The following is a 55767-nucleotide window of genomic DNA, read 5'->3' on the forward strand; positions in this document are numbered from 1 at the left end:
AGGCCGCAGCCTGTTGCGCAAAGGGAGGACGCATCATGTTCCGCAGCATCATTCTATCCGCACTGATCGTCATGGGGCTCTGCGTGCAGTCGCAGCGCGCCGAAGCCGGAGAGCGCCGCGACATCGTCGTGGCGGGTGGCTGCTTCTGGTGCGTCGAGGCCGATTTCGAAAAGGTGCGCGGCGTGCTGGGCGCGGTCTCGGGCTATACCGGCGGCACGACGGCCAACCCGACCTACAAGCAGGTGAGCCGTGGCGGCACCGGCCACTACGAGGCGGTGAAGATCACCTATGACAGCGCACAGGTGAGCGCCGACCAGCTCTACGCGATGTTCTTCCGCTCGGTCGATCCCACCGATGCCGGTGGCCAGTTCTGCGACCGGGGCGAGAGCTATCGCACCGCGATCTTCGTCTCCGATGCGCGGGAAAAGGCCGCGGCCGAGCAGGCCAAGGCCCAGGCGCAGGCGGCGCTCGGGCAGTCCATCGTCACGCCGATCCTGCAGGGTGCGCGGTTCTACGAGGCCGAGGACTATCACCAGGACTACTACAAGTCCGACGACCTGATCCTGTCGCGCTTTGGCCCGATCTCGAAGGCCAAGGCCTATGTGCGCTACCGCGATGCCTGCGGCCGCGACCAGCGCGTCCGCCAGCTCTGGGGCAGCGACGCGCCCTTCGTCGGCGGCTGAGGCTCAGCCCAGACGGGCGTCCTGCACGTCCTTGAGGTCGGGGATGACATCGGCGGTGCCGCGGCGGGTCACCATGATCGCCGCGGCGCGGGTCGCGAGATCGACCGCCTGCTTGAGCGGCATGCCACGGTCAATGCCGGCGATCAGGTAGCCTGTGAAGGTGTCCCCTGCCCCGGTCGTGTCCACCGCATCTACCTTTGGCGCGGCAAAGCGCTCAGGCTTCCAGCCGTTCTCTGCAAGGTGAATGCGGCAGCCGTCACCACCCTCGGTCACGATCACCGTCTTCACCCCCATGCGCGGCAGATCGAGCCCGGTCGCCTCCTCGAGCTGCGCCATCTCGATGGCGTTGAGCACGAGGATGTCGGTGTGATCGAGCACCGCCAGCGCCGCCTCGGCCTCGAACGGCGCGGCGGCATAGGCGACACGCAGCCCGAGCTTGCGGGCCATGCGCGCCGCCTCGGGCTGCAACAGGGTCTCGTTCTGCATCAGGAGAATGTCGCCGGTATCGGCATCCGCCAACACGCGGCCAAGTAGTTCCTCGGGGATCGCGTGGTTGGCGCCGTGATGGATGACGATGGAGTTCTCGCCCTGCCCGTCGACAAGAATGATCGCATGGCCGGTGGCCGCGTCGACCGTGGCGATGTGGCGGGTGTCGACGCCGTATTCCATCAGACGCTCGACCGCCCAGCCACCCTCCTTGCCGACGGCGCCGATATGCACGACGCGCCCCGCCGCGCGGGCAGCGGCGACCGACATGTTGGCGCCCTTGCCACCAAGCCCCCGGATCATCTCGGAGGCGGCGAGGGTCTCGCCCGGCAGCGGCAGGTGAGGCACGGAATAAGCCAGATCCGCGTTGATCGAGCCAAGATTGTAGATCGTCATCCGTGCCTCCTCCGGTGCTTTGCGGTCAGCCGACCTTGCAGGCTGCCAGGACCGCCATGTTCAGGATGTCATTGGCGGTCATGTTGGTCGAGCAGATCTGGATCGACTTGTCGATGCCGGCGAGGATCGGCCCCACCACCGTGGCACCCGCCATCTCCTGCATCAGCTTGACCGAGATCGATGCCGAGTGCCGCGCCGGCACCACGAGGATGTTGGCCGGCCCGGTGAGACGCTGGAACGGATAGGCCTCCTGCGCCTTCGGGTTCAGCGCCACGTCGACCGTCATCTCGCCCTCGTACTCGAAGTCGACGCCGCGCTCGTCGAGCACCTGCGGCGCGAGATGCATCTTCTGCGCCCGCTCCGAAACCGGGTAGCCGAAGGTCGAGAACGACACGAAGGCCACGCGCGGCTCCATGCCGAGATGCCGCGCCACGTCGGCGGCGCGCTCGGCGATGGTGGCGAGGTCGTGCTGCTCGGGCCATTCATGCACCAGCGTATCCGAGATCAGCACGATCCGGCCATTAAGCAGCAGAGCCGTGACGCCGACCGCGCCATGCTGCGCGTCGGCATCGAATACGGTGTTGATGCGCTCGAGCACGTGCGCCGACTTGCGCGTCGCGCCGGTGACAAGACCATCGGCATGACCGTGTGCCAGCATCAACGAGGCAAAGACGTGACGGTCGCGCGCGGCCATCCGGTGGATGTCCTTCAGATCGCGGCCACGACGTTGCAGCCGCTGGTAGAGGAAATCCTTGTAGGTATCGAGATACCGGGTGTTGCCCGCGTTGACGATCTCGAGCTCGCGGAAGGCGTCGGCCAGTCCGGCCTCCTCGAGCTTCTGTTTCACGTCGTCCTCGCGGCCCACCACCAGGGCCTTGCCCAGCCCGTTGCGCTGGTACATCACCGCGGCGCGCAGCACGCGCGGATCGTCACCCTCGGCGAAGATCATCCGCGCCTGCGCCTGACGCGCCCGGTTGTTGATGCTGCGGATGATCGGTGCGGTCGAATCCATGCGGCCCCGAAGCGTCTCTTCATAGGCCTCCATGTCGATGATCGGCCGCCGCGCGGCGCCGGTCTCCATGCCGGCCTTTGCCACCGCGGGCGGGATGCGGTGGATCAGGCGCGGATCGAACGGCGTGGGAATGATGTAGTCGCGACCAAAGGCCAGCTGCTTGCCATAGGCAAGGCCGACCTCGTCGGGCACGTCCTCGCGCGCAATGGCGGCGAGCGCCTCGGCACAGGCGATCTTCATCTCGTCATTGATCGCACGGGCGTGGATGTCGAGCGCACCGCGGAAGAGATAGGGAAAGCCCAGAACGTTGTTGACCTGGTTGGGATAGTCGCTGCGTCCGGTGGCCACGATGGCGTCGGGCCGCACTTCATGCGCCTCTTCCGGCGTGATCTCGGGGTCGGGGTTGGCCATGGCAAAGATCACCGGGTTCTCGGCCATGCTCTCGACCATGGCCTGCGTCACCGCGCCCTTGGCCGAGACGCCGAGGAACACGTCCGCCCCGGCCATCGCCTCTTCCAGCGTGCGCAGATCGGTGCGCGCCGCGTGGGCCGATTTCCACTGGTTCATGCCCTCGCTGCGGCCTTGGTAGATCACGCCCTTGGTATCGCACATGATGCAGTTGTCATGCTTGGCGCCCATCGCCTTGACCAGTTCAAGGCAGGCGATCCCCGCAGCGCCGGCACCGTTCAGCACGATGCGGCACTCCTCGATCTTCTTGCCGCTCAGGTGCAGCGCGTTGATCAGGCCGGCGGCGCAGATCACCGCGGTGCCGTGCTGGTCATCGTGGAAGACCGGGATGTCGCACTCTTCCTTGAGGCGCTGCTCGATGATGAAACACTCGGGCGCCTTGATGTCCTCGAGGTTGATGCCACCGAACGTCGGCGACATCAGCTTCACCGCGCGGATGATCTCTTCGGGGTCCTCGGTGTCGAGCTCGATGTCGATCGAGTTCACGTCGGCGAAGCGCTTGAACAGCACCGACTTGCCCTCCATCACCGGCTTCGAGCCGAGCGCGCCGAGATTGCCCAGCCCCAGCACCGCAGTGCCGTTCGAGATCACCGCGACGAGGTTGCCCTTGTTGGTGTAATCATAGGCCAGTTCCGGGTTCTCGGCGATGTCCTCGCAGGGCACGGCAACGCCCGGGGAATAGGCGAGCGACAGGTCGCGCTGCGTGGTCATCGGGACGGTGGCCTTCACCTCCCACTTGCCGGGGGTGGGCTCGAGGTGGAAGGCGAGCGCCTCTTCCCGGGTGAATTTGATCTTGGCCATGTCGTCTTTCTCCAGCGCAGGGGCGAGCTTTGTCTTAGCGCAGGGTCAAGCACGGCTCAACAGCGCGGATTTCGGCTTTCGTCGGGGTCGCGCGCTTTGATATGTCTCGCCGGAGCAGGCAGACACAGGCAGTCACCCGGGGGACGACATGACGGCAGTCACGCCAATGATGGCGCAATATCTCGAGATCAAGGCAGGGCACCCGGACGCGCTACTGTTCTATCGCATGGGCGATTTCTACGAGCTGTTCTTCGACGATGCCGCCGCCGCCGCCGAGGCGCTCGACATCGCGCTGACCAAGCGTGGCAAGCACGCGGGCGACGACATTCCGATGTGCGGCGTCCCGGTCCATGCCGCCGAGGGCTATCTCCTGACGCTGATCCGCAAGGGCTTCCGCGTCGCGGTCTGCGAGCAGATGGAAAGCCCCGCAGAGGCCAAGAAGCGCGGCTCGAAATCGGTGGTGAAACGCGAGGTGGTGCGGCTCGTCACCCCTGGCACGCTCACCGAGGAGTCGCTGCTCGAGGCGCGGCGGCACAATTTCCTGGCCGCTTTGGGCAAGGTTCGAGACGCATGGGCGCTGGCCTGGGCCGATATCTCGACCGGCGCGTTCCACGTGATGCCGCTTGGCCAGGCCCGCATCGGGGCCGAGCTGGCGCGGCTTGCGCCCTCCGAGCTGCTGGTCTCCGAGGCCGCCGAGGAAGAACTGCGCGCGGTTCTGGGCGATCTCGGCATCTACCCCACCGTGCTGGGCCGCGCTTCCTTCGACAGCGCCGGCGCCGAAGCCCGCCTCTGCACCCTCTTCGGCGTGCAGACCCTGTCCGGTTTCGGCAGCTTCGAGCGCGCCGAGCTGGCGGCGATGGGCGCATTGGTCGACTATCTCGACATCACCCAGAAGGGTCGCCTGCCGCTGCTGCGCGCGCCGCAGCGCGACGCGGTCTCGCGCATGCTGCAGATCGACGCCGCCACCCGCCGCAATCTCGAGCTCACGCAATCGATGAATGGCGGTCGGCAGGGCTCGCTGCTCTCGGTGATCGACCGCACCGTGACGCCGGGCGGCGCACGCCTGCTCGAGCGCCGTGTCTCCTCTCCGTCGCGCGAGCTCTCGGTGATTTCCGCCCGCCTCGATGCGCTCGACTGGGGCATCGAGACGCCCTTCGCCAGTGCTCTGCGCGATCTGCTGCGCAAGGTGCCCGATCTCGACCGCGCCCTGTCGCGTCTCGGCCTCGACCGCGGCGGCCCGCGCGACCTCGCTGCAGTGCGCAACGCGCTGGCCCAGGCCGAGGAGATCGCGCAAGCGCTCGACGAGGCCCCCCTCCCTGCGCTTCTCGCCACCTCCCGCGATGCGCTGCGCGGCCACGAAGATCTACTCTCCCTGCTTGACGCCGCGCTGGTGGCCGAGCCGCCGCTGCTTGCCCGCGACGGCGGCTTCATCGCGCCCGGCTATGACGAAGCGCTCGATGAGGCCCGCAAACTGCGCGACGAGGGCCGCGGCGTGATCGCCGCCATGCAGGCGCAATACGCCCAGCAAGCCGGGGTCAACGCGCTCAAGATCAAGCACAACAACGTGCTGGGCTACTTCATCGAGACCACCGCCACCCACGCGGAAAAGATGATGTCGCCGCCGCTGAACGAGACCTTCATCCACCGCCAGACCACCGCCAACCAGGTGCGCTTCACCACCGTCGAACTGACCGAGCTCGAGACCCGCATTCTCAATGCCGGCAACGAGGCTCTGGACATCGAGAAGCGGCTCTATTCCGGCCTCAGGGACGCCATTCTCGCAGAGGCCCCCACGCTGTCGGAAACCGGGCTCGCCCTGTCGGAGTTCGACCTTGCCCTCGGCCTCGCCGATCTGGCCCGGGCCCAGGACTGGTGCCGCCCGCAGGTCGACGAGAGCCGCGCCTTCGCCATCGAGGGCGGCCGCCACCCGGTGGTCGAACGCGCGCTTCAGGCGCAGGGCGGCAGCCCCTTCATCGCCAATGATTGCGGTCTCTCGGCGCAAGGCGACGCCGCCTCCGTCACCCTGCTCACCGGCCCCAACATGGCCGGTAAGTCGACCTACCTGCGGCAGAACGCGCTGATCGCGCTGCTGGCCCAGATCGGCTCCTACGTGCCGGCGCGCTCGGCCCATCTCGGGTTGGTCAGCCAGATCTTCAGCCGCGTCGGCGCCTCGGACGATCTCGCCCGCGGCCGCTCCACCTTCATGGTCGAGATGGTCGAGACCGCCGCCATCCTCAACCAGGCCGACGACCGCGCCCTGGTCATCCTCGACGAGATCGGCCGTGGCACCGCCACCTATGACGGCCTCTCCATCGCCTGGGCCACGCTCGAACACCTGCACGGGGTGAACCGGGTGCGCGGCCTCTTCGCCACGCACTACCACGAGCTTACCGTGCTCGCCGGCAAGCTCGAGGGGGTGCGCAACGCCACCGTCGCGGTGAAGGAATGGGACGGCGAGGTGATCTTCCTGCACGAGGTGCGCGAGGGCGCTGCCGACCGCTCCTACGGCGTGCAGGTGGCGCAGCTCGCGGGCTTGCCCCGCGCCGTCACCGACCGCGCCCGCACCATCCTCGATGCGCTGGAACAGGGCGAACGCGAGCGCGCCGCCCCCAAGGCGCTGATCGACGACCTGCCGCTGTTCTCCGCCGCCGCCGAGGCCGCCCCGCAGCCCGCGCGCCCGACGGGCCCGTCGCAGCTAGAGGAAAAACTCGGCGCCCTCAGCCCCGACGACCTGTCCCCGCGCGAGGCCCTGCAGGCGCTCTACGACCTCAAGGCCAGCCTCGAGACATGAAAAAAGCGGCCCCGACGGGACCGCTTCACGAACAACATCTCTCAAAGACCCCCGGCTTTCTTCTGGCCGAAAATATCCCGGGGGGAGTCCGCCGCAGGTGGACGGGGGGCAGCGCCCCCCTCCTGCGCCGGGATCTGCGAGATCAGCTCGCCGGCATCGAGCTCACGCCGACCTGCGCGGGGCGCAGCAGCCGGTCGTAGAGATAGAAGCCCTCGGCGGACACCTGGATGATCTCGCCCGCCTTGGTGCCCGGCACCGGAGCCTCGAACATCGCCTCGTGCTGCTGCGGATCGAACTTGTCACCCACCTGCGGCGAGATCGTCGTCATGCCGTGCTTCGAGAAGGTGTTGGTCAGCTCGCGCAGGGTCAGCTCGATGCCTTCGATCAGCGCATCGGCGGCGTTTTCCTCGCGGGCGACGCCAAGGGCGCGGTGCAGGTTGTCATAGACCGGCAGCAGATCGCGGGCGAGACGCGAGCCGCCATATTGCTGCGCTTCGCGGCGGTCCTTGTCGGCGCGCTTGCGCGCGTTCTCGGCATCCGCCAGCGCCCGCATGAACCGGTCCTTGAACTCGTCGCGCTCGGCGCGCAGCGCATCGATCTCCGCTGCCTCGGTGTCGATCTCCTCGGCCTCGTCCGCGTAGGCCTCAGCCTCGGCGGCTTCGATGTCATCGAGAAACTCGTCGTTCTTCGGGTCTGCCATTCTTCACCTCTAGCTCCGCTCGGCAATCAGCTTGCCGACCAGCTGTGCCGTGTAATCCACGATCGGGACGATCCGGCCGTAGTTGAGGCGCGTCGGGCCGATCACGCCCACCGCGCCGATGATCTTACGATCCGCGTTCATATAGGGAGACACCACCAGAGAGGAACCCGAAAGTGAGAAAAGTTTGTTCTCCGAGCCGATAAAAATGCGCACCCCGTCGCCTGTTTCGGCCAGTTCCAGAAATTCAGCGATGTCCCGCTTGCGCTCGAGATCGTCGAACAGGCTGCGGATGCGGTCGAGCTCCTCGGTCTCGGCCTCGGTGCCAAGCAGATTCGCCCGGCCGCGCACGATCAGCCGCGCCGAATTGTCCGCATCGCTCTCCCATGTGGCGATGCCCGCCTCGATCAGGTCGGCGGCCAGCGTGTCGATCTCCTGCCGGCGGTGCTTGATCTGCTCGGCCATCACCCCGCGCAGCTCCGAGAGCGTCTTGCCCTCGATCAGCGCGTTGAGGAAATTCGCCGCCTCCCGCATCGAGCTTGGCGTCTGACCGGGCGGCGGACGGAACAGCCGGTTCTCGACATGGCCGTCGGCAAAGACCAGCACCACCAGCGCCCGGTCATGGCCGAGGCTGACGAACTCGATATGCTTGATCGGCGCCTCGTGCTTGGGCGTCAGCACCAGCGAGGCGCCATGGGTGACGCCCGACAGCGCCGAGCCGACCCGGTCGAGGATGCCGCCCATGTCGTCGCCGCCCGGGCCCAGCGTGGCGTCGAGCTTCTCGCGGTCCGACAGATCAAGGTCGCGCACCTCGAGCAGGCCGTCGACGAACATCCGCAAGCCCAGCTGCGTCGGGATCCGCCCGGCGCTCACATGCGGGCTGTCGAGCAGCCCGAGATATTCAAGGTCCTGCATGACGTTGCGGATCGTCGCCGCCGAGACCTTCTCGCTCAGCGACCGCGTCAGCGTGCGCGAGCCCACCGGCTCGCCGAATTCAAGATAGCTCTCGACGACCTTGCGGAACACCTCGCGCGAGCGATCGTTCATTTCATCGAATAGCTTGTTGCCCTCTTTCATCCGTGCCTCTCCGCGTCCTTGGGCCATTAAAAGCCCCCCCTCCGTGCCGTCAATCGGGGTTGCGGGGATAGCGGGGCACCAGTATCCCGGGCGCAACCGAGAAAGGGACTTCCATGAGACCGTCAGGACGAGATTTAAGCGAAATGCGCCCCGTTTCAATCGAGACGGGCGTCACGAAACATGCCGAAGGATCCTGCCTGATCAAGATGGGCGATACGCATGTGATCTGCACCGCCTCGCTCGAGCCCCGCGTGCCTCCGTTCATCAAGGGCTCTGGCCTCGGCTGGGTGACCGCCGAATACGGCATGCTGCCGCGCTCCACCGGATCGCGGATGCGCCGCGAAGCCACCACCGGAAAGCAAGGCGGACGCACCGTCGAGATCCAGCGCCTGATCGGGCGCAGCCTGCGCGCCGGCGTCGACCGCGTGGCCCTTGGCGAGCGCCAGATCAGCGTCGACTGCGACGTCATCCAGGCTGATGGCGGCACCCGCTGCGCCGCGATCACCGGCGGCTGGGTCGCCCTGCGCCTTGCGGTCAACAAGCTGATGAAGGCCGGCGACGTGATCACCGACCCGCTGATCTCGCCGGTCGCGGCGGTGAGCTGCGGCATCTACGCCGGCCAGCCGGTGCTCGATCTCGACTACCCCGAGGACAGCGAAGCCGGGGTCGACGGCAACTTCATCCTGCGCGGCGACGGCCAGCTCATCGAGGTGCAGATGTCGGCCGAGGGCGCGACCTTCTCGCGCGACCAGATGGGCACCCTGCTCGACCTCGCGGAATCCGGCGTGGCGCAGCTCGTCGAGGCACAGAAGGCCGCCACGGCATGACCCGCAAGTTCGAGGGCAAGAAGCTCCTTGTCGCAACCCACAACCGCGGCAAGCTTGAGGAGATCGCCGATCTCCTCAAGCCCTACGGTGTCGAGGTGGTCGGCGCGGCCGAGATGGACCTGCCGGAGCCAGAAGAGACCGGCACCACCTTCGTCGAGAACGCCCGCATCAAGGCCCACGCCGCGGCACAGGCCACCGGCCTGCCGGCGCTGTCGGATGACAGCGGCATCGCCATCGACGCGCTCGACGGCGCGCCCGGCGTCTACACCGCCGACTGGGCCGAGACCGGCAATGGCCGCGACTTCGTGATGGCCATGACCCGCGCGCATGACGAACTCACCGCCTCTGGCAAGCCCGAGCCCTGGACCGCGCGCTTCTGCTGCACGCTGGTGCTGGCCTGGCCCGACGGCCATGACGAGGTGTTCCCCGGCGTGATGGAGGGCCGCGTGGTCTGGCCGATGCGCGGCGATCACGGCCACGGTTACGACCCGGTTTTCGAACCGCAGGGCTACGACATCACCTTCGGCGAGATGGACCGCTGGGAGAAGAACAAGATCAGCCACCGCGCCGATGCCTTCGCCAAGTTCGTGACGGGCTGTTTTGGCTGAGACCTGGAGAGACGGAGGCTTCGGCCTCTACGTGCACTGGCCGTTCTGCGAGGCCAAGTGCCCCTATTGCGACTTCAACAGCCATGTTGTGTCGCACGTGGATCAGACCCGCTGGGCCGCGGCACTGGTCAGCGAACTCGCCCGCTACGGTCGCCAGACCGAGGGGCGGGTTCTGCGCTCGATCTATTTCGGCGGCGGCACCCCCTCGCTGATGGCCCCCGAGACCGTGCGCGCGGTGCTTGATGCCTCGCGCGATCACTGGGCCTGGGCCAATGACATCGAGATCACCCTCGAGGCCAATCCCCGCTCGGTCGAGATCAACAAGTTCGAAGGCTTCGCCATGGCAGGCGTCAACCGGGTCTCGCTCGGGGTTCAGGCGTTGCGGCCTGACGATCTGCGCCGCCTCGGTCGGTTGCACGACGTGGACGACGCGGTGCGCGCGCTAGAGATCGCCAAATCGACCTTCAACAGGGTCAATTTCGACCTGATTTACGGCCGGCAGGGTCAGAGCCTGTCCGACTGGGAGGTCGAACTGCGCGAGGCGCTCGACCTCGCCGCCGATCACCTCTCGCTCTACCAACTGACGATCGAGGAAGGCACCGCCTTCTGGGATCGCGCGCAGGCCGGAAAGCTGCGCGATCTGCCGAGCGAGGATCTTGGCGCCGACCTCTACCTCGCCACGCAGGAGATCTGCGAAGCGGCCGGAAAGCCGGCTTACGAGGTCTCGAACCACGCCGGTGACGGCGACGAGTCGCGGCACAATCTGGTCTACTGGCGCGGCGGTGACTACGTCGGCATCGGCCCCGGCGCGCATGGCCGGGTGACGGTCAACGGCCAGCGGAACGCCACCGTGGCGCGCCGTGCGCCCGGCGACTGGATCAAGGCCGCCGAAGCCGGATCTGCCGATCTGGAGGTGGAGTCCCTGACGCTTCAAGATGTCTGGGCAGAATACCTCATGATGGGGTTGCGACTTAGCGAGGGCCTAGATCTCGAGCGTGCGCGGATAATTGACCCCAAGCGCACCGACGCACTGTCTCTCGACCCGCTTGTTGAACTTGGCCTGATCTGGCGCAATGAGGCGCGCTTCGGCGCCACGCAACAGGGCCGGATGCTTCTCAACACGCTCACCGCTGAGCTTCTCTGATCTCACATCGCCTCTATCAGACATGAAAAAGCCCCGGCGCCATTCGGCCCGGGGCATTTCTCTTATCGCGTGCCGCCTCTCAGCGCGATGCGCTGAGGACCATGCAGAGCGTATCGAGCTCTTCGAGGCTCTCGTAGGAGATCGTGAGCTTGCCGCCCTCGGTGCCCGGCTTGTGAGCCACCGACACCTTCATGCCAAGCGCCGCTGAAAGGTCACCCTCGAGCGCGCGCGTGTCGGCATCCTTCTCCACCTCTTTTGGCGCAGCGCTCGACACCTTTGGCCGTTTCGGCTCTGATGCAGTGCGAACCAGAGCCTCCGCCTGCCGGACCGACAGTTTCTTGGTGATGATCTCGCGCGCGATGGCGTCGGGGTTTTCCGCCGTAACCAGCGTGCGCGCATGACCGGCGCTAAGATCGCCATTGCGCACGTAATCCTGAACGCTGTCCGGCAGGTTCAGCAGGCGCAGAAGGTTCGCAATATGGCTGCGGCTCTTGCCAAGCGCCTCGGCGATCTTCTCTTGCGTATGGCCAAACCGGAACATCAGCGCCTTGTAGCCCGCCGCCTCTTCGATCGCGTTCAGGTCGGCGCGCTGAATGTTCTCGATGATGGCAATCTCGAGCGTTTCCTGGTCATCGAGCTCGCGCACCAGGACCGGCACTTCGTGCTGCTTCGCCATCTGCGCGGCGCGCCAACGGCGTTCACCGGCGACGATCTCGAACTGACCTTCCGCCCCCGGCGCCGGGCGCACGATGATCGGCTGGATGATGCCCTTGGTCTTGATCGACTCCGACAGCTCCTGCAGCTGTTCGGGCGTGAAGGTGCGGCGGGGCTGATCCTTGTTCGGGACCAGGCTTTCGATTGGGACCATGCGGTCCGGGGTCTTCGGCGTCATGCTTTCCTGCTCGCGGGCAGGTGCAATATCGACATCCGACATCAGCGCGGACAACCCGCGCCCCAGACCCCGGCGTGCTTCCTTTTTCTCTGCCATCTCTGCTCTTTCTTCTTTTCTGGTCTCAGGCGGCGAGCCGCGCGTCTTTGCGCAGCAACTCATCGGCAAGCTCGCGATAGGCGGCTGCGCCCTTCGACTGGCTGTCGTAATTCAGCACCGACATGGCGTAGGACGGCGCTTCGCTGACACGAACGTTCCGCGGGATCACGGTCGAAAACACCAGATCTCCGAGATTGTCGCGCGCGTCATCTTCGACCTGCCGCGACAGGTTGTTGCGCGCGTCATACATGGTGAGAAGCACGCCTTCGATCCGCAGATCCGGGTTCGCGCTCTGCCGGATTTCGCGCACGGTCAGCATGAGTTGCGACAGGCCCTCCAGCGCGAAAAACTCGCTTTGCAGCGGCACCAAAACCGAATGCGCGGCAACCATCGCGTTGACCGTCAGCAGGTTAAGCGAAGGAGGGCAGTCGATCAGCACGTAATCGAACCCGAACTGGTCAATCTCGGTCTGGCGCAGAGCGTCGTGCAGTAGAAAGCTACGCTTCTCGTTCGAAACCAGCTCGATATCCGCCGAGCTGAGGTCCACGGTCGCCGGGATCAGATGAAGGTTCTCCTGATCCGTCGGCAGGATCGCATCTTCGAGCGCGACATCATCGAGCAAAAGTTCATACGTCGTGTATTGGCGGTCATCAGGCTCGATCCCGAGACCGGTCGACGAGTTCCCCTGCGGATCAAGGTCGACAACCAGGATCTTGAGCCCTTTTTCGGCCAATGCGGCGCCAAGATTGATCGTCGTCGTGGTCTTTCCGACGCCGCCTTTCTGGTTGGCGATGGCGATAATCTTGGGGGCACGAGGCCGCGACGGATCAGACATGTGTCAGCTCTCCGATGGTCAGGACGACTGCATTTGGATCTGTAATGCTTGTACGCTGTGCGAGATCGAACTTCCACGATTCCCGCGCCGCGGCGACTTCTTTTTCCCAGTTTGCACCTTTCAGGAACACCCCCTGCCCTGTCGGCGCGAGGTGACGCTCTGCGAAAGACAAAAGCGTCGGAAGGTCTGCCAACGCACGGGCGCTCAGAAAATCCGCTTCCAACGGCGCGAGCTGTTCGATCCGCGCGACCTTTACATCGGCGCTCACCCCCGTCTCGCGCAGGACCGATCGCAGAAAAACGGCCTTGCGCTGATCGGACTCGACCAGCGCAACCTTCATTTCGGGTGCGAGTTCATGGGCTAGGATCGCGACCACAAGGCCGGGAAAGCCGCCCCCTGCCCCAAGATCGGCCCAGAGACCGGTATCCTGCTTCCGCAGACCAAAAACCTGCGCCGAGTCGATGATATGGCGATTCCAGCCGTCCGACAGCGTGCTCTTGGCGACGAGATTGATCTTCGGAGACCACTTCTCGAGCATCGATGCAAAATGGTGAAGCCGCTCTTGTGTTTCACGTGAAACATCGAGCTCTGGCAGACGCGCGTCGAGAAGGCTCATGCCGATTTTGCCTGTCCATGCCGGCGAAGTCGAAGAAGCAAGAGCGACAGTGCCGCTGGCGTCATGCCGTCAACCTTCGCCGCCTGGGCCAGATTTTCCGGACGCGCGAGCGATAGCTTGTGCTTCAGCTCATTCGAAAGCCCTTCCACCGCGGCAAATTCAAACCCCCGCGGGATGGTCATCGCCTCATCGCGACGCAGGGCATCAACGTCTTTCTGCTGCCGGGCAATGTAATTCGCGTAAAGCGCATCCCGTTCAAGCTGCTGCGCGATTTCTGCGTCCATGCCTTCGAAGGCAGGTTCGCCGGCCACAAGCGTCTTCATGGTGACATCGGGAAACGCTAGGAGCTGAAAACCATTGCGCTTCTGACCATCCGGAGACACCCGGATCCCCATCGTTCCAAGATCCTTCGGCGCAAACTGACGGGATTCAAGCAGTTCTCGACCAGAGGACAGCTTTTCGAGCTTTTCACTGAACGCAGCACGCCTCTCTTCAGAGATGCAGCCCAGTTCAATGGCGCGGGGCGTCAGACGCTGGTCCGCATTGTCGGCCCGCAACGACAGACGGAACTCGGCACGCGACGTGAACATGCGGTAGGGCTCGCTCACGCCCCGCGAGGTCAGATCGTCGATCATCACGCCGATATAGGACTCCGAGCGCCCAAAATGAACACTCCCCTGCCCCAATGCGTCCATCGCGGCGTTCAACCCTGCCACCAGACCTTGCGCCGCGGCCTCTTCGTAGCCCGTGGTCCCATTGATCTGCCCCGCGAGGAACAGCCCGCCGACATTCCGGACTGCAAGCCGCAGGTCTAGCGACCGCGGATCTACGAAATCATACTCGATCGCGTAGCCCGGCTGCAGGATCTCAGCACGTTCAAGACCGAAGATCGAGCGCACGTAATCGAGTTGAACCTCTTCGGGAAGCGAGGTCGAGATACCGTTTGGATAGATCGTATGATCGTCCAACCCCTCGGGCTCGAGAAAGATCTGGTGCGAGGTTTTGTCGGCGAAGCGCACGACCTTATCCTCGATCGACGGGCAATAGCGCGGCCCGACACCTTCGATATGCCCTCCATACATGGCGGAGCGATCAAGGTTGTCGCGAATGATCTCGTGCGTGCGCTCGTTCGTGTGGGTAATGCCACAGCTGATCTGCCGCGCGGCAGGCGCCTGGGACAGAAACGAGAACAGCACCGGCTCTTCATCGCCCGGCTGCTCTTCGAGCTGCGACCAATCGATGGTGCGCCCATCGAGCCGCGGCGGCGTGCCGGTTTTCAGGCGCCCAAGCTCAAGCCCAAAATGGTCGATCCGCTCGGCGAGCCGGACGGAAGGGCGATCCCCCATGCGCCCACCGGGGCGGCTTTTGTCCCCAATATGGATCACGCCACGCAGGAAGGTGCCCGTGGTCAGGACAACGGAACCGCAGCGCAGCTCCGAACCATCGTCCAGGACCACGCCCTCGACCGTGTCGCCAGACATCATCAGGTCGACGACTTCGCCTTGGACGATGGTGAGATTTGGCGTGGCCTTCATCTCACGCAGCATCGCTTCGCGATAGAGCTTGCGATCCGCCTGGGCACGTGGTCCTTGCACGGCTGGGCCCTTGCGACGATTCAGAAGGCGGTATTGAATACCAGCCTGATCTGCCACGCGGCCCATGACGCCATCAAGCGCATCGATCTCGCGCACGAGATGGCCTTTTCCAAGCCCTCCGATGGCAGGATTGCAGGACATGACGCCAATTCCGGCCTCGGTCAGAGTCACCAGTGCGGTCCGTGCCCCCATGCGCGCAGAGGCCGACGCGGCATCCGAGCCCGCATGTCCGCCGCCCACGACGACAACGTCGAAATCACGATGTTTCACGTGAAACACTCCTCACTTACCGATGCAGAAGCTTGAGAAGATCTCGTCTAGCAGATTCTCAACGTCGATGCGACCGATCAAAAGTTCGAGCGCGCGGATTGCCGCCCGAATCTCCTCGGCCGCCAGGTCATAGCTGTCCGGACCGCGCGAAAGTAGAGATTTGGCGTCTTCCAGCGCAATACGACCTTCAAGGAAGGCCACGCGATGACGTTCCCGCGTTGCCAGCCCCGCCGCTTGGACCTTGTCGGACAGGCGTTCGCCAATCTCGGAAATCAGCGCATCAAGCCCCTGCCCCGTCTTGGCAGAAATGCCCTCGGCCTCTCCGGCAAGATCAGCTTTGGAGCGCAACACGATGTCGCTGTCCGACACGTCAAAGTCCGGCATACCGCGTTCGTCGCTCAAGATCACACGCAGGTCAGACGTCACGGCGCGATCACGCGCCCGCGCGATGCCGATCTTCTCGACGGGATCCTGCGTCTCCCGCAGCCCCGCCGTATCAAGAAGCGTCACCGGGAGCCCGGCAATCTCCATGCGCACCTCGATTACGTCACGCGTCGTGCCAGCAATCTCGGAGGTGATCGCCGCATCGCGACCTGCCAGCGCATTGAGCAAGCTCGACTTGCCGACATTCGGCGCCCCTACGATGGCAACCTCGAAACCGGTGCGGATCCGCTCGGCCCCCTCCATGCCACGGATTTCGCGATCCAGCCCGGCGATCACCCGTTCGAGGAACTCCCGAACCTCGCCTGACACGTCGACCGGAACCTCTTCATCGGCGAAATCGATGGTGACCTCGAGCAGAGACGCCGCGTGGACGAGATCGCGACGCCATTCTTCGACGCGCTCGCCCAAAGCACCGGCAAAAACCCGGAGCGCCTGGACGCGCTGGCTTTCGGTCTCGGATTCGATGAGATCCGCCAAGGCTTCGACCTGGGTCAGATCAAGCCGGTCATTCTCGAGCGCGCGCCGGGTGAATTCACCAGCCTCAGCCATGCGAAGGCCGTCCATCTCTTCGAGCTCACGCAAGACAGCGCGCTGAATGGCAACGCTGCCATGAACGTGGAATTCCGCGACAGCCTCGCCGGTAAAGCTCGCGCCCTTGGAAAAAAGCAGAACCAGCGCCTCGTCGAGCACTTGACCGGCGCGGTCCTTCAACCGGCGCAGCACAGCTTCGCGAGGTTTCGGCAGCGCACCCGCCAATTGCTCCGCCGCCCGCCAGGCAGACGGGCCGGAAACACGGATGACCGCTACGCCGGCCTTACCCGGCGCACTTGCAAGCGCAAAGATGGTGTCCAAACCTGCCTCCCGGCCGGCGTCAGCTGTTCATCGAGTCGAAGAATTCCGAGTTCGTCTTGGTCTGCTTGAGCTTCGAAAGCAGGAACTCGATGGCGTCGGTGGTGCCCATCGGGTTGAGGATCCGACGCAGCACGAAGGTCTTCTGCAGATCGACCTTGTCGATGAGCAGATCCTCTTTCCGGGTGCCCGACTTGAGGATGTCGATCGCCGGGAAGACGCGCTTGTCCGCGATCTTGCGATCCAGCACGACCTCCGAGTTGCCGGTGCCCTTGAATTCTTCGAAGATCACTTCGTCCATGCGGCTGCCGGTGTCGATCAGGGCGGTCGCGATGATGGTCAGCGAGCCACCTTCCTCGATGTTCCGCGCCGCACCGAAGAAACGCTTCGGGCGCTGCAGCGCGTTGGCATCGACACCACCGGTCAGAACCTTGCCCGAAGACGGCACGACGGTGTTGAAGGCACGGCCAAGTCTTGTGATCGAGTCAAGAAGGATCACAACATCTCGTTTGTGTTCCACAAGGCGCTTGGCCTTTTCGATAACCATTTCCGACACTGCCACGTGGCGCGTCGCCGGTTCATCGAAGGTCGAGGAGACAACCTCGCCCTTCACCGACCGCTGCATGTCGGTGACTTCCTCGGGGCGTTCGTCGATCAGCAGGACGATCAGGAAGCACTCGGGGTGGTTTTTCTCGATCGAGGTGGCGATATTCTGCAGCAGAACCGTCTTACCGGTCCGCGGCGGCGCCACGATCAGCGAGCGCTGGCCCTTCCCGATCGGCGACACGAGGTCGATGATCCGGGCGGAGCGATCCTTGATGGTTGGATCCTCGATCTCCATCTTCAGCCGCTCATCTGGATAGAGCGGCGTCAGGTTATCGAAGGCAACCTTGTGACGGGCGCGCTCGGGATCTTCGAAGTTGATCTTCGAGACATCAACCAGAGCGAAGTAGCGCTCTTCGTTGTCTGGCGCGCGAATTTCGCCTTCGATGGTGTCGCCGGTGCGCAGCGAGTATTTCCGGATCATCTCGGGCGACACGTAGATGTCGTCGGGACCGGGCAGATAGTTCGCTTCCGGCGAGCGCAGGAAGCCAAAACCGTCCTGGAGCACCTCGAGAACGCCGTCACCGCAGACTTCCCAGCCTTCATCCGCCCGCTCGCGCAGGATCTGGAACATCATCTCGCCCTTGCGCATGGTCGAGGCGTTCTCGATCTCGAGCTCCTCGGCCATCGAGAGCAGATCCTTGGGGCTCTGCGCCTTGAGGTCAGAGAGGTTGAGCGTTTCGCTGCTCATGCTGAATCCTTTCGGGCCAAGCGTATTCGTCGGCCTCAAAACTGTCTTTCTCTGGGAAGTGATCAGCCCGGACGGGCGTCGGACTCGGATTTAGCCATCGCCGCGCGATGAGTCAATCTTGCTGAGAGATCGAGGGCGCGAGGTGGGGGCCTCCCTTATCTCAAGAAAGAAAGAGAAAGGATGATTTTGGTTTAGGCCCCCTCGAGTCCGGTGGATTATTGAGTTCTCTCAAAGTTTTCCCGATCTGCACGGCCTGTGGATAAGATTGTGGGGCGCGATACGAGAAGTGCGCAAACTAAGCGGAATTATCGTTCATAAACATGATCTTGTTTGAAAGATACGGTCTCGGGAAAACTTTGGGACAGGCCGGGGAGCACGGGGTACATCCCCAAAGGCGAGTTATCCATGCCCACAGACTCAGGAATCACCCCGGGGCGCCGTGAAACGGCCGGGTTTTCCCCGTGCTTGCATGTCGGAGGGATTTTCCTCAGAACCATCCCCCGACAAGACCCCAAAGCTTTCGACAGGTTTTTCCACATGACTCTGCCGTTCATCCTGGCCTCCGGGTCCGAAATTCGGGCCGAGCTGCTGCGGAAAGCGGCGGTTCCGCACCGAATCGAGCCCGCGCGCGTTGATGAATCCGCCATCCGCGACTCACTGGCGACCGAAGGTGCCTCGCCGCGCGACGTGGCGGACGCGCTGTCGGAGTATAAGGCGCGCCGCGTGTCGCAGAAGAACCCCGGCGCCTTCGTTCTGGGCTGCGATCAGGTCCTCGCGCTGGGAAAAGAGGTGTTCGCCAAGCCCGAAACGCCTGACGCGTGCCGCGAACAGCTCATCCGGCTGCGCGGGGAGCGTCATCACCTCTATTCCGGTGCCGTGATCTACCAGGACGGCGAGCCGATCTGGCGTCATGTGGGCGTCGCTCGTCTGGTGATGCGCGATTTCTCGGACGCCTATCTCGACGATTACATCGCCCGGAACTGGGACAGCGTGCGCCACTCTGTCGGCGGCTACAAGCTCGAGGAAGAGGGCGTGCGCCTCTTCGCCCGCATCGAGGGCGACCATTTCACCATTCTCGGGCTGCCGCTGCTCGAGCTCATCGCCTTTTTGCAGGTCCGGGAGATCATTGCCGCATGACCGACACGCGAATTCCACTGGCCGGGGTCATCGGGCACCCGGTTGCGCATTCCCGCTCGCCGCTTTTGCACGGCCACTGGCTCAAGACCTACGGGCTTCAGGGTCACTACATTCCGATGGATATCGCGCCGGACAAGCTCGAGACCGCCTTCCGCACCCTGCCCGATCTGGGGTTTGTCGGCGTCAACGTCACCATTCCCCACAAGGAGAAGGTGATGGAGATCGCGGATCTGGTCTCGGACCGGGCGACGCTGATCGGCGCCGCGAACACGATCATCTTCCGCAAGGACGGCAAGATCCACGCGGACAACACCGATGGCTACGGATTCATCGAGAACCTCCGCCAAGGCGCGCCGGGATGGGATCCGCTGGCCGGACCGGCGATGGTTCTGGGCGCAGGCGGGGCCGCGCGGGCGGTGATCGCCTCGCTGCTCGAGGTCGGCGTGCCCGAAATCCGCATTTCGAACCGCACCCGCAACCGCGCCGAGCAGCTGCGCGAGGAATTCGGCGCGCGGATCCGCGTTGTCGAATGGGTTCAGGCCGGAAACGCGATGGACGATGCGGCTCTGGTGGTGAACTCGACCTCGCTGGGCATGGTCGGCAAGCAGGAGCTTCGCGTGCCGCTTGACGGGTTGCAGCCCGGGACCGTGGTCACGGATCTGGTCTATACGCCGCTTGAAACCCGTCTCTTGCGGGTGGCACGCGAGCAGGGCTGTACCTGCGTCGACGGTCTGGGGATGCTGATCCATCAGGCGGTGCCCGGGTTCGAGCGTTGGTTCGGCAAGCGCCCAGAAGTCGACGACGCGACCCGCGCCGCGATCCTGTGATGCGCTTCCTTCTCGGTCTCACCGGCTCGATCGGCATGGGCAAATCAACGACGGCGGGCTTCTTTGCCGAGCAAGGCTGCGCCGTGTGGGATGCGGATGCGGCAGTGCATCGGCTTTATTCCGAAGGCGGCGCCGCGGTGGCGCCGATGCAGGCGGAGTTTCCTGGCGCGATCGAGGACGGTGCGATCTCGCGCGACCGGCTGCGCGCGATCATCGCCGAGGATCCGACCGCCCTGCCCCGGATCGAGGCCATCGTGCACCCGTTGGTGCAGAAGGACCGCGCCGATTTCATCGCCGCGCATCCCGACCGTATCGTGGTGCTTGACGTGCCGCTGCTCTTCGAGACCGGCGGAGATGCCGCGATGGATGCCGTCGCATGTGTCTCGATCCCGCCTGATCTTCAACGCGAGCGGGTTATGGCGCGCGGCAGCATGAGTGCCGAGGATCTCGAGCGGATCCTTGCGCGCCAGATGCCGAATGATGAAAAATCCGCCCGGTCGGATTATGTCATCGAAACCGACACGCTTGAGCACGCCAAGGCTCAGGTGCAGGCTGTGATGCAGGATATCGAAAGGCGGCGACATGCGTGAGATCGTACTCGACACCGAAACCACCGGTTTCGAGCCGGAAACCGGCGACCGGATCGTCGAGATCGGCGCGGTGGAGCTCTACAATCACGTGCCCACCGGCAAGACCTACCACCAATACATCAATCCCGAACGCTCGATGCCGCAGGAGGCGTTTGAGGTGCACGGGCTGGGCGACGATTTCCTGCGTGACAAGCCGCTTTTCGCACAGATCGTCGACGAGTTTCTCGAATTCATCGGCGATTCGAAGCTGGTGATCCACAATGCCACCTTCGACGTCAAATTCCTCAACGCCGAGCTCGGCTGGTCGAAGCGCCCTCTCCTGCCGAAGGATTGCGCCGTCGATACGCTGGCCATCGCGCGGCGCAAGTTTCCTGGCTCGCCGGCTTCGCTCGACGCGCTCTGCCGGCGGTTCGGCATCGACAACTCGTCGCGGACGCTGCACGGCGCGCTGCTGGACAGTGAGATCCTGGCCGATGTCTATCTCGAGCTGATCGGCGGCAAGCAGCCCGATCTGGTTCTCAGCCCGGTGCGCCAGGGCGGTGGATCCGATGGCGGCGATGACAACTGGCGTCCGCAGCGCCGGCCGGAGCCGCTGTCGCCGCGGATCACCGACGAAGAAAAGGCGGCTCACGCCGCCTTTGTCGAGAAACTCGGAGAGGCCGCGCTCTGGTCGCGCGGCTGAACGATCAGGCGTCGAGCTTCTGCTCGCCGCTGGCCGCGGCCTGCTGACGGCGCGCGATCTCGTTGCGATAGAGCGCGACGAAATCGATCATCTCGAGGTTCAGCGGCGGGAAACCACCGTCGCGGGTCACGTCCGAGACGATGCGGCGTGCGAAGGGGAAGATCATCCGCGGGCATTCGATCAGCAGGAACGGGTGCAGCTGCTCTTCCGGGACGTTCTCGATGTGGAACACGCCGGCATAGTCCATTTCGAGGATGAACAGCATCGCGTCGCTGCCCTTGGACTTCGACTCGACCTTCAGCTTGAGGATGACCTCGTACTGGTTCTCGGCCGAACGCTTCTTGGCGTCGAGGTTCACCTGAACCTGAACGTCGGGCTGCACTTCGCCGTTGCTGCCCTTCTGGGCAAGGATGTTCTCGAACGACAGGTCACGCACGAACTGTGCGAGAACGTTCATCTTCACCGGTGCTTGCTGCGCACCGGCCTCACCATTCTGGGTGGCTTCTTCTGCCATGATGTCTCACTCCTCGAAGCAGGTTTGGGTATGCAATAGCAGCCCCGTGTCGGTGCCTCAATGCTTCGTCCAGCCAGACCCGGGGTGATTTGGCTTCTTGTCTTGCCCGACTTCCGTAAATTCGCCGTCAATGACATCGCCTTGCGGAGAATGCTTGGGATTTTGTCGTGCATCGGGTCGTGGGCCGGCCTGCGGGCCATGCTGGGGACCGGGCCGCGGGCCGGGTTGCGGGCCCGGACGACCGCCCATCTCGAAGCGGGTCACGCTCACCCGGCGCGAGATGTAGGTCAGCACCATCTTGCGGAAGGCCGGCGTCAGAAGCGCGAAGCCCACCGCGTCGGTGAAGAAGCCCGGCGTCAGCAGCAGCGCACCTGCGAGCAGGATCATCGCACCGTGGGCCAGAGGCGTGGTCGGATCCTCGAGCCGCGAGAACGAGCCCTGAAGATCGCCCATTGCCCGCAGCCCCTGAGAGCGCACCAGCCAGGTGCCGATCACCGCGGTGATGACGACGATGGCCAGCGTCGGAAAGAGGCCGATCAGCCCTCCGACCTGGATGAACAATCCGATTTCGATCAGCGGCACGAGCAAAAATGCCAGAAAAAGCCACATATGCGGTCTCCCTTGCGGTTGGGGGCCGGTAGACTTGCCGGGACCCAGCCCCTACATAGGATTGCAACAACAAAACTTCCACGTTTGCGCGCATGAGGTGCCGATGAATACGCCGATCGTCCAGCTTCTGGTCCTTGCCGGGATCGCGATCTTCCTGATCCTGCGGTTGCGCAGCGTTCTGGGAACGCGTGACGGCTTCGAGAAGCCCGAAGCCCCCTCGCCCAGCCGCCGCGATGACACCGCGCGCGACTTCGAGGTCATCGAAGGGGGTCCCGATCACGATATCATCGATCACGTTCCCGAGAACAGCCCCGCCGCCGAGGCGCTGGCCAAGATGAAACGCGCCGAGCCCTCTTTTGGTGTGGGCGAGTTCCTCTCGGGCGCACGCGGCGCCTACGAGATGATCCTGATGGGCTTCGACAATGGCGAGATCGAGGATCTCAAGCCGTTCCTGTCGGACGAAATCTACGAGAGCTTCAGCGAGGTGATCGAGCAGCGCGCCCAGCAGGGCCTGACCATCGAGGCGCAATTCGTCGGCGTGCGCGAGCTGTCGCTGGTGGATGCGACCTTTGATGACACCGAGCGTCTGGCCGAGATTACCGTGAAATATGTCGGCGAGCTGACTTCGGTGGTGAAGAACGCCGCCGGCGAGGTGATCGAGGGCAGCCCGACCGCGGTGAAGCGCCAGAAGGATGTCTGGACCTATGCTCGCCGCATGGGCAGCGACGATCCCAACTGGCAGCTGGTTGCGACCGACGAATAATGCGACAGGCGATCCGTGCCGCGATCCTCGCCGGCATGGCACTGGCAGGCACCATGAGCGCGGCGGACACAGACACCACATACCGGATTCTCGAGTTCTCGGATCTCGACGGCTGGGCGGCGGACGATCACTCCGCCGCCCTTTCGGTGTTCCTGGAGACCTGTGGCGACCTCGATGAGCCCGACTGGCGCAGCCTCTGCGCCGTGGCGCGCGACACCGACGACGCGAAGGATTTCTTCGAACTGTTCTTTCGCCCGGTGCAGATCTCGGACGGCAAGGACGGTCTGTTTACCGGCTATTTCGAGCCCGAGCTCAACGGATCGCTGACCCCGACCCCGCGCTATCGCTACCCGATCTACCGCATGCCGCCCGAGGCGGCCGAGATCCGGCCCTGGCTCGACCGGCGAGAGATCCTCTCGACCGATGTGATGCAGGATCGTGGGCTCGAAATCGCTTGGGTCGATGATCCGGTCGAGCTGTTCTTTCTTCAGGTCCAGGGCTCGGGCCGCATCCGTCTCCCGGACGGGCGGAACCTGCGGGTCGGCTATGGCGGTGCCAACGGCCACCCCTACCGCTCCATCGGCAAGGAGCTGATCCGCCGCGGGACCTTCGATCCGCATCAGGTCTCGGCGCAGGTGATCAAGAACTGGGTGCGCAGCAACCCGTTCGACGGCGAAGATCTGCTCTATCACAATCCCTCCTACGTGTTCTTCCGCGAGGTCAGCGAGGTGCCGGCCGATCGCGGGCCGCTCGGGGCGATGAACCGTTCGATCACCACGATGCGCAGCATCGCGGTCGATCCCGCCTTCACTCCGCTGGGCGCGCCGGTCTGGATCGAGAAGGCGGGCGCCGAGCCCCTGCACCGGCTGATGATCGCGCAGGATACCGGCTCGGCGATCAAGGGCGCGCAGCGGGCCGACATCTTTTTCGGTACCGGCGATGCGGCGGGCCGCCGGGCGGGCGAGATCATGGATCTGGGCCGCCTCGTGGTGCTGTTGCCGATCCAGCGCGCCTACGCGCTGCTGCCGGAATCGGTGCTATGAGGAAGCGTCGGCTAAGACCGGAGGAACTGGAGCTGTGGCAGCAGGTGGCACGGTCCGCGGAGCGCCTGCCGGGCCAGAAGCCGCTGCCGGATCCGGATGAGGCCGAGAGCAGTCTCCCGCCGCGCAAGTCCCCGCCGCCCAGAGACCCCCTGCCCGCCTTCGATCTCGGCAGCCGGTCGCAGCCTTCGCCCGAGCATCACGATTTCCTCGGCACCACGTCGGATCGGCTGTCTCGCGACCCTGTGCGCATGGATTCCAAGGCTTTCACACGGATGAAGCGCGGCAAGCTGGTGCCCGAGGCCCGCATCGACCTGCATGGCATGACCATCGATCAGGCCCATCCCGAGCTGATCCGCTTCATCCTGACCTCGCAGACGCGAGGTCTTCGGCTGGTTCTGGTGATCACCGGAAAGGGCATGCGCGAGGATCCGCACGACCCGATGCCGCGCCGGCGCGGCGTGCTGAAGACGCAGGTGCCGCAATGGCTGCGTCTGCCGCCGGCGGCGCAGGCGGTGCTTCAGGTCTCCGAGGCGCATAACAGGCATGGCGGCTCGGGCGCCTATTACGTCTACCTGCGCAAGCGCCGCTGAGGATCAGAGATCCGCGAGGATCTGCTCGGAGTGCACTTCGAGATAGATCCGCAGCCATGGGGTGAAGCGCGCGGCATCGTCGCGCGTCTGCCGGTGCAACTCGTCGAGCGGGACCCATGCGGTGTCCATGACCTCGTCCGGGTTCGGCGCGACCTCGAGCCCCTTGGGGGCGTATCCAACGAAGATATCGACCAGCTCGTGTTCGATCATGCCACCACCGACATCGGCGCGGTACTCGACCTGCCCGCGCGGGGCGAGCGTGACGCCTTCGATCCCCAGTTCTTCGCGCAGCCGGCGGGTTGCGCAGTCGAGTGGGCTTTCGTCCCAGTGCGGATGGGTACAGCAGGTGTTCGCCCAGAGACCCGGCGTGTGATACTTTCCAAGCGCCCGGCGCTGGATCAGCACCGCGTCGCCACGCAGCAGGAACACCGAGACGGCCTTGTGCCGCAGGCCCCTGAGATGTGCCTCGAGCTTGTCGATCGGCGTGAGCGTGCCGTCGACCCATGCGGGGATGTCGTTGGTCATGGGCTTCTTTCCAACGCCGCGCCGATGGCGTCAAGCTGGCACTGCCATTTGGTCGCATGTGACCGGTCGGGCTATTGTTGAGCTCTGCAAGCCTGCGCTAGGTTTTTGTCTGGACATACGTCACGGGAGACAAAATCCATGAAACTCAAGATAGCCACGGCCATTGCCGCAGTGACTCTTGCAGGCAGCGCAGTCGCTCAGGAGGCGGGCGACGCGGCTGCCGGCGAAGACCTGTTCGGCAAGCGCTGCCGCTCGTGCCACATGATCGTCGACGATGCCGGCGAGACCATCGTCAGGGGCGGCCGCACCGGACCGAACCTCTACGGCATCATCGGCAGCGAGGCCGGCGCGGTCGAGGATTTCCGCTACAAGAAATCCATCGAAGAGGCCCGCGAGAAGGGTCTGGTCTGGGATGAGGCCTCGTTCGAGGCCTACGTTCAGGATCCGACCGGCTTCCTGCGCGAGTATCTCGACGACAGCGGCGCGCGCTCGGGCATGACCTTCAAGCTTCGCGAGGGCGCGGCTGACGTCTATGCCTATCTCGCCTCGCTCGGCGGCGACATGTAAACTTCGCGAAACCTTTGCCGTCGGCTGGAGTCAGGACCGCCGCTTGGCAGCACAACGAAGAAAGGGCGCATCCGCGGATGCGCCCTTTTACGTTTCCAGCGGGCCGAGGCGTCAGCCGCCGAGTGTGCTGAGGTCCTGGGTCAGGCCGAAGGCGGTGCCGATCAGCGAGAACAGGGTCCGCGCCTGGCTCAGCGGTGCTTCGGTGGCGAGCACGGTGTCGCCGGGATTGATCCGGAACTTGCGTGCCGCGAAGAGCCCGTCGGCCGAGGTCAGGTCGAAGGCGAAGACGACCTGCTGCATGCTCGGTGCGCTGCCATCGGAGCGCAGCTGGTGCACGTCGTACTCGCGCAGGATCAGCACGCCCTGCGGGTCGGCGCGGGAATCCGCGAGACCGCCGACAAGGGCCACCGATTCGATGGCGCTGAGATCATCCTTGGGGAAGTCGATCAGCGCTTCGACTCCCGATGCGCCGATCGCCGAGAAGGTCTTGCGGTCTTCCTCGATGATGACCGTGTCGCCTGGCATGAGCAGCGTGTTGCGGGTGCCGTTCTCGAGCAGGTCCTCGATCGAGGTCTCGTAGGTGGTGCCGCTGCGCAGCAGGCGGACCCGGGGATTGTTCAGGCTGGGGCTGACCCCGCCGCCATCCGCGATCAGCCCGAGGATCTTGTAGTTGCGCGACGGCATCGGATAGGCGCCCGGGCTGTTGACCCCGCCGACCAGTTCGACCGAGTTGCTGCGCCCCTGTTGCAGGCTCAGCTGAACCTGCGCCGAGGGCGCGATCTGGATCAGCTTCTCCTGAATGCGGGCGCGGGCGGATTGCGGCGACAGCCCGCGAACGAAGACCTCGTCGACATACGGCACGAAGACCGCGCCGTTCGGGCCGACCTCGACGCCGTTCAAGGAGGCGGATTTCTCGGCGGCACCGGTCAGCAGCGAGTTCTCCTGGCTGTCCCAGATCACGATGTTGAGCCTGTCACCGGTCTGGATCACGCTGGAATTGGCGCCTTGCGAGGTGCCTGGCCAGGGGTAGTCGTTCTTCCAGCCAGTGCGCGGCCAGCTGGCGATCATCGGAAGGTTCGAACGGGTGACGCGGAGCGCCTGAAACGTCGGGTTTTCAACGTTGTATTCGCTGACGATCTCGGCCTGCAGGGCAGCGCCGCGCGGCAGTTGCGAGCAGGCCGCGGCTACCAGTGCCAGCAGCACGGCGAGAATGATGTGTGGTCTCGGCAATACAGGCTCCCTCGGAAAACCTTTGGTCGTCTCTCGGATCTTCTTAGCGTTTCGGCCCGATGCTAGACAATCTTCTATCCTCGAAAACGTTCTTCGGACAGGCCATCGTGACAGTTTCAGCGCTCCGCTCGGCCGACAGGCAAAATCCTTCCGATCGCGAGGGCCTTCGGTCAGCAACGGAGTGGGTGTTTTGAGTGTTGCCAAGCGTTCGGTCGACATCGGCCTTGCGGTCCTGTTGATCGTGATCCTGTCCCCGGTGATCGTGATCATCGCCCTGATCATCCTCTGGCGTGATGGTGCGCCGGTCCTTTACCTTTCCGAACGCATGAAGACCCCGGACGAGGGCTTTCTGCTTTGGAAGTTCCGCACCATGACAAGCGACAGACATGACAGCGGCGTGTCGGGCGGCGACAAGACGAACCGGATCACGGCCACCGGACGGGTTCTGCGGCGCTACCGGCTGGACGAACTGCCGCAGCTCTGGAACATCCTGCGCGGCGATATAAGCTTCGTCGGCCCGCGACCGCCGCTGCGCCGCTACACCGAGATGTTTCCCGAGCTCTACGCCGACGTGCTGAGATCGCGCCCGGGAGTCACCGGGCTTGCCACGCTGGCCTTTCACCGGACCGAAGAGCGGCTGCTGGCCGAGTGCCGGAGCAAGGAAGAGACCGAAGCGGTCTATTGCCGGCGCTGCGTGCCGCGCAAGGCCCGGCTCGACCTGATCTACGCCCGCCGGCGCAGCCTCTGCTTTGATGCGCGGTTGATGCTGGCGACGGTCATCCGACGCCTGCCGCTGCACTGAAGGCAGCGGCTCAGCGCTGAAGCATCTGCATCGCGACGTAGCCGAGATTCTCGCCCAGCCATTGCCGCGAAGCGAGGATCTCTCCGCTGCCCGACACCTTGTAGTAATCAACGAAGGGCGGGCCGTCGGGGCTTTCGCAGGCCGCGACCATCTCGGTCGCCCGGTCCTGAACGAGACCGATCGAGACATCAACCGTGGCGTCGGGCTCGACACCGCAGCGATAGGTGACCACCTCGGTGACATCCTCGGGGGTGAGATAACGCTGGATATAGCTGACCTGGCCGGCGCGGCGCGCCCGTATCAGGTCCAGCAGCGCCTCTTCCTCCGTCGACATCAGGTCGCCGCTCAGACCGCGGGTGCCGGTGATCATGCCGTGCCGCATGGTGACGGATTGGCGATCCGGGTTGGCGAATGTCTCGTAGGGACCGTTCTGTTCGATCCGGATCAGAAGCGCCTGCGATCCGCGGTCGGGAACCCCCAGGAAAGCGACGGGAAGGTCCGTCGCCGAGAGCGTCTGCACGATCGCCTGAGGGGTGATTTCGCCGTTGGCTTCCTGCTGGCGCAGCGAGGTCGGCACGATCGATTGCACCGGAAACTCGAAATAGGGGTCGTTGCTGCAGCCGGTCAGGACCGACGCCAGTGCGAGCAGGCCGATGCGGGGAAGGGTGGTGCGCAGGTTCATCGCCAGAATCGTCCCCAAGTGTTGCTCACGTCCGGTTCATGCCAGGTGCGGACTTGATCGTAGAGCCGCGACGAGACGTCGAGGCGGGCGCCGCCGTCGCGCTGAAGCGAGCGAATGGTTTGACGGCTCAGGGTTCGGGACGGGCGGCTGGTGCCGGCGCTCAGCGGGATCGTCAGCATGATGCCCTTGTCGAACGAGCCTTCGCCGAACTCTTCTTCGGTGACATCGGTGAAGGTGGCGAAGGCGCCGACGCTCCAGCCGTTTGCAAACTCGCGCGTCAGAGTGAAGGTGGCGCCGTAATCGCCGGCCAGGTAGCGGCCGACATCGACCTGTCCGTGAAAGCCGTTGCCGAAGGCGTAGTAGCCCGAGACGTGACCGTTCACATCCGGGATCTCGCGCTCGATGCCCGAAACCGGATCGACGGTGACATTTTCCTCTAGGCCGAACAGCCCGTCATAGGCCCGGCGCCGCACGTAGTTGAGCTCGGCGCCGAAGGCGAGACGGCTGTCGGCCGGCTTCCACAAGACTTCGCCCGACACGCCGGCATACATCCGTTCGAGATAGCCAACGGAAACGCGGCTGTAGAGCTCGGGGGCAGGGCGCCCGTAGAGGTCCAGCGTCAGATACCTGATGAAGGGATCGCCTTCATCGGCGTAGAGCCGATAGTCGGTGCGGACGCGCGGCAGGAGGCTTTCGGATTCGCGGCTGATCTCGTCGAGATTGCCGATCACGCGCTTTCGCAATTCACCGGAGAGCACGACGTTGCGGCGGATTTCGTAGCTCGCGGCCACCCGTGCGCCGACATCGATGCGCAGGGGCATGTCCGGGTCGAAGCCCGAGTAATCGAAGTAGGGCGCCACCACCCAGTTGAACCGGGGAAAGGTGACCAGGTCTTCCGGCGTGCCGCGTCCGTAGGCGTCGGTGATGCTGGTCCGTGCCAGCATCTCGACCGCGGCGTCATTCTCGAGCGCCTCGAGATCGCTGCGTTTCATCGTGACCGCCGACATGGGAATGCCATTCTCGGTCGGGACGATGATGAATTCCTCCACCGAGTCCGGCAGGGTCCGTGTCATCACCCGTGCGGTGCGGCCGATTGCCTGCGCGGGGGCGCCATAGGTCGGATTGCGCAGCCAGACCGTCGCACTGCGCGGCCGGAGCTCGACATTCACAAGCTCGAGCTTCTCGCGCGAGAGGTTCGTCGTCATGCGCTGTTCGATACTGCGCTCGGTACCCTCGAGATCGGCGGTCCAGCCCAAGTCGGAGGCGCTGCCCGATGCGCGCCGCTTGACCGGAACGCCGGCGACCTCGATCCCGCCCGGAATGCCGGAGGTCTTCGGGTTTGTGGGGAAGGTCAGCTGAAGGCCGAGCGTGTCTCCGTAGGCGAAATAGAGCCCAAGCTGGGCGTCGTTGTCGAACCGGTACTGAGCCCCGAAGCTGTAGGGAGACTTGTGCTCGAACCCGCCGCGCGCGCTTTCGAGCGTGTAAGCGTCAGAGGAATACTCGAGCTCGAAGGTGAGTTTGTCGTTCGGAGACCAGCTGATGCCGCCGAAGGCGCCGACATCGCCGCGGAACCAGCGATCGTAGGTCGGCACACCGCCTTCGCCCAGGATCACCTCGGAGCGCTCGCCGATGGTGGTGAAGGAATTGTAGCTGCCAAGCCGGCCCCAGCCAAGGCCGCCCGTCACCCTCAGCCCGGGCGCAAGGGCCTTGGTGGCAACGATATATTCACCGCCATAGAGACCGGTGCCGACGAAGTCCTGCAGGCCGATGGCGACGGCGGGACGAAGCCGGGTCTCTCGCAGAAGCTGCACGCGGACGTCGAAACTGCGGTCGTAGTAAACGCCGTCGACACTCGAGGGGTCGTCGAAGTTCTCGATCCCTGCGTAGCGGAAGGTCCCGCTCAGCCACGGCGTGATCTGAAACGAGAATGCCGCCCGGTTGCTGTCACCGATGCGGCCGTAGGTAAGGCCGATCGTGGCGTCAGGGGCCATCTCGGCGGTCGGCATGTCGATCAGGCCGGGGGAGCCATAGGTGTTGTAGCTCGCGATCGTCTCGGATTGTGCGGAGCTGGTCAGAAGGAACGCCGCCCCCGCCGTCGCCAGCGCGCCGACGCGCTTTGCCCGATGTGATGATACCGCCGCCATAAAGCCGACCCCGTGTCTCGAAAGGTTTCTTGGACCTACAGCTATTCGGAAACCGTGATCCTGTCTATCGGCGGCAGAGAGGGCGTCTCTGCATGTGGGATTCTCGGCACGTCCCTGCCGGCAGGATGCGTCGAGAGTTTTAAATGTTAAGGCAGGCGTAACCGCTGCACCGCTAGACCGCTCTTCGGGGTGAAATACGAAGGTGGTGGAACATGGCGGTCGACAGCAGTGTCGCGCCGGTCATCATCAAAAGGAAGAAGGTTTCGGGCGGTGACGGGCATCACGGCGGCGCATGGAAGGTCGCCTATGCCGATTTCGTCACCGCGATGATGGCCTTCTTCATGTTGATGTGGCTGCTGAATGCGACAACGGAAAAACAGCGCAAGGGGCTTGCGGACTACTTCAGCCCAACCATCGCGATCAGCCGGGTTTCCGGTGGCGGCGATGGCAGTCTCGGTGGGGACAGCATCTTCTCCGAGAACACGTTGCCACGGGTCGGAACCGGCGCCACGAGCCTGAGGCCGACCTCGCAACATGCCGCGCGCGGCGCATCGGACCCGGGCGAGGCCGACGAGACCGGCGCGCAGGACGAGGCGCTGGAAGCGGTCGAGGATCTGCTCATGGGGCGTGGCGGCGAAAGCATGATCAGCGACACGCTGATGCGCCATATCGTGACCCGCGTCACCGATGAGGGGCTCGTGGTCGAGCTTTTTGCAACCGAGGAGGCGCCGCTCTTCGACGCCCAGGGCGCCCCGACGGAGCTGCTGCGCGCGCTCTCCGACGTGATCGCGGGGGTCTCGGACATGGTGACCAATCCGCTTGCGATCGAGGGCCATGTCGGGGCCTATCCGATCGTTCTCGCGCGCGATCCCTCCTGGGAGGTCTCGACCCGACATGCCGACCGATTCCGCGAGTTGCTGCTTGCGGACGGGCTGTCAAAGGCCCGGATCAACCGGGTCACCGCGCATGCCGACCGTGAACCGGCCAAGAACAACCCGATGGACCCGCGCAACACGCGGCTCGAGATCATCTTTCTGCGCAGCTGACCGCGGGCGGATATGCGGCGGATTTTAGCTGTTAGCTCCGGGTTAAGTCCGTGCGGTTAGGTCTGGTGGCGAGTTCTTCGAAGGTGACAGCAGAAAGGCGCGTCCATGACCATTTCTTCGTCTCTCAATGCCGGCGTTTCGGGGCTGGCGGGCAATGCCAGCCGCCTCAGCGCCATCTCCGACAATATCGCGAACTCCTCGACCTATGGATATCGCAGGGTCGAAACGGATTTCACCGCGCTCGTGATGTCGAGCGGAAGTCAGCGGGCCTACACCGCGGGTGGCACCGCGATCGACAACCTGCGCCTGATCGACGAGGGCGGGGCCATCGTCTCGACCAGCAACGCCACGGATCTGGCGGTGGACGGGATCGGCATGCTCCCGGTCGCATCGCAATCGCAATACGAAGCCACGGGCGAGCCCGAGCTATTGCTGACATCGACCGGCTCCTTCCGGATCGACGAGAACGGCTATCTGGCAAGCGAGAACGGCTACTACCTGATGGGGTGGCCGGCGGCGCTCGACGGCTCGATTCCGCCCTATCCGCGCGATACCATCAACGGTCTCGAGCCGGTCAAGTTCAGCCTCAGCCTCACCGGCGATCCGACCACCGCGGTCGACATGGCGCTGAACCTGCCCGCCACCGAGACACAGGCCGGCGCGGCGGGCGATGCAGAGTATCTCGAGATCGAGTATTTCGACAATGTCGGCATCTCGCAGAGCATCTCGATCACCTTCACGCCGACGGTTCCCGCCACCGGGATCTCGAATGAGTGGACCATGGTGATGACCGACTCCGCGCAGGACGGCGCGGTGATCGGTGACTACACCATCACGTTCGATGCGACGACCGGTGCGGGCGGCACGATCGCGACCGTGGTCGAAACCACGGGCGGCGCCTACAATGCCGGGACAGGCCTCTTCACCGTCGACGTGGCCGGGGGCCCGATCGAGTTCGACATCGGCGCCACGGGAACGACGGGGGGTCTGTCGCAGCTTGGCGACAGTTTCGCGCCGATCTCGATCTCCAAGGACGGCTCCTCGGTCGGCAACATGGTCTCGGTCGAGGTTGACGAGAACGGCTATGTCAGCGCGCTCTACGACAGCGGCCAGAGCCAGGTGCTCTACCAGATCCCGCTGGTCGACCTGCCCAATTACAACGGCATGATCGCGGTGGATGGCTCGACCTTCCGGCCCTCGCCAGAGAGCGGATCGTTCTTCCTGTGGGATGCCGGGGACGGACCGACCGGCAGCGTGAAGTCCTATGCCAGACAGGAATCCGCCACCGACATCGCGCAGGAACTGACCGACATGATCCGCACCCAGCGCGCCTATTCCTCCAACGCCAAGGTGATCCAGACCGTCGACGAGATGCTGCAGGAAACCACCAACATGAAGCGCTGAGCCCGGTAACGGGGTCAGCCCTTCCACGGAGGGCACCACATGTCACTGAGCGGAGCACTGTCCAACGCGCTGAGCGGGCTGACCGCGAACAGCCGATCGGCCGGCCTCGTGGCCTCGAACATCGCCAACGCGACGACCGAAAGCTATGGTCGCCGAACGCTCGATCTTTCGGCCCGGACGCTTGGAAATTCCGGTGGGGTGTGGATCGACGGGGTCACCCGCAATGTCGACCCCGCCGTGCTGGCAGACCGCAGGTTGTCCGACGCCCAGTCCGGCTTTGCCGACGAGATGCAGAGCTTCGCATCCCGCGTCGAAACCCTGCTCGGGCCGACCGACACGGCAGGATCTCTGGTGGGTCGCTATGCGGCCTTCGAGACCGCGTTGCTTTCTGCCGCCACCGATCCGGCGTCGGACCAGCGGCTGAAGCTGGTGGCGCAGAGGGCCGAGGATTTCACCACCATGCTGAACCAGATCAGCGTCGAGATCCAGGATGCCCGGACCGATGCCGACCGCAGCATCGGGTCACAGGTCACACGGTTCAACACCGCGCTCGGCCGCGTTTCCGAGCTCAACACCGCGATCAGCGACAGCCTGCTGCGCGGCGGCGATCCGGCGTCGCTCATGGACCAGCGCCAGCGGGTGATCGACGACGTCTCCGACATCGTGCCGCTCCGCAGCGTGGCACGCGAAAACGGGGCCGTTGCGCTCTACGCGGCGTCGGGCACGGTTCTTCTCGATCCGGATTTCCACAGCGACCCGGTGGAGATCAGCTTCACGCCGCAGGATCCGGTCACTGCCGATCTGAGCATCGGCGCCGGTACGCTGTCGGGGCTCGAGGTCAATGGCAAGGCGGTCAACAGCAGCAATGATGGCGCGCTCGGCGGCGGCACGCTCGGTGCCCAGTTCCAGATCCGCGATGTCGTTGCGCCGGATATGCAGGCGGCGATCGATGGCATTGCCCGTGACCTGATCGAGCGCTTCGCCCCGGGCGGTCCGGACAGCACCCTCGGGGCCACCGACCCCGGTCTCTTTACCGATGCGGGAGCCGTCTTCGACCCCTTGGACGAAACGGGGCTCGCAGGACGGATCGCGCTCAATGCGCTGGTCGATCCGGCCGGCAGCGGGACCTGGCGCCTGCGGGATGGCCTTGGCGCCGCGGTGCAGGGGCCGGTCGGAGAGGCACGTCTTCTTCGGGGCTATTCCGATGCGCTGGACGCGCTGATGAGCCCGGGATCGGCCGCGCTTGGGTCAGGCGCACAGAGCTTTGCCCAGCATGTCGCGGGTTTCCATGCCGCCATCGCTGCCGCGCGGCTGCGGGCAGATGGCGAGCAGAGCTTCAGCAGCGCCCAGAACACCGCGCTGAAGGAGCTTGAACTGTCCAAGGGGGTCGATACCGACGCCGAGCTGCAGGAGCTTCTCCGGATCGAGCAGCATTACGCGGCGAACGCGCGCGTCATCACCACGGTGGACGAGCTCATGCAGACCCTGATGAACATCTGAGGAGGCACCGTTGGATACCGTCGGAGATCTTGCCAGAACCCTGGTCCTGCGCACCCACCAGACCCGCCTGAACCGCGATCTCGACCAGCTCGCCACCGAGATCGCGACCGGCTTCGTCCGCGATCCGGTCTCCCATCTTGGCGGAGACGTCTCGTCGCTGGTCTCGATCGACCGCCGGCTGGCGCAGCTCGAAACCTATCGGGTGAATACGACCGAGGCCGCGTTCCTCACCGGCACCATGCAGACCACGCTGGATGAGATCCAGACACGGTCGGAACTGCTCTCGCAGGTGCTTCTCGCGGTCGAGCTGACCCCGAACGACGAGATGTTCCGCACGCTCTCCACCGAGGCAGGCAACGCCCTGGGCCACATGCTGAACGGGCTCAACCGATCGGTCGCCGGTCGCTTCCTGTTCTCCGGCACCGCCACCGATACCCCGGCGGTGATCGAGGGCGAGGCGATGATCGCCGAGCTTCAGACAGCGCTGGCCGGGGCCACGACCGTAACGGATGTCGAGACCGCCCTGGATGACTGGTTCAACACGCCGGGAGGTGGCTTCGAGACTGACGGCTATCTCGGATCGACCACCTCGCTTGCGCCTCTCCAGTTGAGTGCCACCGAAAGCGCAGGCGTCGACATTCGGGGCGACGATGCGGTGTTTCGCGATGTCATGAAAGCGATGGCCAAGGCGGCTCTGGCCAGCGACGACACGCTGACCCTGTCCGGTGCGGTCAAGGTCGACCTGATCTCGAGCGCGGCGCTTGACCTGCAAACCGCGATGGCCAGCATGGTCGAGTTGCGGGCCGGGCTCGGCACGGTCGAACAACGGATCGAAGAAACCACCGCGCGCAACGCGGCCGAACGCACGGCCACGAGCATCGCCCGGCTCGAGCTGATCGGAACGGATCAGTTCGAGACCGCCACCCGCTACGAGAACACCCGTGCGCAGCTGGAAAGTCTCTATGCCATCACCGTGCGGTCCTCACGCATGTCGCTGGTGGAGTTCCTGCGATGATCACGCGTCTGCTTGGCCTCTGCCTCGCCTTCACTCTGTGTCTCCTGACCCAGAGCGCAGATGCGCAGTCCGTGCGTATCAAGGATCTGGTGGAATTCGACGGCGTCCGCTCCAACGATCTTGTCGGCTATGGTCTGGTCGTCGGCCTCAACGGCACCGGCGACGGGTTGCGCAATGCCCCCTTCACCGAAGAGATCATGCAGAACATTCTCGAACGGCTCGGGGTCAACGTGACCGGTGAGCAGTTCCGGCCGCGCAACGTGGCCGCGGTGTTCGTGACCAGCCGCTTGCCGCCCTTCGGAAGAGCCGGCAGCCAGATCGACGTGACGGTTTCGGCGATCGGTGACGCCAGCAGCCTGCTGGGCGGTACCCTGATCATGACCCCGCTCAATGCTGCGGATGGACAGATCTACGCGGTGGCGCAAGGCACGGTGATCGCGGGCGGCGTCAATGCAGAGGGCGATGGCGCGCGGGTGGTGCAGGGGGTCCCGACCTCGGGTATGATCCCCGCGGGCGCCCGGATCGAGCGCGAGGTGGAGTTCGCCTTTGCCGATCTGTCGACCCTGCGCCTGGCGCTGCGCGAACCTGACTTCACCACCGCGGCTCGGATCGAGGCGGCGATCAACCGGCGGGTCGGGCGCCGTGCGGCAGAGATGCTCGATGCGGGCACGGTCTCCGTCAACCTGCAACAAACGGGGACCGGATCTCCGGCGCAGGCCGTGGTCGCGATCGAGAATCTTCCGGTTGAGCCGGAGCGTCGCGCCCGCGTCGTGGTGGATCAGCGCTCGGGCACGATCGTGATGGGCGAAGACGTGCGAATTTCCCGTGTTGCCGTCTCGCAGGGGAATCTGACCCTGCGCATCGAAGAGACGCCGATTGCCGTGCAGCCGAACCCCTTTGCTGAAGGCGAGACCGTGATCGTCCCGCGCACCGGCGCCGATATCGTCGAGGAGCCCGGGATCGGTCTGGCCGAGGTGCCGGGCGGTACCTCGCTCTCCGAGGTGATCGCGGGGCTGAACGCGCTTGGCGTCTCACCGCGCGACATGATCGACATTCTCAAGAGCATCAAGGCCGCCGGCGCGCTGCACGCTGATTTCCTCGTGATGTAACCGCTGAAACCTCCGGGGCTGAGGGTTTTGTTAACCGCACCCGCGCTACCAAGACGATGACACGAGTGAGCGCGCGGGATGGGTGAAGGAGTCACCGCAATGATGGGAATCATCGGGATCGTCGTGATTTTCGGTATGGTCTTTGGCGGATATCTTCTCGCTGGCGGAAAGATGTCGATCATCCTGAAATCGCTCCCGTTCGAGATGATGATGATCGGTGGTGCCGCGCTCGGCACGTTTCTGATCGGCAATGACGCGGGCGTGGTGAAGCACACGCTCAAGGATGTCGGAAAGGTGTTCAAGGGCGCGAAATGGAAGCCCGCGGACTACAAGGAACTGCTCTGCCTGCTGTTCGAGTTGATCAGGCTGGCCCGCCAGAGCCCCGTGGCCATCGAGGAACACGTGGAGTCTCCGGATGAATCGACCATCTTCTCCAAGTATCCGAAGATTCAGGGCGACAAGATCGCCATCGAGCTGATCTGCGACACCATGCGCTCGATGTCGATGAATTACGATGATCCGCATCAGGTTGAAGAGGTGCTCGACAAGCGGATCGAAGCGCTCGAGCATCATCGGATGCACTCGAGCCATGCTTTACAGGCCATGGCCGACGGGTTGCCGGCGCTGGGGATTGTGGCGGCGGTCCTTGGGGTGATCAAGACCATGGGCTCGATCGATCAGCCGCCCGAGGTTCTGGGCAAGCTGATCGGCGGGGCGCTGGTGGGCACCTTTCTCGGGGTGTTTCTGGCCTACGGTTTCGCCGGCCCGTTTGCGGTGAAGGTCAAGGCGGTGGTCGAGGAGGATCTGCATTTCTACCAGCTGATCCGCGAGGTGCTTGTCGCGAACCTGCACAATCACGCCACCAACATCTGCATCGAGGTCGGGCGCCAGAACACCCCGGCGCATTTCCGGCCCAGCTTCACCGATCTCGAAGAAGCGTTGAAGAACGTCAAGCAGGCGGCGGCATGATCCGTATCGCGCTGTTTTGCACGTCGCTCTGGCTCTGTGCCGGTGCAGCTTCGGCGCAGGAGATCCGTGTCCGCTCCGGAGAGCATGGCTCTTTCACGCGGCTCGCGCTCGATATTCCCGACGGTCTGGGGTGGCAGACGGAGTATGTCGCGCCCCGGCGGATCGAGCTGCGCTTCGATGGCAGGGGTTACCGGTTTGACAGCAGCGATGTCTTCGCGCGCATCAACACCGAGCGGCTCTCGGGCCTTGACCCGCTTCCAGGCGGGGCAGGCCTCGCGCTCGAATTCGGCTGTGACTGCGTTGCAGAGGCGTTTCTCGCGGAGCCGGGCATGCTGGTGCTCGACATTCGGCCTGGAGAGCCTCCACAAATGGCGGATGCATCCGGACCGACGCCGGAAGAAAAGAGGCCGCTCTCCGGGATCCGGGTCGGTCCGCAGCCGGGCATAGGCCCGTCGCCTGCGCGCAACCCTTTGCTGCCTGTCTTCGTGCCACAACGCGCAACCGAGCCTGAGCTGGCTCTGCCAGAGCGGCTGGAGGCAGCCGATCGCATGGATCCCGCTGCGCTCGGACGGACCTTGGCTGAACAACTCGCGACGGCAGCCAGCGACGGTTTGTTGTCACCGAGCAGAAACGGTCTGTCGCAACGTCTCGCAGCAACGGACGCAGCGACACCGGACGCCGCGAGAGACGATGCGAATGATCACGGGATGCCGGTGCCCGAACTTGCGGGCGCGCATTCACAGATCGAGGCAGCAATTCTTGGCCGCGAACCGGCCGACATGCAGACGCGCGTCCGCATCGGCGGCACGGGCTGCGTCGCGGATGGCGCGCTCGACATCGCCTCCTGGGGCACGGAGGAGACGTTTGACAAGACCATCCCGGAGCTGCGCAGACGGCTCTACGGTGAATTCGACACGCTCGACCCGGAGATCCTTACCGATCTGGTGCGCGCCCATGTCTATATCGGTTTCGGGGCCGAGGCGCGCGCGCTGCTCGAGCTGTTGCCCGACCGGCGCGATCCGGTGCTTTATGCGCTTGCTGGTATCGTCGATGGCGCGACAGATCGCGCCGGTGTGTTTGCGGGCCAGACAGGGTGCGAGGGCGCAGCCGCGCTCTGGGCGCTTGCCGGGGCCCCCGAGCTTCCGGAAGAGGCGGAGGTCGATGACCGTTCGGTGAGGCGCGCCTTCGAGGCTCTGCCCGCAACCCTGCGACCGGTGCTGGGGCCGACGCTTGCGACCCGACTGGCAGAGGCGGGTCATTCAGACGCCGCACGCAACCTGCTCTCGCGGCTGGCCCGGTCCGGTGGTGCCTCTGACGCAGAAATGCGCTTCAGTCAGGCCCAGATCGACCGGCTCGAGGGTGCGGTACAAGAGGCGCATTCGGTTCTCGAAGACCTGTCGCACGAGTCGGGCGCGCATGCTCCCGATGCGGTCGCAGCGACCATTGCGCTTGCTTCCGAAAACGGCGCGCCGGTGAACGCGCGGATGACCGATCTCTCCGCGGCCTATTCGACAGAGCTGCGCGCCACCGAAAAAGGGCCGGAGCTCTGGTTTGCGCATCTGCGGGCGCTGGCGGCGAACGACCGTTTCGAGGACGCTTTCGAAGCCTTTCGCAACGGAGACGACATGCCCGAGGAGCACCGCCGGGCCGCGGCTTCAGAATTGCTGATTGCGCTCTCGGCGCAGGGGTCGGACACGGGCTTTCTGCAAGAAGCGGTTCCACGGCGCGCGGAGTATGCGACGCTGGTCCAGGCGGATGTGGCCCTCACGGTGGCGCGCCGGCTGCTCGGTCTTGGCCTTGCGGACGAAGCAATGGCCTGGGCATCGCTTCCGGTGCTCGATCGCGAGTCTCGTGAACGCCGGCTGTTGCTCTCGGAGATCCATCTGGCCCGCTCCGATCCACAACAGGCCGAGATCGCGCTGATTGGCCTTCAGGGGGATGACGCACTTGCACTGCGCGCGCAGGCTCGGGCGATGATGGGTGACTACACCTATGCGCAAACCGCCTTCGGGGCCCTCGGCGAGGACGGCGCAGCGCGGTCTGCCGCCTGGCTCGCGGGGGATTGGGCCGCGCTGGGCGAAGGCGAGGACGCTTTGGCCGCAGCGGCAGAGCTGGTCGGATCGGCGCTTCCGGACGACGTCGGCCCGCAGCCGAGCCTCGCCGTCGTCGAAGCGCTTGCCACCTCCGGGGCCGAAACCCGGGACACGCTTCGGGCGCTGCTCGACCAGACACGACTGGCGGAGGAGTAACCGTGTCACGGGGCGCCCAATTCCGAAAGCTACGGCGCCAAGTCCGCGTGCGGCCTGCTCCCGCGAGGGATGTACGCGCCTGCGCGGCACTCCGGTATCGGACGCAAGACGCGAACGGGTCCGCGTGATGGCCACCGGCATGTTCTTCAAGCCCACCGTACTTCTCGCCGTGGCCCTGATGGCGGTCATCGTGATGATGATCCTCCCGGTGCCCGCATGGATCCTGGATGTCGGTCTTGCCGCGTCCTTCGGGCTCGCGATCCTGATCTTCACAGTGACCCTGTTTATCGAGCGACCGCTGGATTTTTCGGCCTTCCCGACGATCCTGCTGGCATCGCTCATGCTGCGGCTCTCACTGAACGTGAGCTCGACCAAACTGATCATCGGTCAGGGGCACACCGGCACCTCCGCCGCAGGCGATGTGATCGAGGGGTTCGCCAATTTTGTCATGGGGGGCAGTGTCTTTCTTGGGCTCGTCGTGTTCGGCGTCTTGATGATCGTGAACTTCGCGGTGATCACGAAGGGGGCCGCGCGCATGGCCGAGGTCGGTGCGCGCTTTGCGCTCGACGGCATGCCGGGCAAGCAACTCGCGATCGACAGTGACATGTCCGCGGGGGCCATCGACCATGCCGAAGCCAAGGCGCGGCGGGAACGCGAACAGCAGGAGACGACCTTTTTCGGCTCGCTCGACGGGGCATCGAAATTCGTCAAGGGCGACGCGGTCGCGGGTCTTCTGATCACGCTGCTGAACCTCGTGATGGGCATGGTGATGGGGATCTTCGGCCAGGGCATGCCACTGTCCCGCGCCTTCGAAACCTATGCCATCCTGACCGTCGGTGACGGGCTCGTGTCGCAGATTCCGGCGGTGATCATCTCCATCGCCTCGGGGCTTCTTCTGGCGCGCGGAGGCGCGATCGGGGCCACCGATGTGGCCGTGGCGGGGCAACTCGCCCGGCACCCGGCGGCGCTGGGGACGGTCGCGGTGCTGATGGCCCTGTTCGCGCTCGTGCCGGGCTTGCCCTTTCTGCCGTTCATCCTCGGCTCGGGCGTGCTCGGGGGGCTTGCGATCTTCATGGCGCGGCGGCTGGCCGAGCCCACGGCTGCCCCGGAGGCCGAGGCACCCGAGCCCCCCCGCGAGCGCCCCATCGGCGACATCCTCGATGTCGACGAGATCCATGTCGAATTTGCTCCCGATCTCGTGAACATGGTGCTCGATCCGGGCACCGGGCTCGATGTGCGGATCGACAACATGCGGCGCCACATCGCCTCGGGTTTCGGCATCATCCTGCCCGAGATCCGGCTGACCGATGCTCCGGCGCTCGAAACCGGGATCTACCTGATCCGGATCCACGGCGTCGAGGTCGCGCGCGGAGAGCTCAACCCGGATTTGGTCCTGGCGCTGATGCCCGACGATCATGCCAGCCTTCCTGGCGGGCGTGACGTGACCGAGCCGGTCTATGGCGCTCCGGCGCGTTGGATCAAGCCCGAGCATCGCGACCGTGCGGCGCTCACCGGTGCGACCATCGTGACGCCGACCGAGGTGCTGGCGACCCATCTGCTCGAGGTCATAAAGCGAAATTTCGGGCGGCTTCTCACGCTCAAATCGCTCCGCCGGCTGCTGGACGAGATGGTGAGCCTCAGCAACCCCGCACGGGCCGAGGCCAACCGTCGTCTGCTTGATGAACTGATCCCGGACAAGGTTCAGATCGATACGCTGCATCAGGTGTTGCGGCTGCTGCTCGAGGAACAGGTCAGCATCCGCAACCTGCCTCTGATTCTCGAGGCAATCTCGGAGATGCGTGGCCAACAGGCGCGGCCCGACGTGATCTGTGAACACGTGCGGCAGCGCATCGGGTTCCAGCTGGTCGCGGGGATGCGCCGGAAGGACGGAACGATTCCCTTGATCCAGCTCTCCCCGGAATGGGAAGATACCTTTTCGACCTACCAGGTCGAGGGCTCCGCTGGCGGGCTCGACGTCGCCCTGCCGCCCGATCTGTTCGAGAGCCTGACCAGCGGTGTCGCCGCCGAGGTCAGCGAAGCCGGGAACCGCGGGATTTTTCCCGCGCTTGTCACCAGCGCACGTCGCCGGCGGTTCCTGCGCACGATCCTCTCGGCCAAGGGGATCGCCAATCCGGTGCTATCCTTCGAAGAGATCGGGATCGAGGCCAAGCCCGCGCTGGTCGGGGTTGTGGCGGCATGAGCGGGGCGACCGGGTTCATGCCGCTTCTTCTGGGGTGGTGGTGGCTGGCGCTGGTCGTTTTCCTGCGCGTTGGGGCGATGATGGCGGTGCTGCCGGGCTTGGGGGAGCAGACGGTGCCGATGCGGGTCCGACTGGCGCTTGGCCTCGTGCTCACCGTCACCGTTCTGCCGGCGACCGGCGCCGATCTGGCGCTGCCGCCGCCGGGTCTCGGCACGGTGGCCTGGGCGCTGGTGACCGAGTCCGTGATCGGCCTGATCCTCGGCCTCTGGCTTCGGCTCTTCATGCACGCGCTGCAGACCGCGGGCAGCATTGCGGCGCAATCCACCTCGCTGGCGCAGCTGCTTGGCAACAGCGCCGCGGATCCGATGCCGGCGATCGGGCATGTGCTGACGGTGGCGGCGCTGGCGCTGCTGATGAGCACGGGCTTTCACGTCAAGGTGGCAGGGTTCATCATTCTTTCCTTCGAGCTGTTTCCGGCTCTGCACCTGCCCGATCCATCGCTTATCGCGCAGGCCGGGCGCGGGCACATTGCGATGGCCTTCGCCCTGGCTTTCACGCTCGCCGCGCCCTTCGTGATCCTCTCGGCGCTCTACAACCTGACGCTTGGCTTCATCAACAAGGCGATGCCACAGCTGATGGTGGCCTTCGTTGGCGCCCCGGTGATCACCTTCGGCTCGATCGCCTTGCTTCTGGTCACCGCTCCGCTGATGCTCTCCCTCTGGATCGCAAGCGTCGACCGCTTTCTCTCCGGTCAGACCCCCTAGGCGCCCATGGCAGAGGAACAGTCGGCCGAAAAATCCCATGAGCCATCACCGCGCAAGCTCGAAGAGGCGCGGCGCAAGGGGGAGATACCGCGGTCGCCGGACCTTTTGACCGCGGCAGCCTATCTCGGGCTGCTGGCGACCGGCCTCTCGATAGGCGGTGGCGCGGTGCTGCGTCTCGGCGAGGCGATGCTCCCGTTCGTCGAGCATCCCGAGAAGCTCGGATCGCTGTTCTTCGACGGGATGGCGACGGCACCCGCGGCCACGGTGCTTGGCGCGGTGCTGAAGCCGGTTTTGCCGTGGTTGGCGGTGCCGGGGGCGGTGGTGCTGTGTGCGCTCTTCGCGACCCGCGGTCTGGTGTTCGCACCGTCCCGGCTGGCACCTAAGGCGAGCCGTCTTTCTCCGATGGAAAATGCGCGCAACAAGTATGGCCGACGTGGCCTGTTCGAGTTTCTCAAGAGCTTCGTCAAGCTGACTGTCTACTCGGTCGTGCTCGGCCTGTTCCTGTCGTCGCGCTATGACCTCATCATCGGGGTGCTTCGCGGCGCGGCGCCGGATGCCGCGGAGCTTATGCTCAATCTCATGCTGCAGCTGCTCGGGATTGCCGCAGTGGTGGCTCTGTGCATCGGTGCGGTAGACTATCTCTGGCAACGGGCCGAGCATTTGCGGCGCAACCGGATGTCCCAGAAAGAGCTCCGAGATGAACACAAGGAGGCCGAGGGCGATCCGATGTTCAAGCAGCAGCGCCGCGCCCGGGCGCAGGAGATCGCCCAGACCCAGATGATGGCCGACGTGCCACGCGCCGACGTGGTGATTGTGAACCCGAGCCATTACGCCGTGGCGCTGAGCTGGAGCCGCAAACCAGGGGACGCCCCGATCTGTGTCGCCAAGGGCGTGGACGAAATTGCCCGCAGGATCCGCGAAGTCGCCGAGGACGCGGGCGTGCCGCTGCATTCCGACCCGCCCACCGCGCGGGCGCTGCATGCCACCACCCGGATCGGTGAGCAGATCGCGCCAGAACATTACCGCCCGGTGGCGGCGGCGATCCGCTTTGCAGAGGATATGCGCGAGACGATGCGCCGTCGGCGAGGCGGTCGATGAGCCGTGCGAAGAGCGATCTTGGTCAGCTCACCCGGCTTCTGCAGGACCGGGCCTTCGAGCAGCACCGCCGCGACCGGGACGAGGAGCGGCGTCTTCTGGATGAACTTGCGCGGATCGACGCGTTGAGACAGGCCGCCTTTGCCGAGACCGAGAGCCTCGCGGACCGGCGGCTGATCGGGGCCGACACGCTCTGGCAGGGCTGGCTGTCGCGCAGGAGAGGCGAGCTGAACCGTGATCTGGCGCGCTGCCGCGTGCAGCAGGAACACAGTCTCGCTCGGGCGCGGCTTGCGCTGGCCCAGGCCGAAGCAACCAAGCGGTTGCACGAGCAGGAGGCAGCCATCTTGCAGCACAAGCGGCTTCACCAGGAAGAGATCCGGCTGGATGCGCTTTGGAGGCTGGCTCTCAAGGATCCGGAGGTCTGATCCGAGGTCAGGAATCCTGCCGGGCGATCTCGGTGATGAGCACATCGAACACGATCTTGCCCATCACGTTTCGGGCGGCTTCCCAGAGGGCGCGACGCAGTCGGTCCATGCGATGCTGCTCGGTGAAATTGCCCGCAAACCCGCCGATATTGGCGTGGTCGAAGAGGACCCGCAGGAACACGTCGCGGAGCTTCGGTTCCTGGGCAAAGACCGCCTCGGTATCGCCGGGACCGACCTCGAGGCTCAGCGACAGGACCACAAGCGACTCGACCCGGTCATTGCCGACGACCGGAACCACGAATTGGTTGCTCAGCCGCACGTATTCATTGCCACCCTCGCCATCTTCATCGTCCGCATCGGAATGATCTCCGGCGCCGTCATGCGCACTGGTGTCATGCCCATCCCCTGCCGAGGCAGTCTCGGCTATATCGTGAGCAGTGGGCGCCGGCGCGAGGACAAGGCCGGCGCCGATCCCCGCTGCGGTGCCGATCACGGCCAGGAGAATGGGCAGTAGCTTTTTCATCGCGGCCTCGTCAGAATGGCAGGATCATGTCGAGCACCTGCTGGCCATAGCGCGGCTGCTGCATGTCGCTGATCTGGCCGCGGCCGCCATAGGAAATCTTGGCCGAGGCGATCTTGTCATAGGTGATCTCGTTCTGCCGCGTGATGTCTTCAGGGCGAACAAAGCCCGACACCAGCAATTCCCGGAGCTCGAAATTCACCCGCACCTCCTGCGCCCCCTCGATCGCCAGCACCCCGTTCGGCATCACGTCGGTGATCGTCGCAGCCACCCGGAGGGTAAGCTCTTCCCTGCGCTGGACCTGCCCGTCTCCTCCCGATGCAGCCTGACTGCCAAGATCGACCGCATCCGCCATGGTGGCCCCGAGCGGAAGATCCTCGTCGATGCGTTGCGGTATCCCAAGGAGTTGGGGCACAGAAAGGCTCTCCGAGCCTGACCGCGAGCGCGATGTGCTGTTCGAGATGCTGGCCTCGTCGTCAATCTCGATCACGACGGTGAGGATATCGCCCTGTTTCATGGCCCGCCGATCGCCGAGCAACGAGCTTCGCTCACGGCTCCAGAGCGAGGCCTGATCGGTCAGACGTTGGGGCAAGGCGACGCTCGGGACCCCGGAATAGGCCATGGCGACCCGCTCCGGGCTCTGCTCCTGCGGGGTGAAGCTTGGTGCTTTGCCGAGGTGGTCGAGACGGCTGCACCCGAAGAGGACGAGGAGCCCGAGGAGGCACAGAACGCGATATGTCATTGCTCAGTCTCCCAAAACGCTCACGGTCCCGGAGGCGGTGACCGTCCCGAACAGTGTGCTTCTCGAGGATAGGTTCATAACTCGAACCCGTTCGCCGGCACCGGCCCGGTCGAGAGCGCGACCCTCGGTCACGATGTGAAGCCCGTTGCGGGCGAAGATCAGCTCGACGATCTGGTTGCGCTCGACCAGCGCCGGGGCGCCAACCGCGCCCCGCATCACGGCACGCCCGGGATAGAGCGTGACCCGCGCCTCTTGCCCGATGACATCTCCAAGGACGACATGAGCGCCGGGGACCTCTGCTGACTCCAGCCGGACCGCATCCGCCGGCACGATATCCTGAGCGCGCACCGTGCGGGTCGCGACCACGGTCTGAGCATCGGCACCCGCCGCGGCAAGACAGAGGAGCAGCGCCAATCGCATCAGCGCACCTGAACCGTTGCGCCGAGCATCTGGTCAGCGGCGGAGATGACCTTGGAATTGAGCTCGTAGCCGCGCTGGGCTTCGATCAGTTCGGTGATCTCGTAGACGGGATCGACCGAGCTGTCCTCGAGATAGCCGTGCCGGAACGTGCCGAGCCCGTCCTGTCCCGCGGTGGTCTGGATCGGCGGGCCGGAGGCTTCGGTCTCGGTGAAGAGATTGCCGCCGATCGCTTCGAGACCTTTGGGATTGGTGAAGCCGACAAGGGTGAGCTGACCCAGAAGCTGGGCTTCGACGGCGTCGTTGAAATAGGCATAGATCTCCCCCTCGGCATTGATCGACAGGCTGGTGGCGTCGTCGGGGATAACGATCTCCGGCGCGACGGGAAGCCCGTCGGAGGTGACGATAAGCCCCTCGCCATCGCGCTTGAGCGCCCCGTCGCGGGTGTAGCCTGCAAGGCCCGAGGGCAGGGTCACCTCGAAATAGCCGCGGCCCTCGATGGCCAGGTCCAGATCTCCGCCGGTCTGGGACAAGGCCCCCTGTGCAAGCTTCATCGTGACCGCAGCCGGCCGTGCCCCCAGCCCCAGCTGCACGCCGGTCGGCAGCATGGTCCCGTCGGCGGCGCTGACCGTCCCGGCGCGGGCGACCTGTTGATAATGCAGATCGGCGAACTCGGCCCGGCGGGCATTGTAGCCGGTCGTGCTCATGTTCGAGAGGTTGTTCGAAATGACCTCGACCCGCATTTGCTGGGCGCTCATGCCGGTCGCGGCGATTTTCAGGGCACGCATGACGCTCTCCTCATGTGATCATGGACTTGATGGCTGCGCGGACGCGTTCATCCTCGCGCTGCAGGAAATTCTGGCCCATCTCGTAGGCGCGTTGGACCTCGATCATGCGGGCGATCTGCAGGATCGGATCGACATTCGCGCTTTCGACAAAGCCCTGTCGCACGCGGGGGGCCTCGGCGGGGTCGTATCCGGCCTCGGCGCGGAACAGCACACCCCCCTCGCGGACCAGCGCCCCGGGATCGAGCGGTTGCACGATGCCGATCTGGCCAATCGGAGCGCCGTTGCTGCTGAGCGTGCCATCCTGACCGATGGCAAGATCTGTCGCATCCGGCGGGATGAAGACCGGTGCACCGCCGGAGTCGAGCACCAGATGCCCATCCTGCGTGACGAGATCGCCGGCGGAGCTGCTGGCGAAATTGCCCGCTCGGGTCAGGCGCTCGCCGGCCGGGGTCTGGACGAGGAAAAAGCCCTCGCCCTCGATGCCGAGATCCAGCTGCCCGCCTGTGCGGGTCAGGCTGCCCTGCGCGAAGGAGGTGTTTCGGACGTGGCTCGCGGTCATGGCGACGCTGCCATCCCGGTCGGTCTGGCGAACGTATTCGGAGAACACCACGCCCTGCTGGCGGTAGCCGGTCGTCGCCATGTTGGCGACGTTGTTCGCCACCATCCGCATCTCGCGCATGAGGCCCTGCTGCCGGGACAAGGTTGTATAGTCGGTGATGCCCATGTCAGCCCCCGGTGATGACGGGAATGATGCGGCCCTGAAAGAAGCCGACCAGGGTTTCGGACATGAAGCTCATCGACATCCAGAACACCACCACGATGGCGAGCAGCTTCGGGACGAAAGTCAGCGTCATCTCCTGCACGGAGGTCAGCGCCTGAAACAGGCCCACGCCCACGCCCGCGAGCAGCGCTGCGGTCAGGATTGGCACCGACGTGATGGTTGCGACCCAGAGGCCCTGTCTGAGCGTGTCATAGAAGATGGTTTCGCTCAGCATGGTTCAGACCGGCATCCGCAGAATTTCCTGGTAGGCTTCGACGACCTTGTTTCGAAGCGCGACGACCGTCTCGACCGCGAGTTCGGACTGGGCCAGCGCCTGAACCAGCGCATGCGGGTCGGCATCTCCGGTCATCGCCGCCGTCGCCGTGGTCTCGGCCTCGTTCAGCGTAGTGGCGAAATCCTCTGCGGCGCCTCTCAGCCGTGCGGCGGCGCTGTCGGCATTGGGCTGCGGCTCTGTTGCGGGGCGCTGTGCCGCGTATTTCTGCGCAGCAAAAAGCGATCGGACGTCCATTCTGGTCTCCTTTCACGCAATGTTAGGCTCTATCCACGGCGCAGCAGATCCATCAGACTGCTGGACATCTGCCGCGTTTGTTCGAACATTTTCAGGTTGGCTTCGTAGCTGCGCTGCGCCTCGCGGGCGTCGGCCAGCTCCACGATCAGATCGACATTGGTCCCGTCGTAGAAGCCGGCAGGATCGGCGAGGGGGTGATGAGGATCCCAGATCCGTTCCAGATCGCTGCGGTCGAGCCGCGTATCGCCGGCCTGCACTTCCCGGACGCCGTCACTGCCCTCTCCAAGTTCGAACGGCAGGGTCTTGCGGCGGTAACCGGGCGTGTCGACATTGGCGATGTTCTCGGACACCACGCGCAGGCGGTCGGCCTGGGCGCGCAGCCCGCTGGACGAGACCGACAGGGCATCGGAAAAGGCACTCATTCATCCACTCCGTGTCTAGCGCCCGAGGCTCGTGCGAAGGATGTTGAGGCTTGATCGGTAGATCGACAGCGCGCGACCATGTCCGCGGGACGCCGCGACAGCCGTCACCATTTCACCTTCGATAGAGACTGAGTTTCCGTTCGGATCGACGCTTGACCGGCGCAGGGTCGGCTCGGGCAGGTGATCCGAGCGCAGCCCGTTCAAATGCCTGTTCCGGGTGGCGCGCTGGTGAGGAGCGGATTCGCGAAGCGTGGCTTCGAAATCCGGTATATCGAGTGCGCGATAGCCGGGCGTATCGGCGTTGGCGATGTTCTGCGCGCTGAGGGCCTGCCGCAGGCCGGAATGCTTCGCAAGGGCCATCGCCGTCTGAAAGACGTTCAGATTATGGAACATCGGGGCTTCTCCCTCGATTGGCTTCAACCAAGGCTTAAGGCTGATTCCTTTAGAAATGGTTTGAGACCGCTGAAGGGGGCGCCTGATGGAGAAACTCGAACTCGACGGTCTGCTGGCGCAGATCACGCAGATCCGCCCGGCCCGCGCGGTCGGGCGGGTTCGCTCGGTCGACGGAACGGTCATCTGGGTCCGCGGGCTTGCGCACCTGGCCTGCATCGGCGATCGCCTGAGGCTCTATCACGCTGACGGTGAACTTGGAGGAGAGGTGCTGCGCATTCGCGACGACATGGTCGCGATGCTGCCCGACGAGGGGCCGGAGGGCGTATCTCAGGACGATCGCGTTGCGGTGCTCGGGCCGCCGGTTCTGGCGCCTTCAAATGATTGGGTCGGGCGGGTGATCGACCCTTACGGGCAGCCGCTCGACGGTCGGTCGCTGTCGTCCGGGTCGCTCCGGCGACCGTTTCGGGCCAGCCCGCCCCCGGCGGCGCAGCGGCGCGGTCTCGGAGGGCGCTTGCGCAGCGGGCTCGCCGCGTTCGACACCTTTCTGCCGATCGTGCGGGGGCAGCGCGTGGGGCTGTTTGCAGGGTCCGGCGTGGGCAAGTCACGGCTCCTGGCCTCGCTCGCGCGCGGCGTCGAGGCGGATGTCGTCGTGCTGGCGCTGATCGGAGAGCGGGGGCGCGAGGTGCATGATTTCGTGCATGATGTTCTCGGGCCAGAAGGGATGGCGCGCAGCGTGGTCATCGCGGCAAGCTCGGATCGTTCGCCGCTCGAACGGCGGCGCTGCGCGCTTGCCGCGATGACCGTGGCAGAGCATTTTCGCGACACTGGCCGACAGGTTCTCTTTCTTGCCGATTCGATCACCCGCTTTGCCGAGGCGCATCGCGAGGTCGCGGTCGCCGCCGGCGAGATGCCCGCGCTGCGCGGCTTCCCGCCCTCAACCGCCAATCAGATCATGCGTCTGGCTGAGCGGGCTGGTCCCGGGTTGGCCGGGTCTGGCGACATCACCGCGATCTTCAGCGTTCTCGTTGCGGGGTCCGACATGGAGGAGCCGATCGCCGATATTCTGCGTGGCGTGCTCGATGGCCACGTCGTTCTCAGCCGCGAGATCGCGGAGCGGGGCCGGTTTCCGGCGATCGATGTCTTGCGGTCGGTGTCGCGCAGCCTCCCCGAGGCGGCCACCGAGGAGGAGAACGACGTCCTGCTTCAGGCCAGACACCTGCTTGGTGCCTATGCGCGATCCGAGACGATGATCCGTGCGGGGCTTTACCGCGAGGGCGAGGATCCGCTGCTTGATCAGGCCATCAGAGCCTGGCCCGACCTCGATGGCTTCTTCTCCGAGGCAGCACCTCATGGGCCACACGCGGCGTTCAATCAGCTTCGGTTGATCCTGCGTCGCTCTGGTGTCAGGCCGCCTCAACAAAGGAGGCGCCTGTCGGGCGCCGGCTGACGATCTTAGGATCTGTCGCGATCGTAGCGAATGGTGCTGAGCAGGGTAAGGGCGATCTGTTGAGAGCCGAAAGCGCCGCTTTGCGAGATCTGGTCCTGCAGAAGATAGCTCTGGATGATCCCGTTCAGGGTCTTGGGGGCCTGCAGGTCCGAGAAGGTTTCGATTCCAAAGCGCTGTCGTGCCTTGTCAGAGATGACCTCGACCTGTTTGTCGAGATCGATCTGGCTGAAACCGTCCGGCAGGGAGAGCGCGGTTTCGAAAACCTCGCGCATCATGGTGCTGCCAAGAACGTTGTACCACTTGGCGGTCTCGCTCAGGTCATTGGCCGCAAGCTCGGGCAGGGAGCGCTGGAACTTCAGAGCCGCGCCGATCGCCTCATCAACATCACTCACAGCGTCTTCGAAGCGTTGCCAGCGGAACTGTTCGGTGATGTTCGAGGCAAACCCCTCGGTCTGAAGCACTGTGCTGGTCTCGGTCTCGTAGAATGCGAAGGCCATCGAAAAGGCGCGGAGATTTTTGTCATTCAGAACGTTGGACAAGGCCGTCGCTTCGGCGGGGTCCTCTTCGAGGGCCCGGCGCAGCAGCGTCGTGCTCCGAGCGCGGTCGCCAAGGTCGAACGCGGTTGTTGCAACCTGCCTGAGCTCCGGATCGAGCAGCAACTCTTCGGCTGAGGTGATGCGGCCGATATTCTCGGTGAAGTAGGCGCGCGAGATTTCCAGATTCTCCTCGACCTGCGCGGCAAAAAGCGCGGCATAGTCGGGATCGGCCACGTAGTCCGGTTCGGTCAGGGTCTGCGCCAGGTTGGCGCGAACGCGTTCCTCGTAGCGGACGAGCACCGTCTCTGCAAAACCCTCTTCCTGGGTTTTGCGTGTGATCACGGGTTCGAAATCGAAGGCATCGGCAAGGGCCACGAAGCGGCTGTCGTTCAGCTTGTTCGCAAGCGCATCGTCATCCTTGGTCCCTTCTTCAATGAGGCGGCGCACCAGATATTTGCTGTCGAGTTCATCCTCCATGCCAAAGGCGGTGAGCGCGACGCTGAGCAGGCGCCGATTGCCGACAAGCTCCTCCGCAGAGCCGATGCTGCCGATGGTCTCGGTGAAGTAGGCGGCTTCGCGGGTGATCTCCGGGGTCTTGTTGAAGGCCGTCCGCTGCGTGTCCATCGTATTTTGCAGGATCTGCCACCCGACCAGCCCCGGACCTCCGATCATGGGGGTATAGGTCATTGCTGCCGCGCGGCGAGCAGCCGGTCTTCTCTTGGGATCAGGCTTCGAAGCGCCTTGAGAGATTGATAATACTGTGCGTCCAGCAAGCTTGTTGTTGCTTTGGTCAGAAGCTCGCGGCTGTCGGGATCGGTGAGAATGCGACTGAGTTCCTCTATCCCACGGATCAGTTGCCGCTGGGCCTCATCCGGGTCGATATCACCGGTCAGGATCAATTGGGTCATGTAGCAGAGGCGGCGGACCGGTGTTCTTGCTTCCTCGGGATGGATCGCATCGCGCAAGCGCAGGATATTGGCCTTGGGCGTCACGATCGAAAGACGGCTGCGGCGATCTCCATTCTCGATCACCGCGCCGTTGATCAGGACCCGCTCCCGCGGGCCGAGCTTGAGAACCAGGCCGCTCATCGGCCTGGCCTCTGGCCGCCGAGGCCCCGCAGGATGGCGGCATTGACTTCAAGCAGGGGGGCGAGCCGTGCCTTGCGGGCGAGAACCTTCCCGGTATGAAGCTGCACGAATTCCGCGAGGTAGAAGATCTGCGCCCGCAACTCCTGAGGCAGAGCGTTCTCGGTGCTGGCCACATCGACGGCCAGTGCTGTCCAGAGGCGGCGGTTGTCATAGAGGGCCCGCACAAGCCTCGGATAGGCTTTGGGTCCAGCCTCGGCAGCGGATTTGATGCGGTGAGTCACACGCGCGAGCAGGTCATACTCGATGGCCCGGTCTGTCCGTGTGCTGGTTGTTGGTTGGGTATAGGCGCGCTGCGCCATGATCTGCGCGTTCACGGCGGAACCTTCCGACTGTGTTTCGGATGAAGCGGTTTGCTAGCGGTTCGGGGACCGGACGAACCGGTCCCCGAGGTTCTGCCTTACTGGAAGAGCGAGAGCAGCGACTGTGGGGCCTGGTTGGCGATGGAGAGCGCCTGAACACCAAGCTGCTGCTGCACCTGAAGCGCCTGAAGCCGGGCCGAAGCCTCCTCCATGTCGGCGTCGACAAGCGTGCCGATGCCGGATTTCAGCGAGTCGATCAGGCTCGAGATGAAATCGGTCTGGGTCTCGATCCGGCCCTGAACGGAACCGAAGGCCGAGGCGGAGTCGATGGCCGTCTGAAGCAGGCCTTCGATGCTATCGAGAGCTGCGTCGGTACCGTCGTCGGTTGTGACGTCGAATTCAGCCAGCAGTTCCAGGCCGCCACCGATGGTTCCGTCGGCTTCGGCTTCCAGTGTCGCGATGTCGGCGATGTCGGATTGCTCCACCACGCTGTTGTCGTCAGAGATCGCTTCGTCGTAGTTGTTGGTGAAGTCGATCTGGCCTGCATTGGTCCCGTTGACCGAGAAGGTGATTTCCAGACCATCCGAAGCGGCCTGGAAGTTCAGGCGCTCGACCATCGCCGAGGTGACGTCGGCAAGGGTGTCGCCGTCCCGGGCGACGTACTCGACATCTGCCGAGAAATCGAACGCATCGGCAGAGACATCGCCTGCGAAGTTGCTGCTTCCGGTCACCTTGAAGTTCGCGCCGGCGACCAGCTCGTCGTCTGCGCCGACCCCGTCGAAGGTGACGTATTCGGCCGTGGCACCGCTTGCCACACCGGTCGTGTTCACCGAGACGTCCAGGTTCACGGTGGCGGTGGAGGCTGCGCCGGTCCCCAGGTCCTGCTTTGCGACAGCGATATCAGAGGCGGCAACGCCGGTGCCCGAACGGTCGAGCGACGCAAGGACGTTGATGTTGCCGGAATCGGCGGTTGAATCGGTGTTCGACAGCAGGTTCAGGCCGTTGAACTGGGCCGCGCCCACCACCGCGTCGATTTGGTCGCGCAGTGCGTCGATATCCGTCTGGATCTTGGCGCGGTCGACGTTTTCCTCCTGCGCGGCGACGATCTTGCCCTTGATGTCGGTCAGCAGGTCAGTGACCGTTTCCGACGCGGAGCGTGCCACCGCGACGGTGGATTCGCCGAGGTTGAGGCTGTCGGAGATGCCTTTGAAGCCCTTCACGTCGGCTTCCATCACCTTGGAGATGGCCCAGACGGCGGCATTGTCCTTGGCGTCGGCAACGCGCTTGCCGGTGGAGATTTCGCCCTGGGTGGTGGCGAGGCTCGAGTTGATGGATTTCAGGGTCTGGAGCGCCACCATGGCGCCGTTGTTCGTCAGAATGCTAGACATGGATGTTCGTCCTTGGGATCAAACGGCGCTTTGCACCGTATTTCGATGTGCCGGAGGCCGGCGTTCTGAACGTCTTTCTGACGAGTGCAGGCCGGGCTGATTGCCCCCTGCGCCATCCGAACCGGATGCAGGCCAGACATTGGGTCACGGAAGCTAACGAAGCGCTAAGACCGCCATCTGACGTTTCTTGGATTCAATGCAAATTCGTCATGCCCTGCGCTCGACCTGTTGCGCCGGTGGCATGTCGATCGTCGCCCTGCGCCCGGTTGCGTCGTAGATCTCCATCGACCGGCGCAGGTGGCGCATGCTGCCGACCCGTTCCGCGGCGTTGCGAAGTCCCGCAAGCGTCTGATCGAAAAGCGCCTGATTGCGGACCATGGTCGCATGAAGCCGTCGCACCCGCTCTGCATCCTCGGGGGGATCGTGGCGTAGCTGTGAAATCAGAGCGATCTTTTCTTCCATCAAGGGGGCGATGTCGTCGAGAGCGCCGGCAAGCAGGCTGTCGCGCTCCTGCATGAGGAGCGCCTCGAGCGTGTCGAATGGATGGGGCACCGGGTCAGTCATCGGCGTGCCTGACAAGAGCCTGAAAGATCGATTCGGCAAGTCCGATCCCGCCGGCTTCTGTCAGCGCCTGCGCGTGTTCGCGCGCGAGTATTGAGGCGAACTGGTCTTCGCCGACACCACCTCCGAAGGTGTCGCGGCTCTTGCCGAGCCCTGCAGAGCGCAGCATCTCGGTCAGGAAACTGGCCTCGAGCGCCATCGCTGCGTTGCGCAGGGAGGTGCGTCCATCAGGAGGAAGTGGCCCGTGAATCTCCATGAGTCTCTCCAATTCGAGCTAACGAACGGCAGAGTGCGCGGAAGTCGGTAAAGAAGCGGTAAGGAAAATCGCGTTAGACCGTCTCCAGCGGAAGAATTCCCGGAGCGACCATGCTGAAGCCACTGTCAGGATTGCTGAACCTCGCGCTGCCGACGGCGCTTCGCGAGAATGACACAGGACCGGAGGCGGGCGGGATGCCGTTCGCCGATGTGTTCGCCTCGCTCGACCAAGAGGCCCCGGACTTCGCAGAGCCTGATGAGGGCGAAGAGACCTCGGAGATGAGCGTGGACGAGCCAAAGCTGTCACCATCCGATGGCCAGCAGCAGACGCCTGAGATGGCGGATATCGATCCGGTCGCGGACGATGAGGCCTTTGTGGAGGGCAGGGGCGAAACAGGGTCCGCTCCGGTGCTCCGGCAGGATCCTGGGCGCGGCGACGGACGCCCCCGGTTTCAGGTCGATGGCAGGGAGGCATCGACCGGGGTGTCGCGGGATGATGCGATGGAGATGCTCCCCGAGCCTGAGGGCAAACGTGCGAGGGCAGGGATGTCTGCGGAGGAGACAGCGCGGCCATCCATGCCACCCGAGCCCGCGCAATCTGAGCGGATGGCCTCGAAGCCACTTGAGGAGGTCCCGAGATTGCCGACGAGCGCGATCTCGGTGCCAAAGACCCAGGTTTCGACGTCACCTGTCGGCCCGGAGCCCGAGGGCGAACAGATCAATGCGGTCCAGTCCTCGAGATCGAGGCGCGAGCGGCCGATTGCCCCTTCAGCGCCCGATATGTCTTTGCGCCCGGGTGCCCGGCGTGACGCGCCAAGAGGTGCAGATGAGGGTCTCACAAAGGCCGAAACGGCAAAGGAGATCGCTCAGGCGCGAAGCGATACGAGGCGAGAGGCCCTGCCGCCCAACGGCGCTGGGCCCAACTCTGTCGGGTCCCGGCGCCCGCGCCTGGGTGAGCGGTTCGAGGCGGAGCCGACGTCTCGGGTGGAAGAGGTCCTGGTACGCGCCTCCGGTCTTCGCAGGACGGAAGCGAGCCGACGGAATTCGATAGTGTACACTGTCGTGCAGAGGCCCGGGCAGAGAGGTGTCTATCCCGCTCATCCGGGCGCGGGTCCTACGGCGGAAGCGCAGCTCAAGCCTGAACCAAGGGGAATGCCCGGTTCCGAACCTGATCGGGCTCTGTCCCAAAGCTCGAAGGTG

The 55767-nt window shown here is 64.7% G+C and carries 57 protein-coding genes; 26 read left to right on the top strand and 31 right to left on the bottom strand.

Annotated elements, in window-relative coordinates; translation table 11 throughout:
* Positions 1-35 precede the first annotated feature (35 nt).
* Positions 36-683, top strand: coding sequence for a peptide-methionine (S)-S-oxide reductase MsrA (gene msrA / locus JF542_RS16980; RefSeq protein ID WP_207076714.1), 648 nt, complete (start codon positions 36-38; stop codon positions 681-683).
* 3 nt (positions 684-686) lie between these two features.
* On the opposite strand, the gene JF542_RS16985 is transcribed toward msrA, so the two are convergent.
* On the bottom strand, positions 687-1565 hold the full coding sequence (locus tag JF542_RS16985; protein ID WP_207076715.1) for a ribokinase: 879 nt from the start codon (positions 1563-1565) through the stop codon (positions 687-689).
* A gap of 25 nt (positions 1566-1590) precedes the next feature.
* The gene (locus JF542_RS16990) at positions 1591-3846 is read right to left on the bottom strand and encodes an NADP-dependent malic enzyme (RefSeq protein ID WP_207076716.1); all 2256 of its coding nucleotides are present in this window, start codon (positions 3844-3846) and stop codon (positions 1591-1593) included.
* A gap of 148 nt (positions 3847-3994) precedes the next feature.
* On the opposite strand from JF542_RS16990, the gene mutS reads away from it, so the two are divergent.
* Positions 3995-6637, top strand: coding sequence for a DNA mismatch repair protein MutS (mutS, locus tag JF542_RS16995; RefSeq protein WP_207076717.1), 2643 nt, complete (start codon positions 3995-3997; stop codon positions 6635-6637).
* 142 nt (positions 6638-6779) lie between these two features.
* Here the strand turns inward: mutS and JF542_RS17000 are convergent, their stop codons facing one another.
* Positions 6780-7337, bottom strand: a complete 558-nt coding sequence (locus tag JF542_RS17000; RefSeq protein ID WP_007795650.1) for a nucleotide exchange factor GrpE — start codon at positions 7335-7337, stop codon at positions 6780-6782.
* Positions 7338-7346: 9 nt separating this feature from the next.
* Positions 7347-8411 carry a heat-inducible transcriptional repressor HrcA gene (gene hrcA, locus JF542_RS17005; protein WP_007795648.1) on the bottom strand — a complete coding sequence of 355 codons (1065 nt, stop codon included), beginning with the start codon at positions 8409-8411 and terminating at the stop codon, positions 7347-7349.
* A 113-nt stretch (positions 8412-8524) separates the two neighbouring features.
* Between hrcA and rph the strand changes: the two genes are divergently transcribed.
* The 3 genes from rph to hemW are packed head-to-tail and all read left to right on the top strand — an operon-like array spanning position 8525 to position 10990.
* Positions 8525-9238 carry a ribonuclease PH gene (gene rph / locus JF542_RS17010; protein WP_007795646.1) on the top strand — a complete coding sequence of 238 codons (714 nt, stop codon included), beginning with the start codon at positions 8525-8527 and terminating at the stop codon, positions 9236-9238.
* Entirely contained in the window at positions 9235-9846 is a 612-nt protein-coding gene (rdgB, locus tag JF542_RS17015) for an RdgB/HAM1 family non-canonical purine NTP pyrophosphatase (protein ID WP_207076718.1), read from the top strand. Before rph ends, rdgB begins: the two co-directional genes overlap by 4 nt.
* The gene (gene hemW / locus JF542_RS17020; protein WP_207076719.1) at positions 9839-10990 is read left to right on the top strand and encodes a radical SAM family heme chaperone HemW; all 1152 of its coding nucleotides are present in this window, start codon (positions 9839-9841) and stop codon (positions 10988-10990) included. The genes rdgB and hemW overlap by 8 nt, the downstream gene beginning before the upstream one ends.
* A gap of 79 nt (positions 10991-11069) precedes the next feature.
* On the opposite strand, the gene JF542_RS17025 is transcribed toward hemW, so the two are convergent.
* Genes JF542_RS17025 through rho form a run of 6 tightly spaced genes read right to left on the bottom strand, consistent with a single transcriptional unit; the run spans position 11070 to position 17881 of the window.
* Positions 11070-11978 (bottom strand): ParB/RepB/Spo0J family partition protein, encoded by a 909-nt coding sequence (locus JF542_RS17025; RefSeq protein ID WP_207076720.1) that lies wholly within the window; start codon positions 11976-11978, stop codon positions 11070-11072.
* 25 nt (positions 11979-12003) lie between these two features.
* Complete coding sequence (locus JF542_RS17030; RefSeq protein WP_207076721.1) at positions 12004-12813, bottom strand: ParA family protein; 810 nt, start codon at positions 12811-12813, stop codon at positions 12004-12006.
* On the bottom strand, positions 12806-13429 hold the full coding sequence (gene rsmG / locus JF542_RS17035; protein WP_207076722.1) for a 16S rRNA (guanine(527)-N(7))-methyltransferase RsmG: 624 nt from the start codon (positions 13427-13429) through the stop codon (positions 12806-12808). Before rsmG ends, JF542_RS17030 begins: the two co-directional genes overlap by 8 nt.
* A complete protein-coding gene (gene mnmG, locus JF542_RS17040) occupies positions 13426-15294 on the bottom strand; it encodes a tRNA uridine-5-carboxymethylaminomethyl(34) synthesis enzyme MnmG (protein ID WP_207076723.1) in 1869 nt (622 codons plus the stop codon). The genes rsmG and mnmG overlap by 4 nt, the downstream gene beginning before the upstream one ends.
* A gap of 12 nt (positions 15295-15306) precedes the next feature.
* Positions 15307-16590, bottom strand: coding sequence for a tRNA uridine-5-carboxymethylaminomethyl(34) synthesis GTPase MnmE (mnmE, locus tag JF542_RS17045; RefSeq protein ID WP_207076724.1), 1284 nt, complete (start codon positions 16588-16590; stop codon positions 15307-15309).
* Between the two features lie 19 nt (positions 16591-16609).
* On the bottom strand, positions 16610-17881 hold the full coding sequence (gene rho / locus JF542_RS17050) for a transcription termination factor Rho (protein WP_207076725.1): 1272 nt from the start codon (positions 17879-17881) through the stop codon (positions 16610-16612).
* Positions 17882-18418: 537 nt separating this feature from the next.
* On the opposite strand from rho, the gene JF542_RS17055 reads away from it, so the two are divergent.
* From JF542_RS17055 to dnaQ, 4 genes are read left to right on the top strand one after another with little or no spacing between them, the layout of a single operon-like run.
* Complete coding sequence (locus JF542_RS17055) at positions 18419-19018, top strand: Maf family protein (RefSeq protein WP_207076726.1); 600 nt, start codon at positions 18419-18421, stop codon at positions 19016-19018.
* Positions 19015-19845 carry a shikimate dehydrogenase gene (locus tag JF542_RS17060; RefSeq protein ID WP_207076727.1) on the top strand — a complete coding sequence of 277 codons (831 nt, stop codon included), beginning with the start codon at positions 19015-19017 and terminating at the stop codon, positions 19843-19845. The genes JF542_RS17055 and JF542_RS17060 overlap by 4 nt, the downstream gene beginning before the upstream one ends.
* A complete protein-coding gene (gene coaE / locus JF542_RS17065; RefSeq protein ID WP_207076728.1) occupies positions 19845-20435 on the top strand; it encodes a dephospho-CoA kinase in 591 nt (196 codons plus the stop codon). Before JF542_RS17060 ends, coaE begins: the two co-directional genes overlap by 1 nt.
* Entirely contained in the window at positions 20428-21117 is a 690-nt protein-coding gene (dnaQ, locus tag JF542_RS17070; RefSeq protein WP_207076729.1) for a DNA polymerase III subunit epsilon, read from the top strand. The genes coaE and dnaQ overlap by 8 nt, the downstream gene beginning before the upstream one ends.
* A gap of 4 nt (positions 21118-21121) precedes the next feature.
* Here dnaQ and secB read toward each other — a convergent pair whose 3' ends face one another.
* A complete protein-coding gene (gene secB / locus JF542_RS17075) occupies positions 21122-21631 on the bottom strand; it encodes a protein-export chaperone SecB (protein ID WP_007795604.1) in 510 nt (169 codons plus the stop codon).
* Between the two features lie 57 nt (positions 21632-21688).
* On the bottom strand, positions 21689-22240 hold the full coding sequence (locus JF542_RS17080; RefSeq protein WP_007795601.1) for an FxsA family protein: 552 nt from the start codon (positions 22238-22240) through the stop codon (positions 21689-21691).
* A 103-nt stretch (positions 22241-22343) separates the two neighbouring features.
* On the opposite strand from JF542_RS17080, the gene JF542_RS17085 reads away from it, so the two are divergent.
* The 3 genes from JF542_RS17085 to JF542_RS17095 are packed head-to-tail and all read left to right on the top strand — an operon-like array spanning position 22344 to position 24636.
* The gene (locus tag JF542_RS17085) at positions 22344-23003 is read left to right on the top strand and encodes a Tim44/TimA family putative adaptor protein (RefSeq protein WP_207076730.1); all 660 of its coding nucleotides are present in this window, start codon (positions 22344-22346) and stop codon (positions 23001-23003) included.
* Complete coding sequence (mltA, locus tag JF542_RS17090; RefSeq protein ID WP_207076731.1) at positions 23003-24046, top strand: murein transglycosylase A; 1044 nt, start codon at positions 23003-23005, stop codon at positions 24044-24046. Before JF542_RS17085 ends, mltA begins: the two co-directional genes overlap by 1 nt.
* Positions 24043-24636 carry a Smr/MutS family protein gene (locus JF542_RS17095; protein ID WP_207076732.1) on the top strand — a complete coding sequence of 198 codons (594 nt, stop codon included), beginning with the start codon at positions 24043-24045 and terminating at the stop codon, positions 24634-24636. The genes mltA and JF542_RS17095 overlap by 4 nt, the downstream gene beginning before the upstream one ends.
* A 3-nt stretch (positions 24637-24639) precedes the next feature.
* Here the strand turns inward: JF542_RS17095 and idi are convergent, their stop codons facing one another.
* The gene (gene idi, locus JF542_RS17100; RefSeq protein WP_207076733.1) at positions 24640-25161 is read right to left on the bottom strand and encodes an isopentenyl-diphosphate Delta-isomerase; all 522 of its coding nucleotides are present in this window, start codon (positions 25159-25161) and stop codon (positions 24640-24642) included.
* Between the two features lie 138 nt (positions 25162-25299).
* Between idi and JF542_RS17105 the strand changes: the two genes are divergently transcribed.
* Positions 25300-25728: a c-type cytochrome gene (locus JF542_RS17105; protein ID WP_007795588.1), complete on the top strand. Its 429-nt coding sequence runs from the start codon at positions 25300-25302 to the stop codon at positions 25726-25728.
* A gap of 111 nt (positions 25729-25839) precedes the next feature.
* Here JF542_RS17105 and JF542_RS17110 read toward each other — a convergent pair whose 3' ends face one another.
* Entirely contained in the window at positions 25840-26958 is a 1119-nt protein-coding gene (locus JF542_RS17110) for a polysaccharide biosynthesis/export family protein (protein ID WP_242533806.1), read from the bottom strand.
* Positions 26959-27148: 190 nt separating this feature from the next.
* Here JF542_RS17110 and JF542_RS17115 point away from each other — a divergent pair, with 190 nt between their 5' ends.
* Entirely contained in the window at positions 27149-27760 is a 612-nt protein-coding gene (locus JF542_RS17115; RefSeq protein ID WP_007795584.1) for a sugar transferase, read from the top strand.
* A gap of 10 nt (positions 27761-27770) precedes the next feature.
* Here JF542_RS17115 and JF542_RS17120 read toward each other — a convergent pair whose 3' ends face one another.
* Positions 27771-28460 carry a YjbF family lipoprotein gene (locus tag JF542_RS17120; protein WP_242533807.1) on the bottom strand — a complete coding sequence of 230 codons (690 nt, stop codon included), beginning with the start codon at positions 28458-28460 and terminating at the stop codon, positions 27771-27773.
* The gene (locus tag JF542_RS17125; protein ID WP_207076734.1) at positions 28439-30586 is read right to left on the bottom strand and encodes a YjbH domain-containing protein; all 2148 of its coding nucleotides are present in this window, start codon (positions 30584-30586) and stop codon (positions 28439-28441) included. The genes JF542_RS17120 and JF542_RS17125 overlap by 22 nt, the downstream gene beginning before the upstream one ends.
* A 212-nt stretch (positions 30587-30798) precedes the next feature.
* On the opposite strand from JF542_RS17125, the gene JF542_RS17130 reads away from it, so the two are divergent.
* The 11 genes from JF542_RS17130 (at position 30799) to JF542_RS17180 (ending at position 44362) form a co-directional block, all read left to right on the top strand.
* A complete protein-coding gene (locus tag JF542_RS17130) occupies positions 30799-31632 on the top strand; it encodes a flagellar motor protein MotB (protein ID WP_207076735.1) in 834 nt (277 codons plus the stop codon).
* Positions 31633-31737: 105 nt separating this feature from the next.
* Complete coding sequence (locus JF542_RS17135; protein WP_207076736.1) at positions 31738-33036, top strand: flagellar hook protein FlgE; 1299 nt, start codon at positions 31738-31740, stop codon at positions 33034-33036.
* Between the two features lie 39 nt (positions 33037-33075).
* On the top strand, positions 33076-34536 hold the full coding sequence (flgK, locus tag JF542_RS17140; protein ID WP_207076737.1) for a flagellar hook-associated protein FlgK: 1461 nt from the start codon (positions 33076-33078) through the stop codon (positions 34534-34536).
* Between the two features lie 10 nt (positions 34537-34546).
* Positions 34547-35551: a flagellin gene (locus tag JF542_RS17145; RefSeq protein WP_207076738.1), complete on the top strand. Its 1005-nt coding sequence runs from the start codon at positions 34547-34549 to the stop codon at positions 35549-35551.
* Entirely contained in the window at positions 35548-36660 is a 1113-nt protein-coding gene (locus JF542_RS17150) for a flagellar basal body P-ring protein FlgI (RefSeq protein WP_207076739.1), read from the top strand. Before JF542_RS17145 ends, JF542_RS17150 begins: the two co-directional genes overlap by 4 nt.
* Before the next feature lie 99 nt (positions 36661-36759).
* On the top strand, positions 36760-37629 hold the full coding sequence (gene motA, locus JF542_RS17155) for a flagellar motor stator protein MotA (protein ID WP_007795570.1): 870 nt from the start codon (positions 36760-36762) through the stop codon (positions 37627-37629).
* Positions 37626-39878 carry a hypothetical protein gene (locus JF542_RS17160; protein WP_242533808.1) on the top strand — a complete coding sequence of 751 codons (2253 nt, stop codon included), beginning with the start codon at positions 37626-37628 and terminating at the stop codon, positions 39876-39878. Before motA ends, JF542_RS17160 begins: the two co-directional genes overlap by 4 nt.
* A gap of 127 nt (positions 39879-40005) precedes the next feature.
* Positions 40006-42078 (top strand): flagellar biosynthesis protein FlhA, encoded by a 2073-nt coding sequence (flhA, locus tag JF542_RS17165; protein WP_207076740.1) that lies wholly within the window; start codon positions 40006-40008, stop codon positions 42076-42078.
* Complete coding sequence (locus tag JF542_RS17170) at positions 42075-42842, top strand: flagellar biosynthetic protein FliR (RefSeq protein ID WP_207076741.1); 768 nt, start codon at positions 42075-42077, stop codon at positions 42840-42842. The genes flhA and JF542_RS17170 overlap by 4 nt, the downstream gene beginning before the upstream one ends.
* Positions 42843-42848: 6 nt before the next feature.
* The gene (locus JF542_RS17175; protein ID WP_207076742.1) at positions 42849-43940 is read left to right on the top strand and encodes an EscU/YscU/HrcU family type III secretion system export apparatus switch protein; all 1092 of its coding nucleotides are present in this window, start codon (positions 42849-42851) and stop codon (positions 43938-43940) included.
* Positions 43937-44362 (top strand): hypothetical protein, encoded by a 426-nt coding sequence (locus JF542_RS17180; RefSeq protein ID WP_207076743.1) that lies wholly within the window; start codon positions 43937-43939, stop codon positions 44360-44362. Before JF542_RS17175 ends, JF542_RS17180 begins: the two co-directional genes overlap by 4 nt.
* Before the next feature lie 7 nt (positions 44363-44369).
* Here the strand turns inward: JF542_RS17180 and JF542_RS17185 are convergent, their stop codons facing one another.
* Genes JF542_RS17185 through JF542_RS17225 form a run of 9 tightly spaced genes read right to left on the bottom strand, consistent with a single transcriptional unit; the run spans position 44370 to position 48933 of the window.
* A complete protein-coding gene (locus JF542_RS17185; RefSeq protein ID WP_207076744.1) occupies positions 44370-44885 on the bottom strand; it encodes a flagellar basal body-associated FliL family protein in 516 nt (171 codons plus the stop codon).
* 10 nt (positions 44886-44895) lie between these two features.
* On the bottom strand, positions 44896-45624 hold the full coding sequence (flgH, locus tag JF542_RS17190) for a flagellar basal body L-ring protein FlgH (RefSeq protein ID WP_207076745.1): 729 nt from the start codon (positions 45622-45624) through the stop codon (positions 44896-44898).
* Between the two features lie 3 nt (positions 45625-45627).
* Positions 45628-46044, bottom strand: coding sequence for a flagellar basal body P-ring formation chaperone FlgA (gene flgA, locus JF542_RS17195; protein WP_207076746.1), 417 nt, complete (start codon positions 46042-46044; stop codon positions 45628-45630).
* Positions 46044-46829: a flagellar basal-body rod protein FlgG gene (gene flgG / locus JF542_RS17200; protein ID WP_207076747.1), complete on the bottom strand. Its 786-nt coding sequence runs from the start codon at positions 46827-46829 to the stop codon at positions 46044-46046. Before flgG ends, flgA begins: the two co-directional genes overlap by 1 nt.
* Positions 46830-46839: 10 nt before the next feature.
* Positions 46840-47553, bottom strand: a complete 714-nt coding sequence (locus JF542_RS17205) for a flagellar hook-basal body complex protein (RefSeq protein ID WP_207076748.1) — start codon at positions 47551-47553, stop codon at positions 46840-46842.
* Position 47554: 1 nt separating this feature from the next.
* Positions 47555-47824 (bottom strand): flagellar biosynthetic protein FliQ, encoded by a 270-nt coding sequence (locus tag JF542_RS17210; RefSeq protein WP_007795543.1) that lies wholly within the window; start codon positions 47822-47824, stop codon positions 47555-47557.
* A gap of 3 nt (positions 47825-47827) precedes the next feature.
* Positions 47828-48118 carry a flagellar hook-basal body complex protein FliE gene (fliE, locus tag JF542_RS17215; protein WP_007795541.1) on the bottom strand — a complete coding sequence of 97 codons (291 nt, stop codon included), beginning with the start codon at positions 48116-48118 and terminating at the stop codon, positions 47828-47830.
* A gap of 29 nt (positions 48119-48147) precedes the next feature.
* Positions 48148-48540 carry a flagellar basal body rod protein FlgC gene (gene flgC, locus JF542_RS17220; RefSeq protein WP_007795538.1) on the bottom strand — a complete coding sequence of 131 codons (393 nt, stop codon included), beginning with the start codon at positions 48538-48540 and terminating at the stop codon, positions 48148-48150.
* A 15-nt stretch (positions 48541-48555) separates the two neighbouring features.
* Positions 48556-48933 (bottom strand): FlgB family protein, encoded by a 378-nt coding sequence (locus JF542_RS17225; protein WP_207076749.1) that lies wholly within the window; start codon positions 48931-48933, stop codon positions 48556-48558.
* A gap of 85 nt (positions 48934-49018) precedes the next feature.
* On the opposite strand from JF542_RS17225, the gene JF542_RS17230 reads away from it, so the two are divergent.
* On the top strand, positions 49019-50380 hold the full coding sequence (locus JF542_RS17230; RefSeq protein WP_207076750.1) for a FliI/YscN family ATPase: 1362 nt from the start codon (positions 49019-49021) through the stop codon (positions 50378-50380).
* A 5-nt stretch (positions 50381-50385) separates the two neighbouring features.
* Here JF542_RS17230 and JF542_RS17235 read toward each other — a convergent pair whose 3' ends face one another.
* From JF542_RS17235 to JF542_RS17260, 6 genes are all read right to left on the bottom strand, one after another.
* Entirely contained in the window at positions 50386-51393 is a 1008-nt protein-coding gene (locus tag JF542_RS17235) for a DUF1217 domain-containing protein (RefSeq protein WP_242533809.1), read from the bottom strand.
* Between the two features lie 206 nt (positions 51394-51599).
* Positions 51600-52004 (bottom strand): flagellar biosynthesis repressor FlbT, encoded by a 405-nt coding sequence (gene flbT / locus JF542_RS17240; RefSeq protein WP_007795525.1) that lies wholly within the window; start codon positions 52002-52004, stop codon positions 51600-51602.
* A complete protein-coding gene (gene flaF / locus JF542_RS17245) occupies positions 52001-52378 on the bottom strand; it encodes a flagellar biosynthesis regulator FlaF (RefSeq protein WP_007795522.1) in 378 nt (125 codons plus the stop codon). Before flaF ends, flbT begins: the two co-directional genes overlap by 4 nt.
* Before the next feature lie 83 nt (positions 52379-52461).
* Positions 52462-53751, bottom strand: a complete 1290-nt coding sequence (locus JF542_RS17250) for a flagellin (RefSeq protein WP_007795519.1) — start codon at positions 53749-53751, stop codon at positions 52462-52464.
* A gap of 207 nt (positions 53752-53958) precedes the next feature.
* Positions 53959-54267, bottom strand: a complete 309-nt coding sequence (locus JF542_RS17255; protein WP_242533810.1) for a flagellar protein FlgN — start codon at positions 54265-54267, stop codon at positions 53959-53961.
* A 40-nt stretch (positions 54268-54307) separates the two neighbouring features.
* Complete coding sequence (locus tag JF542_RS17260) at positions 54308-54568, bottom strand: rod-binding protein (protein ID WP_242533811.1); 261 nt, start codon at positions 54566-54568, stop codon at positions 54308-54310.
* Positions 54569-55767 lie beyond the last annotated feature (1199 nt).

This window comes from Salipiger bermudensis (assembly GCF_017309175.1).
Taxonomy (GTDB): Bacteria; Pseudomonadota; Alphaproteobacteria; order Rhodobacterales; family Rhodobacteraceae; genus Salipiger; species Salipiger bermudensis.

Coding starts and splice junctions, on each gene's coding strand:
- msrA (WP_207076714.1), top strand. CDS start 36: ATGTTCCGCAGCATCATTCTATCCGCACTGATCGTCATGGGGCTCTGC.
- JF542_RS16985 (WP_207076715.1), bottom strand. CDS start 1,565: ATGACGATCTACAATCTTGGCTCGATCAACGCGGATCTGGCTTATTCC.
- JF542_RS16990 (WP_207076716.1), bottom strand. CDS start 3,846: ATGGCCAAGATCAAATTCACCCGGGAAGAGGCGCTCGCCTTCCACCTC.
- mutS (WP_207076717.1), top strand. CDS start 3,995: ATGACGGCAGTCACGCCAATGATGGCGCAATATCTCGAGATCAAGGCA.
- JF542_RS17000 (WP_007795650.1), bottom strand. CDS start 7,337: ATGGCAGACCCGAAGAACGACGAGTTTCTCGATGACATCGAAGCCGCC.
- hrcA (WP_007795648.1), bottom strand. CDS start 8,411: ATGAAAGAGGGCAACAAGCTATTCGATGAAATGAACGATCGCTCGCGC.
- rph (WP_007795646.1), top strand. CDS start 8,525: ATGAGACCGTCAGGACGAGATTTAAGCGAAATGCGCCCCGTTTCAATC.
- rdgB (WP_207076718.1), top strand. CDS start 9,235: ATGACCCGCAAGTTCGAGGGCAAGAAGCTCCTTGTCGCAACCCACAAC.
- JF542_RS17025 (WP_207076720.1), bottom strand. CDS start 11,978: ATGGCAGAGAAAAAGGAAGCACGCCGGGGTCTGGGGCGCGGGTTGTCC.
- JF542_RS17030 (WP_207076721.1), bottom strand. CDS start 12,813: ATGTCTGATCCGTCGCGGCCTCGTGCCCCCAAGATTATCGCCATCGCC.
- rsmG (WP_207076722.1), bottom strand. CDS start 13,429: ATGAGCCTTCTCGACGCGCGTCTGCCAGAGCTCGATGTTTCACGTGAA.
- rho (WP_207076725.1), bottom strand. CDS start 17,881: ATGAGCAGCGAAACGCTCAACCTCTCTGACCTCAAGGCGCAGAGCCCC.
- JF542_RS17055 (WP_207076726.1), top strand. CDS start 18,419: ATGACTCTGCCGTTCATCCTGGCCTCCGGGTCCGAAATTCGGGCCGAG.
- JF542_RS17060 (WP_207076727.1), top strand. CDS start 19,015: ATGACCGACACGCGAATTCCACTGGCCGGGGTCATCGGGCACCCGGTT.
- coaE (WP_207076728.1), top strand. CDS start 19,845: ATGCGCTTCCTTCTCGGTCTCACCGGCTCGATCGGCATGGGCAAATCA.
- dnaQ (WP_207076729.1), top strand. CDS start 20,428: ATGCGTGAGATCGTACTCGACACCGAAACCACCGGTTTCGAGCCGGAA.
- secB (WP_007795604.1), bottom strand. CDS start 21,631: ATGGCAGAAGAAGCCACCCAGAATGGTGAGGCCGGTGCGCAGCAAGCA.
- JF542_RS17080 (WP_007795601.1), bottom strand. CDS start 22,240: ATGTGGCTTTTTCTGGCATTTTTGCTCGTGCCGCTGATCGAAATCGGA.
- JF542_RS17085 (WP_207076730.1), top strand. CDS start 22,344: ATGAATACGCCGATCGTCCAGCTTCTGGTCCTTGCCGGGATCGCGATC.
- mltA (WP_207076731.1), top strand. CDS start 23,003: ATGCGACAGGCGATCCGTGCCGCGATCCTCGCCGGCATGGCACTGGCA.
- JF542_RS17095 (WP_207076732.1), top strand. CDS start 24,043: ATGAGGAAGCGTCGGCTAAGACCGGAGGAACTGGAGCTGTGGCAGCAG.
- idi (WP_207076733.1), bottom strand. CDS start 25,161: ATGACCAACGACATCCCCGCATGGGTCGACGGCACGCTCACGCCGATC.
- JF542_RS17105 (WP_007795588.1), top strand. CDS start 25,300: ATGAAACTCAAGATAGCCACGGCCATTGCCGCAGTGACTCTTGCAGGC.
- JF542_RS17125 (WP_207076734.1), bottom strand. CDS start 30,586: ATGGCGGCGGTATCATCACATCGGGCAAAGCGCGTCGGCGCGCTGGCG.
- JF542_RS17130 (WP_207076735.1), top strand. CDS start 30,799: ATGGCGGTCGACAGCAGTGTCGCGCCGGTCATCATCAAAAGGAAGAAG.
- JF542_RS17135 (WP_207076736.1), top strand. CDS start 31,738: ATGACCATTTCTTCGTCTCTCAATGCCGGCGTTTCGGGGCTGGCGGGC.
- flgK (WP_207076737.1), top strand. CDS start 33,076: ATGTCACTGAGCGGAGCACTGTCCAACGCGCTGAGCGGGCTGACCGCG.
- JF542_RS17150 (WP_207076739.1), top strand. CDS start 35,548: ATGATCACGCGTCTGCTTGGCCTCTGCCTCGCCTTCACTCTGTGTCTC.
- motA (WP_007795570.1), top strand. CDS start 36,760: ATGATGGGAATCATCGGGATCGTCGTGATTTTCGGTATGGTCTTTGGC.
- JF542_RS17160 (WP_242533808.1), top strand. CDS start 37,626: ATGATCCGTATCGCGCTGTTTTGCACGTCGCTCTGGCTCTGTGCCGGT.
- flhA (WP_207076740.1), top strand. CDS start 40,006: ATGGCCACCGGCATGTTCTTCAAGCCCACCGTACTTCTCGCCGTGGCC.
- JF542_RS17170 (WP_207076741.1), top strand. CDS start 42,075: ATGAGCGGGGCGACCGGGTTCATGCCGCTTCTTCTGGGGTGGTGGTGG.
- JF542_RS17175 (WP_207076742.1), top strand. CDS start 42,849: ATGGCAGAGGAACAGTCGGCCGAAAAATCCCATGAGCCATCACCGCGC.
- JF542_RS17180 (WP_207076743.1), top strand. CDS start 43,937: ATGAGCCGTGCGAAGAGCGATCTTGGTCAGCTCACCCGGCTTCTGCAG.
- JF542_RS17185 (WP_207076744.1), bottom strand. CDS start 44,885: ATGAAAAAGCTACTGCCCATTCTCCTGGCCGTGATCGGCACCGCAGCG.
- flgH (WP_207076745.1), bottom strand. CDS start 45,624: ATGACATATCGCGTTCTGTGCCTCCTCGGGCTCCTCGTCCTCTTCGGG.
- flgA (WP_207076746.1), bottom strand. CDS start 46,044: ATGCGATTGGCGCTGCTCCTCTGTCTTGCCGCGGCGGGTGCCGATGCT.
- flgG (WP_207076747.1), bottom strand. CDS start 46,829: ATGCGTGCCCTGAAAATCGCCGCGACCGGCATGAGCGCCCAGCAAATG.
- JF542_RS17205 (WP_207076748.1), bottom strand. CDS start 47,553: ATGGGCATCACCGACTATACAACCTTGTCCCGGCAGCAGGGCCTCATG.
- JF542_RS17210 (WP_007795543.1), bottom strand. CDS start 47,824: ATGCTGAGCGAAACCATCTTCTATGACACGCTCAGACAGGGCCTCTGG.
- fliE (WP_007795541.1), bottom strand. CDS start 48,118: ATGGACGTCCGATCGCTTTTTGCTGCGCAGAAATACGCGGCACAGCGC.
- flgC (WP_007795538.1), bottom strand. CDS start 48,540: ATGAGTGCCTTTTCCGATGCCCTGTCGGTCTCGTCCAGCGGGCTGCGC.
- JF542_RS17225 (WP_207076749.1), bottom strand. CDS start 48,933: ATGTTCCATAATCTGAACGTCTTTCAGACGGCGATGGCCCTTGCGAAG.
- JF542_RS17230 (WP_207076750.1), top strand. CDS start 49,019: ATGGAGAAACTCGAACTCGACGGTCTGCTGGCGCAGATCACGCAGATC.
- JF542_RS17235 (WP_242533809.1), bottom strand. CDS start 51,393: ATGGAGGATGAACTCGACAGCAAATATCTGGTGCGCCGCCTCATTGAA.
- flbT (WP_007795525.1), bottom strand. CDS start 52,004: ATGAGCGGCCTGGTTCTCAAGCTCGGCCCGCGGGAGCGGGTCCTGATC.
- JF542_RS17250 (WP_007795519.1), bottom strand. CDS start 53,751: ATGTCTAGCATTCTGACGAACAACGGCGCCATGGTGGCGCTCCAGACC.
- JF542_RS17255 (WP_242533810.1), bottom strand. CDS start 54,267: ATGCAGGAGCGCGACAGCCTGCTTGCCGGCGCTCTCGACGACATCGCC.
- JF542_RS17260 (WP_242533811.1), bottom strand. CDS start 54,568: ATGGAGATTCACGGGCCACTTCCTCCTGATGGACGCACCTCCCTGCGC.